General features: G+C 36.4%; 44 protein-coding genes (1 of these 44 running past the window's edge). 29 read left to right on the top strand and 15 right to left on the bottom strand.

The window, feature by feature from the left end:
• The 3 genes from WH267_RS13955 to WH267_RS13945 form a co-directional block, all read left to right on the top strand.
• A protein-coding gene (locus tag WH267_RS13955) for a methylmalonyl-CoA mutase family protein (RefSeq protein ID WP_340009051.1) crosses the window boundary here: on the top strand, positions 1 to 774 show its final stretch. Its footprint begins 2,574 nt before the window's first position; the window shows 774 of its 3,348 coding nt (coding positions 2,575-3,348); the start codon falls outside the window, past its left edge; it ends in the stop codon at positions 772 to 774.
• 182 nt (positions 775 to 956) lie between these two features.
• Positions 957 to 1,820 carry a hypothetical protein gene (locus WH267_RS13950; protein WP_340009049.1) on the top strand — a complete coding sequence of 288 codons (864 nt, stop codon included), beginning with the start codon at positions 957 to 959 and terminating at the stop codon, positions 1,818 to 1,820.
• Between the two features lie 35 nt (positions 1,821 to 1,855).
• Positions 1,856 to 2,887, top strand: coding sequence for a hypothetical protein (locus WH267_RS13945; RefSeq protein WP_340009047.1), 1,032 nt, complete (start codon positions 1,856 to 1,858; stop codon positions 2,885 to 2,887).
• A 130-nt stretch (positions 2,888 to 3,017) separates the two neighbouring features.
• On the opposite strand, the gene WH267_RS13940 is transcribed toward WH267_RS13945, so the two are convergent.
• Positions 3,018 to 5,750, bottom strand: a complete 2,733-nt coding sequence (locus WH267_RS13940) for a M16 family metallopeptidase (RefSeq protein ID WP_340009045.1) — start codon at positions 5,748 to 5,750, stop codon at positions 3,018 to 3,020.
• Positions 5,751 to 5,877: 127 nt separating this feature from the next.
• On the opposite strand from WH267_RS13940, the gene WH267_RS13935 reads away from it, so the two are divergent.
• Positions 5,878 to 6,588, top strand: coding sequence for a diphthine--ammonia ligase (locus WH267_RS13935; RefSeq protein WP_340009043.1), 711 nt, complete (start codon positions 5,878 to 5,880; stop codon positions 6,586 to 6,588).
• 151 nt (positions 6,589 to 6,739) lie between these two features.
• Here the strand turns inward: WH267_RS13935 and WH267_RS13930 are convergent, their stop codons facing one another.
• Positions 6,740 to 8,149, bottom strand: a complete 1,410-nt coding sequence (locus WH267_RS13930) for a pyridoxal phosphate-dependent decarboxylase family protein (protein ID WP_340009041.1) — start codon at positions 8,147 to 8,149, stop codon at positions 6,740 to 6,742.
• 176 nt (positions 8,150 to 8,325) lie between these two features.
• Here WH267_RS13930 and WH267_RS13925 point away from each other — a divergent pair, with 176 nt between their 5' ends.
• From WH267_RS13925 to ruvC, 3 genes are all read left to right on the top strand, one after another.
• Positions 8,326 to 9,432 (top strand): serine hydrolase domain-containing protein, encoded by a 1,107-nt coding sequence (locus WH267_RS13925; RefSeq protein WP_340009040.1) that lies wholly within the window; start codon positions 8,326 to 8,328, stop codon positions 9,430 to 9,432.
• Positions 9,433 to 9,530: 98 nt separating this feature from the next.
• Positions 9,531 to 10,061 carry a 2'-5' RNA ligase family protein gene (locus WH267_RS13920; protein WP_115970551.1) on the top strand — a complete coding sequence of 177 codons (531 nt, stop codon included), beginning with the start codon at positions 9,531 to 9,533 and terminating at the stop codon, positions 10,059 to 10,061.
• A gap of 119 nt (positions 10,062 to 10,180) precedes the next feature.
• Positions 10,181 to 10,735 carry a crossover junction endodeoxyribonuclease RuvC gene (gene ruvC, locus WH267_RS13915; RefSeq protein ID WP_340009038.1) on the top strand — a complete coding sequence of 185 codons (555 nt, stop codon included), beginning with the start codon at positions 10,181 to 10,183 and terminating at the stop codon, positions 10,733 to 10,735.
• Between the two features lie 27 nt (positions 10,736 to 10,762).
• On the opposite strand, the gene WH267_RS13910 is transcribed toward ruvC, so the two are convergent.
• Positions 10,763 to 11,371, bottom strand: coding sequence for a hypothetical protein (locus WH267_RS13910; RefSeq protein WP_340009036.1), 609 nt, complete (start codon positions 11,369 to 11,371; stop codon positions 10,763 to 10,765).
• 165 nt (positions 11,372 to 11,536) lie between these two features.
• On the opposite strand from WH267_RS13910, the gene WH267_RS13905 reads away from it, so the two are divergent.
• The 5 genes from WH267_RS13905 to WH267_RS13885 all read left to right on the top strand — a co-directional run bounded on the left by WH267_RS13905 (position 11,537) and on the right by WH267_RS13885 (position 16,165).
• Positions 11,537 to 12,607: a DUF4407 domain-containing protein gene (locus WH267_RS13905; protein ID WP_115970587.1), complete on the top strand. Its 1,071-nt coding sequence runs from the start codon at positions 11,537 to 11,539 to the stop codon at positions 12,605 to 12,607.
• Positions 12,607 to 14,484 carry an AAA family ATPase gene (locus WH267_RS13900; protein WP_340009034.1) on the top strand — a complete coding sequence of 626 codons (1,878 nt, stop codon included), beginning with the start codon at positions 12,607 to 12,609 and terminating at the stop codon, positions 14,482 to 14,484. Before WH267_RS13905 ends, WH267_RS13900 begins: the two co-directional genes overlap by 1 nt.
• Before the next feature lie 106 nt (positions 14,485 to 14,590).
• The gene (locus WH267_RS13895; RefSeq protein WP_115970555.1) at positions 14,591 to 15,184 is read left to right on the top strand and encodes a phage tail protein; all 594 of its coding nucleotides are present in this window, start codon (positions 14,591 to 14,593) and stop codon (positions 15,182 to 15,184) included.
• 5 nt (positions 15,185 to 15,189) lie between these two features.
• Positions 15,190 to 15,876, top strand: a complete 687-nt coding sequence (locus WH267_RS13890) for a T9SS type A sorting domain-containing protein (protein WP_115970556.1) — start codon at positions 15,190 to 15,192, stop codon at positions 15,874 to 15,876.
• 22 nt (positions 15,877 to 15,898) lie between these two features.
• Positions 15,899 to 16,165, top strand: a complete 267-nt coding sequence (locus tag WH267_RS13885; protein WP_228438605.1) for a KTSC domain-containing protein — start codon at positions 15,899 to 15,901, stop codon at positions 16,163 to 16,165.
• A 51-nt stretch (positions 16,166 to 16,216) separates the two neighbouring features.
• Here the strand turns inward: WH267_RS13885 and guaB are convergent, their stop codons facing one another.
• From guaB to WH267_RS13860, 5 genes are all read right to left on the bottom strand, one after another.
• Positions 16,217 to 17,677: an IMP dehydrogenase gene (gene guaB, locus WH267_RS13880; RefSeq protein ID WP_123320959.1), complete on the bottom strand. Its 1,461-nt coding sequence runs from the start codon at positions 17,675 to 17,677 to the stop codon at positions 16,217 to 16,219.
• Positions 17,678 to 17,895: 218 nt separating this feature from the next.
• Complete coding sequence (locus tag WH267_RS13875; RefSeq protein ID WP_340009030.1) at positions 17,896 to 18,396, bottom strand: DUF4252 domain-containing protein; 501 nt, start codon at positions 18,394 to 18,396, stop codon at positions 17,896 to 17,898.
• 10 nt (positions 18,397 to 18,406) lie between these two features.
• Complete coding sequence (locus WH267_RS13870; protein ID WP_340009028.1) at positions 18,407 to 19,687, bottom strand: DUF4252 domain-containing protein; 1,281 nt, start codon at positions 19,685 to 19,687, stop codon at positions 18,407 to 18,409.
• A gap of 49 nt (positions 19,688 to 19,736) precedes the next feature.
• Positions 19,737 to 20,408 (bottom strand): hypothetical protein, encoded by a 672-nt coding sequence (locus tag WH267_RS13865; RefSeq protein WP_185018909.1) that lies wholly within the window; start codon positions 20,406 to 20,408, stop codon positions 19,737 to 19,739.
• Positions 20,383 to 20,892, bottom strand: a complete 510-nt coding sequence (locus tag WH267_RS13860; RefSeq protein ID WP_115970560.1) for an RNA polymerase sigma factor — start codon at positions 20,890 to 20,892, stop codon at positions 20,383 to 20,385. The genes WH267_RS13865 and WH267_RS13860 overlap by 26 nt, the downstream gene beginning before the upstream one ends.
• A gap of 267 nt (positions 20,893 to 21,159) precedes the next feature.
• Here WH267_RS13860 and WH267_RS13855 point away from each other — a divergent pair, with 267 nt between their 5' ends.
• Positions 21,160 to 21,969: a hypothetical protein gene (locus tag WH267_RS13855; RefSeq protein ID WP_340009026.1), complete on the top strand. Its 810-nt coding sequence runs from the start codon at positions 21,160 to 21,162 to the stop codon at positions 21,967 to 21,969.
• Positions 21,970 to 22,018: 49 nt separating this feature from the next.
• Here WH267_RS13855 and WH267_RS13850 read toward each other — a convergent pair whose 3' ends face one another.
• Both WH267_RS13850 and WH267_RS13845 read right to left on the bottom strand, forming a co-directional pair.
• Positions 22,019 to 23,179 carry a putative sugar nucleotidyl transferase gene (locus WH267_RS13850; protein ID WP_340009024.1) on the bottom strand — a complete coding sequence of 387 codons (1,161 nt, stop codon included), beginning with the start codon at positions 23,177 to 23,179 and terminating at the stop codon, positions 22,019 to 22,021.
• Between the two features lie 261 nt (positions 23,180 to 23,440).
• A complete protein-coding gene (locus WH267_RS13845) occupies positions 23,441 to 23,692 on the bottom strand; it encodes a type B 50S ribosomal protein L31 (RefSeq protein ID WP_027375398.1) in 252 nt (83 codons plus the stop codon).
• Positions 23,693 to 23,875: 183 nt separating this feature from the next.
• On the opposite strand from WH267_RS13845, the gene WH267_RS13840 reads away from it, so the two are divergent.
• The 6 genes from WH267_RS13840 (at position 23,876) to WH267_RS13815 (ending at position 29,406) form a co-directional block, all read left to right on the top strand.
• Positions 23,876 to 25,285, top strand: a complete 1,410-nt coding sequence (locus tag WH267_RS13840; protein WP_340009013.1) for a hypothetical protein — start codon at positions 23,876 to 23,878, stop codon at positions 25,283 to 25,285.
• Complete coding sequence (locus WH267_RS13835; protein WP_065395382.1) at positions 25,285 to 25,611, top strand: nucleotide pyrophosphohydrolase; 327 nt, start codon at positions 25,285 to 25,287, stop codon at positions 25,609 to 25,611. The genes WH267_RS13840 and WH267_RS13835 overlap by 1 nt, the downstream gene beginning before the upstream one ends.
• 73 nt (positions 25,612 to 25,684) lie before the next feature.
• Entirely contained in the window at positions 25,685 to 26,911 is a 1,227-nt protein-coding gene (locus WH267_RS13830) for a 3-phosphoshikimate 1-carboxyvinyltransferase (protein ID WP_340009010.1), read from the top strand.
• 85 nt (positions 26,912 to 26,996) lie between these two features.
• The gene (locus WH267_RS13825) at positions 26,997 to 27,485 is read left to right on the top strand and encodes a hypothetical protein (protein ID WP_340009009.1); all 489 of its coding nucleotides are present in this window, start codon (positions 26,997 to 26,999) and stop codon (positions 27,483 to 27,485) included.
• Between the two features lie 18 nt (positions 27,486 to 27,503).
• Positions 27,504 to 28,169 (top strand): hypothetical protein, encoded by a 666-nt coding sequence (locus tag WH267_RS13820; RefSeq protein ID WP_340009007.1) that lies wholly within the window; start codon positions 27,504 to 27,506, stop codon positions 28,167 to 28,169.
• Positions 28,170 to 28,407: 238 nt separating this feature from the next.
• Positions 28,408 to 29,406, top strand: coding sequence for a phosphatidylinositol-specific phospholipase C (locus WH267_RS13815; protein WP_340009005.1), 999 nt, complete (start codon positions 28,408 to 28,410; stop codon positions 29,404 to 29,406).
• Between the two features lie 196 nt (positions 29,407 to 29,602).
• Here WH267_RS13815 and WH267_RS13810 read toward each other — a convergent pair whose 3' ends face one another.
• The 3 genes from WH267_RS13810 to WH267_RS13800 all read right to left on the bottom strand — a co-directional run bounded on the left by WH267_RS13810 (position 29,603) and on the right by WH267_RS13800 (position 35,995).
• Positions 29,603 to 31,429 carry an alkaline phosphatase gene (locus WH267_RS13810; protein ID WP_340009003.1) on the bottom strand — a complete coding sequence of 609 codons (1,827 nt, stop codon included), beginning with the start codon at positions 31,427 to 31,429 and terminating at the stop codon, positions 29,603 to 29,605.
• Between the two features lie 142 nt (positions 31,430 to 31,571).
• Positions 31,572 to 33,080: a RagB/SusD family nutrient uptake outer membrane protein gene (locus tag WH267_RS13805; RefSeq protein WP_340009001.1), complete on the bottom strand. Its 1,509-nt coding sequence runs from the start codon at positions 33,078 to 33,080 to the stop codon at positions 31,572 to 31,574.
• Between the two features lie 26 nt (positions 33,081 to 33,106).
• Positions 33,107 to 35,995, bottom strand: a complete 2,889-nt coding sequence (locus tag WH267_RS13800) for a SusC/RagA family TonB-linked outer membrane protein (RefSeq protein WP_123320969.1) — start codon at positions 35,993 to 35,995, stop codon at positions 33,107 to 33,109.
• Positions 35,996 to 36,397: 402 nt separating this feature from the next.
• Between WH267_RS13800 and WH267_RS13795 the strand changes: the two genes are divergently transcribed.
• From WH267_RS13795 to WH267_RS13750, 10 genes are all read left to right on the top strand, one after another.
• The gene (locus WH267_RS13795) at positions 36,398 to 37,192 is read left to right on the top strand and encodes an SDR family oxidoreductase (protein ID WP_123320970.1); all 795 of its coding nucleotides are present in this window, start codon (positions 36,398 to 36,400) and stop codon (positions 37,190 to 37,192) included.
• A 132-nt stretch (positions 37,193 to 37,324) separates the two neighbouring features.
• A complete protein-coding gene (locus WH267_RS13790; RefSeq protein ID WP_123321003.1) occupies positions 37,325 to 38,929 on the top strand; it encodes a hypothetical protein in 1,605 nt (534 codons plus the stop codon).
• A 507-nt stretch (positions 38,930 to 39,436) separates the two neighbouring features.
• Entirely contained in the window at positions 39,437 to 42,595 is a 3,159-nt protein-coding gene (locus WH267_RS13785; protein WP_340008996.1) for a SusC/RagA family TonB-linked outer membrane protein, read from the top strand.
• Between the two features lie 19 nt (positions 42,596 to 42,614).
• Positions 42,615 to 44,108 carry a SusD/RagB family nutrient-binding outer membrane lipoprotein gene (locus WH267_RS13780; protein ID WP_340008994.1) on the top strand — a complete coding sequence of 498 codons (1,494 nt, stop codon included), beginning with the start codon at positions 42,615 to 42,617 and terminating at the stop codon, positions 44,106 to 44,108.
• An 83-nt stretch (positions 44,109 to 44,191) separates the two neighbouring features.
• A complete protein-coding gene (locus WH267_RS13775) occupies positions 44,192 to 46,537 on the top strand; it encodes a phosphocholine-specific phospholipase C (protein ID WP_340008992.1) in 2,346 nt (781 codons plus the stop codon).
• Between the two features lie 186 nt (positions 46,538 to 46,723).
• Positions 46,724 to 47,302 (top strand): hypothetical protein, encoded by a 579-nt coding sequence (locus tag WH267_RS13770; RefSeq protein ID WP_123320974.1) that lies wholly within the window; start codon positions 46,724 to 46,726, stop codon positions 47,300 to 47,302.
• Positions 47,303 to 47,405: 103 nt separating this feature from the next.
• Complete coding sequence (locus tag WH267_RS13765; protein WP_340008990.1) at positions 47,406 to 48,206, top strand: WxL protein host-binding domain-containing protein; 801 nt, start codon at positions 47,406 to 47,408, stop codon at positions 48,204 to 48,206.
• Positions 48,199 to 50,949: a COG1470 family protein gene (locus WH267_RS13760; protein WP_340008988.1), complete on the top strand. Its 2,751-nt coding sequence runs from the start codon at positions 48,199 to 48,201 to the stop codon at positions 50,947 to 50,949. The genes WH267_RS13765 and WH267_RS13760 overlap by 8 nt, the downstream gene beginning before the upstream one ends.
• Positions 50,946 to 51,470, top strand: coding sequence for a hypothetical protein (locus WH267_RS13755; RefSeq protein WP_340008986.1), 525 nt, complete (start codon positions 50,946 to 50,948; stop codon positions 51,468 to 51,470). The genes WH267_RS13760 and WH267_RS13755 overlap by 4 nt, the downstream gene beginning before the upstream one ends.
• Before the next feature lie 16 nt (positions 51,471 to 51,486).
• Complete coding sequence (locus WH267_RS13750) at positions 51,487 to 52,059, top strand: hypothetical protein (RefSeq protein WP_340008985.1); 573 nt, start codon at positions 51,487 to 51,489, stop codon at positions 52,057 to 52,059.
• A gap of 102 nt (positions 52,060 to 52,161) precedes the next feature.
• Here WH267_RS13750 and WH267_RS13745 read toward each other — a convergent pair whose 3' ends face one another.
• Both WH267_RS13745 and WH267_RS13740 read right to left on the bottom strand, forming a co-directional pair.
• On the bottom strand, positions 52,162 to 54,057 hold the full coding sequence (locus tag WH267_RS13745) for a SusD/RagB family nutrient-binding outer membrane lipoprotein (RefSeq protein WP_340008984.1): 1,896 nt from the start codon (positions 54,055 to 54,057) through the stop codon (positions 52,162 to 52,164).
• A 16-nt stretch (positions 54,058 to 54,073) separates the two neighbouring features.
• Positions 54,074 to 56,977 (bottom strand): SusC/RagA family TonB-linked outer membrane protein, encoded by a 2,904-nt coding sequence (locus WH267_RS13740; protein WP_340008982.1) that lies wholly within the window; start codon positions 56,975 to 56,977, stop codon positions 54,074 to 54,076.
• Positions 56,978 to 57,671 lie beyond the last annotated feature (694 nt).

Below are 57,671 nucleotides of genomic sequence, written 5' to 3'. Positions count from 1 at the left end.
CGTGTAGCAAGAAGAATCTGGGCAAAAGCCATGAAACTGAAATATGGAGCTGACGAAAGAAGCCAGATGCTGAAATACCATATCCAGACTTCAGGACGTTCGCTTCACGCTCAGGAAATTGATTTCAACGATATCAGAACTACCCTTCAGGCACTTTATGCGATCTACGATAACTGTAACTCACTTCACACAAATGCTTATGATGAAGCGATTACAACTCCTACTGAACAGTCTGTAAGAAGAGCTATGGCCATTCAGCTGATCATTAACAAAGAATTAGGTCTTGCTAAAAATGAGAACCCGCTTCAGGGATCATTTATTATCGAAGAGCTTACCGATCTTGTGGAAGAAGCTGTGTATGCAGAATTCGACAGAATTACTGAAAGAGGTGGTGTACTGGGGGCCATGGAAACGATGTATCAGCGTTCCAAGATCCAGGAAGAATCTATGCATTATGAATGGTTGAAACACACTGGAGAGTATCCTATCATTGGGGTGAATACATTCCTTGGAAAAGACGGTTCACCAACGGTACTTCCGGGAGAGGTTATCCGTTCTACTGAAGAGGAAAAACAAGCACAGATTGAATCTCTTCATAACTTCCAGAAAGCCAATGAAGATAAATCTGAAGAAGCTTTAAGTAAACTTCAGCATGCTGCGATCAACCAGCAAAACTTATTTGAAGTGATGATTGATGCTGTTAAATTCTGTTCTTTAGGGCAGATCACCAATGCTTTATTTGAAGTGGGTGGGAAGTACAGAAGAAATATGTAAGACGATATTCATCTTAATATAATATAACAAAACCTAACAGGATCCTGAATCCTGTTAGGTTTTTTATTTATGAAGCAGGTAGTACAGGAGAAATATAACCGGTTATAAAAAAATAATAAATCAAAATCTTAAGAAATTTTCTTGAGGTTTTTTTGTACTTTTAAGTAAGAAAACTGATGATCATGAAAAAGGAATTTCAAATTAAAGAACCTTGCCCCGTTGCCCGTGAGGACATGCGGAAAGTATCTGGCGGGAGCTTTTGTGACCTTTGCTCAAAGAAAGTATATGACCTTGCAGATAAAACAGATGAGGAAATTAAAACATTATTAAAATCCAATTCCTCTGTTTGTGGAAGAATTCAATCCGATCGCTTATTCATTCCGAAAGAAAAACCGGAAACCCAATACAATTTTTTCCAGTTTCCTTTTAGAAAAATAGCCGGGGGAATTTTTCTGTCAATTTTATTTACCTCAAATCTCAACGCTCAAAAAATGAAAATCGATACTTTAGAGGCCGTTGAAATTCAGGGAATGGTCTGGATCGCTCCCAAATCAGAGGATGACGATTATGATATTCCTCAACCTGTAATTAACAGGACACTGGAAATAAAAATATCCGGAGATCCCGGAAACCTCATCCAATATCAGTCTATTACCCTTCTTACTCCTTTTAAAAGATTCAGCTCCGGAAACTATATCCACGTTCCCGCTGATCTCATCAAAATGAGTAATGTATTCGTTCTTGAAGGAGTAGATCCCAAAAACGGAGAGCTTAATGCTAATAAATATTTTCTTTTTGTAAATAAAAGGCACATTAAGGATAATAACATACTGAATCTGGATCAGGCGAAAAGGGTCCCTTTCAATCCCAAAAATAAAGAGTTCATCTATTTTCTGGATGGTGAAGAAATTACAAAAAGAGAATTTGAACACTATCAGAAAGAAAATAAGATAGAGTCCTATTTTCTGCCGGAAATCTATGCGGAGGAACTTTTTGGAGACGACTATTACCTTGAAAACGGAGCTGTTGTATCTTACAGGAAATAATACTTCCAGCCTACCCTATCACTAAAACAATGCTTATGAAAAGTTATCTTGAGAAATTTTCATCATTACTTATCTTCTGTTTCATAGCAATAATATCGGCACAGAAGCAACCTGATCAATTCAGCATCAGCCTTCCCACGAAAAAATTAGATAAGAGTTATTATAAGACTATTAAACTTATTGACCGTAGGATTGATACAACCTCATTAGGAACGATCCGAAAGGGACTTTTAAATAATCCAGCCAATTTGTTTGCAGCGGCCCCTCTTTCTGACCAATTTCAAAATGTTTTAAACAGCCTCAACGGAGAGCATACAGAAAACGGAACTTTAGTTTTATATCTTAGACAGTTATTTTTTGCTGAAGTGGCAGTTCATGGCTATTGTTATTTCCAGGGCTTTTTATTTTCAAAAAATGAAGACGGCACCTATTCTTTACTGGAGCAGGTAAATCATGTTATTGATCACAAGGCCAAATCGGATGTTACCAAAGAACTTCTTCAGAAAGGAAGTGAATTCCTGGTAGATTTTATCACTGTCAACGTTTCTAAAAAACCGGTATCCGGTCATCATTATACTTATCAGCAAATTAATGATTTTGAGGGAACCGCTAAAAGTTCTATCAGTATTTTCAGTTCCTCTGAATTGAAAGACGGGGTATATAATGATTATCAATCTCTAAAAAATCAGCAGCCCAACAAAGAAATTACCAATGTGAAATTTTATGGTAATGCTCCGAAAATAGTAAGAATCTATGAAACTCTTGATGGCAAAGAAAAAGAGATAAAAAAAGACAATATCTATGCGATAGTATACAAAGGAGAACTTTATCCCTATCTCTCCATAGAAAACCTGTTTACAAAGGCTGAAAAGAGAGAAAATGACTATTATTTCGTTGGGAAAATAAAATCAAATACAAATTCACCCAGTATAACTGTTGCACCTGCATACACCTATGCATCTATTGGGGTTTCTTTCATGAGCAGCCCTGTTCTTCCCTTTGAAATGAAAATTGATTATTTCAATGGAGATTTTATTCCGATCAGAGAAATTGAGAACAAAAGATAAGTTATAGAACAGAAGCTGGAAGTATGAGGATGGAATTTATTTTCGTCATAGAATTACTGATTGTTACATCAATGTTTTAAAAACAAAAACCGCAGAGTTACCTGCGGTTTTATTTGTTATGTATCTTCAATTATTTCTTGTTGAAATCCCCTGCAAAAACAGAAGTCAGTTTATCTTCACTGATATACTTTTTAAGGGCATCATTCACCTGTCCTACTTTTAAGCCAGAAACTTTTGCTTCCAGTGTATCATAATCCTCCAAAGGAATATCATACTGAAGCTGAGAGTTTACAAGCCCCATCAGGGTACTTTCATTTCCTAGGCTTGTTTTTCTTGAGGTCAGCCAGGAAGTTAGATTGGATTTAAATTCTTCCTCGGTAAATCCTTCTTTCACTGCTTTATTCACTTCTTCTTTTAATGCTGAATTCACAGCATCTTTTTTCGTTGGATTAAAGAATGCATACCACCCCCATGAGGCAACGGCATTATCTGCCGGAACATTCATATACGAACCTGCTCCATAGCTGATTCCTTCTTTTTCACGAAGTCTCATAGGAATTCTCGCGGTCATAAAACCTCCGCTTCCCAATATTTCGTTCGCTATAAGAAGTGCCGGATAATCAGAGCTTTTTCTATCCATAGAGAAGCTGATTTTTCCAACTGCAGCACCGTTTTCTTTATCCGGAGTCAAATAGATCTTATCTTCTTTTTTAGTGGCAAAAAGTTCAGGCTTAATCTGTTCGTAATTTGATTTTGAGTTCCATTTCCCAAAGGCACCTTCCATTAATGAAGAGGCTGTCTTGGAATCCAGGTCTCCAATCATGGTTCCTACCCCATTATTACTTCCTATAATTTTACTATAAAAGTCTACAAGCTCCTGTCTCTTAATGGTTTTATTAGCTTCAATCTGCTCTTTGAAAGATGGAGTATAGAAGATGCTTTCTTTAGGATAGTTTTCCGTAATTTTTCCAATCTCAGTAAATGCCAATGCCTGCGGATCATTTAAAGAGCCTTCAAGGGAAGTATTATATTCATTGACTGTTTTTACCAATTCTGCTTCAGGGAAATTAGACTCTGTAAGGATTTCTTTCATCAGATCCATTACTTTTGGCAAATGCTCTTTGTATGTGCTTACATTGGCAGATAATGTTTGTCCTCTGAATGAGAAACTGATGGAAGATTTCCACTGATCCAGCATATCCTGAATCTGTTCTTTTGTATGAGTCTTAGTTCCTGTTTTCATCACCTGAGCCATTAAAGCTCCAATCTGAGCTTTTCCGCTTAAGTCTTTAGCATTACCTACAGGAAAACGGAAGCTTCCCAATACTTTTCCTCCTTTGATTTCTTTTCTGATCACCCCATACTTCATCCCGTTGCTTAGTTTGCCTTCAGACAGATTAGCTTTTAGGTTTTTAATACTTGCTTCAAAAGGAGCCACTTCTTTTTCAAGAGCTTTTCCTTTATAATTATTTGTTAAAGTAGCAATCTGATTGTCAGAATATTCAATATTCTTAACTCTTACCTCATCTTTAGAAGGTACAAATATCCCTACCGTTCTGTTATTCGTTTTAAAATATTTATCGGAAACTCTCTGAACATCAGCCAAGGTCAGTTTTTCGATATTATCACGATATAACATTCCTAATTTATAATTTCCAGCTCCTACAATTTCTGTCAGCTCAATAGCAAAATTAATCGTATTGTTTTTTGTATTCTCAATTTGCTTTAAAATCTTAGCTTTGGCTCTTGCAACATCCTGTTCTGTGTACTTAATGCCTGAAACTTTATCTAGTTCTGTTCTGAATTCACTTTCTACAGCTTTTACATCCTTATCTGCAGGCACTTCCAGACCAAAGTACATAAATGCCGCATCTCTTACTGTTGGCTGGTACGAATAGACGGAAGCTGCTTTATGAGAATCAATCATAGCTTTATATAAATAGCCTGAAGGATCTGCCGTTAAAATTTCTGATAAAGCATCCAAAGCCGCATAGTCTTTATCCGCATAAGGTGCTGTGTGATACAATGCTCCTACAATTTTGCTGTCTCCTGAACGTTTCAGCTCTACAAAGCGTTCTCCGTCCTGCGCAGGTTCAACGGTATAGGTCTGGTCTAAAACTCTTGAAGGTTTGGGAATAACAGAGAAATATTGAGAAATATAGTTTAAAGCCTGTTTTTCATCAAATTTACCTGCTACAACAAGGGTTGCATTATCCGGCTGATAATGTTTCTCATAGAATTTTCTAAGTATTGGAGCTTTTACCCTTTCAATATCTTCTTTACTTCCGATGGTGCTGTTTCCGTAATTATGCCATAAATAGGCTGTGGATACAATACGTTCCATTAAAACGGATCCCGGATTATTTTCACCGATCTCAAACTCGTTTCTCACTACAGAAAACTCTTTATCCAGGTCAGATTGAAGAATCGTAGCATTGATCATCCTGTCGGCTTCCATTTCTAAGGCCCATTTCAGGTTTTCATCACTTGAAGGAAAGATTTCGTAATAATTTGTTCTGTCATACCAGGTTGTTCCATTGGCATCTCCTCCTTTATCTGACAATTGTTTTTTAATATCACCTAATTTTTTAGTGCTTTTAAACAACATATGCTCTAGTAAATGTGCCATTCCTTTTTCTCCATAGCCTTCATGTTTGGATCCTACATTATAAATGATATTCACCACCATATTACTTTGGGAAGGATCCAGAATCAAAAGGACTTTCATCCCGTTATTCAGAGTATATTCTTTTACTCCTTCTGTGTTACTTACAAATTTTGGAGTGTCCGCTTTCTGTGAAAATAAGGGTGTGGCAATTCCCGTAAAAAACAGGACAGCTGTCCCAACCAATAGATTTTTCATGTGTTTTATTTTTAAATCTGTTTAATTTAGAAAGTTTTCAAATGTATTATAATAATTAGACAGTATAAATCACCCAAATGTTACAAATTTTGTCATAAAATTGCAGGATTAATAAACGTGTTCATCCATGAAGCCTAAAGCCTTATTCAACTGGAGCAGCGGAAAAGATTCTGCATTGGCTCTTTATAAAATATTACAGGAAGATCAGTATGAGATTGCAACTCTTTTAACCAGTATCAATAAAGAGTTTCAAAGAATTTCCATGCACGGTGTACATGTTAATCTTTTGGAACAGCAAACTTCTCTTCTTGGTATTCCTCTTATTAAGATGGAACTTCCCAGAGAACCATCCATGGAAGAATATCAGAAGATCATGAATAAAACAATGGCTGAAATACAGGCTCAGGGAATTACTCATTCCATTTTCGGGGATATTTTCCTGGAAGATCTTCGTCAATACAGGGAGAAGCAATTAAACACCATCGGGATGCAGGCGGTATTTCCTCTCTGGAAACAAAATACTTCAGACCTGATTCAGGAGTTTTTAAAATCAGGATTCAAAACGATTGTAACCTGTGTAAACGGAACTTACCTGGATAAAAGTTTTGCAGGAAGAATTATTGACCAGCAGTTTCTTGATGATCTTCCTGAAAATGTAGATCCGTGTGGAGAAAATGGGGAATTTCATACATTTACTTTTGATGGACCCGTTTTTAAAAGTCCTGTTCAGTTTGAAACCGGAGAAACAGTAAAAAAGACTTATCCCAAACCGAAATCTAATCCGGAAGATGAGGATGAAGAATATATTTTCTGGTTCTGTGATCTGATTGCAAAATAAAACAGCAATATTTTTTGCCACGGATACACGGATAAATAGGCTTAGAATATTTTGATTATTATTAATGGAGAATAATAATTAAATTACTCAGAAGGGTGGCTTAGTGATGAAAGCACAATTAAAATATTCGTGTATTCGTGGCATTAAAACTTTACTTTAATTGTGTAATAATGTCATTCATTGTATCAAATATCAGCTGTACGTCTGTTTCTGTAGTTTTCCAATTTACAAAAGCTGCTCTGATTCCTTTTTGCTGATTATAAACAGTAGGAGTCATAAAGACTTTTCCTGTAGCATTAAGCATTTCAAGGAATTTTCCTACTATATCCTGTTTTTCATCATCCCTTAAAGTGAAACAGACTGTATTAAGACGTACTGGCGCCAAGAGTTTAAAATCATCACTGTTTTCAATAAGTTTTCCGAAGTTTCTTGCCAGCGCAACATTATTTTCTACAATATACTGATACCCTTTCTTACCATACGCCATTATAGAAAACCAGGCAGGAAGTGCTTTTAAACGTCTTGAATTCTCAGGAAGAAAATTTAAATAGCCAAAATTTTCCAAAGGATCACCTAAATAAGGAGCATTTGAGTTCTGGAAGGTTTCTACCTGTAAAACTTTGTGTTCTTCTTTTACCAGGAATACAGCACTTTCATACGGTACATTCAACCATTTATGACAGTCTACGGTAATACTGTCTGCATATTCCCAGTCTTTGACAAGATGTTTATAATGATCTGAGCAAGCAGCAAAGCCTCCGAATGCAGCATCAATATGCCACCAGAAATTATATTTTCCCTTCAGTTTTCTGATCTCTGTAAAATCATCAAAGTCAACGGTATTTACTGTTCCACCACTGGAAATCAAGATGAACGGCTCATTATTCAGATGTATAATCTGCTCTTCCAGATCCTTAATGCAGATAGATTCACGATCACTCCCTTCAGTTTTAATCCTGATGATACTATTACTTCCGATTCCCAAAAGAGATAATGACTTAATAGATGATGAATGCGGAGTTGCAGTCAGAATTTTGATGGGTTCAGAAATTCCTTCTTTGGCAATATCTCTGCCTTTTGCTTTTCCCAGCCATTGACGGGCTACTGCAAGACAGGTAAAATTAGACATGGTAGCTCCGGTTACAAAACCACCCAGAAAACTGTCCGGGAGTTCCAGAAGTTCCAGCATAAATCTAATAGTCTCAATTTCTACATTCGCTGAAATATCTCCCTGTCCTTTTGTTGATTGGGGATTCTGGTCATAAATGGTAGAGAGCCAGTCTCCTGCCATAGAAGCTGGAGTAGCACCACCGGTAACAAATCCCAGATACCTTGGACCTGCTGATCCCACCATAATAGGTTCAAATCTTTTATTAAATATCTTTAAGACTTCTTCCGTTCCATAGCCATATTCCGGAAGATCTACCGACTCTGGTATAAGGGCATTATTTATTGATGTAGGTCTGTCTGCAAGGGTATTCAGGTATTCGGTGCCTTGCTTTTTTATAATATCCAATAGATGGCTTATGTTTACTGAATCATTTTTCAAATGTTCTTCCATGATGTTGGGGTTAGAGATATTCTATTCAAATGTATTGAATACCAGACAAAGAATCATTAAATACGCATTAAATCCCTCAAAATTCCCTTCTTAGCACGTATTTTGCATCCTACACTGCTCTTAAAAATTTCAGTATCTTTAAGAATATCAATGTTAATCTAAAAAAATAAACACCCGTGATCAAAAATTTAATGTTCCTTCTTCCTTTCTGTTTTTTATTGTCATGTAAAACCGAAACTCCTATACCACCCGTTGATAAAAAAGCCATTGTTGATTCTACCATCACCGCTTTTCAGAAAACACTTTTGGAACAGCAGATTGATTCTGTATTCAAAAAATATCATTTCAATGGAAGTATTGCAGTTTTCAAGGATTCCCTTCCTCTTTACAGAAAAGAAAACGGATATTCTGATTTTAAAAGAAAAACAAAAATTGACAGTAATACCATCTTTGTCATCGGATCTGTAAGCAAACAGTTCACTGCCGTTATGATTTTACTTCAGATGGAGCAGGGAAAATTAAATGTGACGGATAAAGTTTCTAAATATTTAAAGGAATTCCAAATCAAAGAATATGAAAACATTACGATTCATCAGCTTCTGAACCACACTTCCGGACTGAATATGATGGGAGGAAAACTGATGTTTAAAAGTGGTACTGATTTCTACTATTCCAATGATGGGTTTAATACACTGGGGAAAATTGTAGAAACCGTATCCGGAAAATCATACGATGATAATGCATTGGAACTGTTTAAAAAAGCAGGAATGACTCAAACTTCAACCGGAGATATTTTTAAAGGATCTAATTTCGCATCAGCTTATTTGGGAAACGCTAATAAATTTGAGGAAGTTCCCAATATGCCTAAAAGATTAGGTGGGAAGGAAATAGGAACTCCTGCCGGCGGAATTCTTTCTACCATTCAGGATCTTCATACATGGAACAATGCACTGTATGGCGGAAAAATTCTGAAACCGGAGACCCTCAAGCTCTTTATGGCAAAAAGCGCAGAAAGACGACATGCTATCTTTGGAAAAATGGGCTACGCCTATGGAATCATGCTGAATATCGGCAAGCCCAATTCGTATTTTCACAGTGGATATGTAAAAGGTTCTCCTTCCCTGAACATCTATTATCCTGAAACGAAAACTTCTGTTATTATCCTTTCTAATATTGCAGATGAAGAAAAAGGAAAAGGCTTAGTATTCAAACCGCATATTGAAGTAAAAAAGATTACCGATCATCTTGAAAACACCCTTAATCAGCTTAGATCAGGAAATTAGTCTTTCTATTCCTTTCCGAAGATCAATCGCAAATATAAAGAGTCTGCATTTTGGGCAGGCTTTTTTTATGCATTCAAGTTTATTTATTAATTTGCCTTATGAAAAAAATGTACTTCATTGCCATTTACCCATCAGAAGAAATCATCAAAGAGATAGGAGCTTTTAAAAAAGACCTTGCTGTTTCTTATGGAAACTCTAAAGCATTAAAAAATGAAGCACATATCACTCTTTTTCCACCTTTCTCCAGGGAACTGGAATTGGAAGAAGATATTCACATTGCTTTTCAAAAGATTAATACTACCCTTTCTCCATTTGAAATTGAACTGAACGGTTTCGGAAGTTTTGCCAATCCCAAAAATCCGGTGATCTTTGTACATCCTGAAGACAATGTTCATTTAACAGATCTTCACAACAGAGTAAAACAGCAGTTTAACTTTGCTAAATATTCCTTTACCCCTCATATGACGGTAGGATACAGAGATCTGACCTGGGAAAATTATCTTAAAGCCTGGGAAAAATACGAGCACAAAGAATACAAAACGAAATTCTTAGTTGACAAAATTCTATTGTTGCGTCATGACGGAAAATGGGTTTCTATTGCGGAGAAACTCTTTACAGAAACAATGTAAACCCCACCTGTTTTTTCCTTCGCTTTTATTTTTCTATTATCAATCTATCTATCATCTATTAGCCTCTTATCTTTTCGTCTTATCTCAATATTATTTTATAAAGTCCTATCTTTGACCCAATGATTGCAGAGAAGATAATTTTAGGTATTGATCCCGGAACAGCCGTTATGGGCTTTGGTCTTATTTCCGTTAAAAAAGGTAAAATGGAGATGGTTGCCGTTCATGAACTGATTCTAAAAAAATATCCCAACCATGAGACCAAACTAAAATATATTTTCGAAAAGACATTAGCTTTAATTGACGAATATCATCCGGACGAAGTCGCTCTTGAAGCTCCCTTCTTTGGAAAAAATGTACAAAGTATGCTGAAATTGGGACGTGCACAGGGTGTAGCCATGGCAGCGAGCTTATACAGAAATATTCCCATCACAGAGTATTCTCCTAAAAAGATCAAAATGGCCATCACCGGAAATGGGAATGCCAGCAAAGAACAGGTAGCAGGAATGCTTCAGAACCTTTTTAAGCTAAAGGAATTTCCTACCAAATATTTAGATGCTTCTGATGGCCTTGCTGTGGCAGTGTGTCATCACTTTAACTCTGGAACGATTACGGATACAAAGTCGTATTCTGGGTGGGATAGTTTTTTGAAGCAGAATCCTGATAGGCTGAAGTAGAGATTTTAATAAAGGTTGAGAAAATCCTTAAGAGACAAAACATTTATCGGTTTTGTAATACACTCCTTTTGTCTGAGATTCAAAAGCTCTAGTTTTTCTATTCAGTTTAATAAAAAATGATTCCCTACTAACCGGGCAGTTTTCAAACTTTGCAAGATAAAGATAAAAATAATCTTCGTCCTGCTTGAAAGACCCTCCTACCGGATCTTTCTGATCAAACCAAAAGCCATAGGTCTTTGCGATAAGCAAAGCTTCCTGTATATTATCTACATAACCAATAAAGCTTCTTAATTCTTCTTCACTGTCAATATATCGGAACTTTTTATTATCAAGTATCCTGATATAGGTAAAGCACCAGTCAGGCATGCATTCAACAAAAAATCCTTGATCTGGAGAATGGGTTCTAATATTCTTTTCATCCAGCCAACTTTTATTCTCATACAGTAGCTCTTCACGCAGCGAATCATATTTTCGCATAACTTTCCAATTCTCGTATTTTTTATCCGGAATGATAGATTTATACAAATCATCTTTAAAATGCAATGAATCGGGAATTTTATGATACTCATCAGAAATAACTGCCTGAGAATATATAAATTCTGACGCAAGAAAGAAAAGGAATAGTACTATTTTCATTACAAATCTTAGCAAAGAGAGTTAAAGTTAATTATTTTTATCAATAATGAAAAACATAGTGTTAATAAACTATTTAAAGCTAAAGTTTAAATTACTTGGTAAAACATAATACTATCTTTTACATTGGTATGATTTTTAATACTACCTTTGTATAAATTTTCTATGATGAAAACAAACCAACAAACTATAAATCAAACGAATCATAAAATAAATTGGTTCCAAAAGTTCCTGATGGTATGCTCCGGTGGGAACATCCATATTTTAAGAAAAACTCCAAGTGAATGGAATAAATTTTCCGGAATTGGAGGAATTGTACTTTTTACGGCAGTGTTCGCCACCCTATCTGCAGGTTATGCTATGTATACCGTATTTGACAATATCTGGGCAGCAGTGGGGTTTGGAATTCTATGGGGATTAATGATCTTTAACCTCGATCGCTATATTGTATCTTCCATTAAGAAAACCGGTACATGGTGGAATCAGATCCTGATGTCTATTCCCCGTTTGATTCTTGCCACATTTTTAGGGATTATTATTTCAAAACCTTTAGAACTGAAAATCTTTGAAAAGGAGGTGAATAAACAATTAAATACCATTATTCAAAGGAATAAAAAACAGCTTCAGGGTGAAATGACAGGAAGAATTCTTCAGCAAAGCGGGCCTTTTGAAACGGAAAAGAAACAGATCGCAGAAAAAACAGCCCTCTATCAGCAATCCTATGATTCTGCCTCTGTAGAACTTGAAAAGGAAATTTTGGGAAAAGAATCCGGACTAACCAGTGGAAAAGAAGGATTCGGGTCTAATGCCAAACGTAAACAGCAACTGAAGGAGCAACGCAGGCAGGATCTTGAAAACTATCAGAAACAGGTAGCTCCAAGATTAGAATATCTTGATAAAGAGATTTCAAAAGTATATACGAATCTTGAAACTGAAAGAAAGTCTACCGAAACTTTTGAAGATAAATTCAATGGATTTGCAGCACGACTTCAGGCTTTGGATGAGTTGGGTAAAAATTCTGCCATTATAGGATTGGCTGCTACCTTTATTATGGGATTATTCATCTGTCTTGAAATTTCTCCGGTGCTGGTAAAACTGATCTCTCACGTAGGTCCTTATGACTATCTTTTAGAAAAAACCGAAAACGATTTCAGGCTTTATTCTAAGGAAAAAATTGAAAAAGGAAATGCGCTAACCGATTTCAGAGTTGATGATTTCAAGGATAATCTAAAAAAATAATGTATTTTTCATCCATGATTATTGATAAAGAAGAAATCCGGAAGAAAAAGAAAAAGCTGGACGACTGTAAAGCTTACCTTAAAAAAGAATTCATCGGTATAGATAAGATCATCGATGATATCATGGAATATATCCAGATCTGGTATCTGATGCCTGAGATCCTGACCCGCCCCGTAGTAATTAACCTATGGGGAATGACCGGCGTAGGAAAAACAGATCTGGTGAGAAAAATGGTCCGTTTTCTTGATTTTCAAAACCGTTTTGTAGAAATTGAACTAAGTAATACAGATGAAACATCATGGAGCAAAAGTGTGTCTGATATATTACAAAGTAATGGATTAAGCGATGAAAAACCCAGTATTGCTCTCTTCGATGAAATCCAGCGTTTTAATACGCTTGATCCGGATGGAATGCCGGTTCCACAGACCAAATTCACAGATTTCTGGGAACTTTTAAGTGACGGACGTCTCAGCAAAAGAGAACGGGAAGATCTTGAACATTATTTATTCTCTTATCTATTCCGTAAAAAAGAAAATGACAGAAGAAAACTGAACGGAGAAACGGAACTGGATGAAAACCCTTATCTGAACCTCTGGGATGCCAAAGAATTAAAAAAATACCTCAGCATGGATGATGATGTAATGAGCATTATTGAAATGAAAGAGGAAGATATGATTAAGCTGATCCGCAAGAAGCAGAAAGAAAAGAAAATCTATGAGCCGGTAGATTACAGCAAAATGCTGATCATCATCAGCGGGAACCTGGATGAAGCTTTTCAGATGTCAAAAGAAACCAGTGAAGCAGATGTGGATGCCAATATTTACCACGCGTTTACTAAAAAAATAACTGTAGTTGATATAAAAAATGCATTAGCCAGAAAATTCCGCCCTGAGCAGGTTGCCAGATTCGGAAATATTCATCTGATCTATTTTTCGTTAAAAACCGAAGATTTTCATAAGCTTATCCAACGGGAGATCAATAATCTGAAGCATAAAACAAAAAACAAATTTGGTATTTCTTTAAAAACAAGCAAGGCAATCAATGAGCTGATCTACAGAAACGGTGTATTTCCGGTTCAGGGAGTTCGTCCTGTATTCAGCAGTGTAGTGGATATTTTAGATACTAACCTGAGCAAGTTTCTTTTTGAAGCCATTATTCATGAAGATAACAGCATTGAAATCGATTATCTTCAGGATAAAAAGATCATTATCGGAAAGGTTGGCAGCAGAACTATTGAAATTCCCTATCTGGGAAGAATCGACAGCATACGACAAGCTAACCAACAAGATGCTGTAGCCAACATCAGTGTCCATGAATGCGGACATGCCATTTCTTATATGCTCTATACAGGTTTCGCTCCATTACAGCTTAAAAGCAAGGTGGCAAGCAGCTATGCAGCCGGTTTTACTTTCCCACATCAGATTCATGATACCAAAGGAAGCCTTCTGGACAGGATCAAAATCTATCTGGCAGGTGGTATCGCTGAAGAAATTATTTTTGGTGATCAGCATGCAAGTATCGGAAGAAGTCATGATCGGGAACAGGCTACAGGTTTAGCCATTGATTTCATCAGGAAATACGGTTTTGAAGAAGATTATCAGGCCACTTATAATCTGGAGGACTATGCTCACCGAATGCAGCAGCATATTACAGATGAAAGAGTTGAAAAACTGATGCAGGATCTTGTACAAAAAACACGGGAAGATCTGATCCTTCATCTTGATCTGCTTAAAAATATGAGCAAAATACTTAGCGAGAAAGGAAGCATGTCTCCAAAAGAAATTTATGATATAGCTATTAAACATCAATTAGTAGTAAGCATTAAAGAAGAGGGATATTTGCATATAATAAATTATCATGATTTATTAAATTCCTAGAGAAAATATCTATAGAAATCACCAAAACCATTAATAAAATCAAACCTTTTAGTTGAATCTGAAAGGTTTTTTCTTTTTAACTTTATACTAGTAAAAATCAATTATCATGAAAAATTTACTTTTCGTATGCACACTGCTCATCTGCAGTGCATTTTCCCCTGCATTAAAAGCTCAAGGGTCAGATCCTTTCTTAGGACAAATTGCATTCGTACCCTATAATTTTGCCCCGAATGGCTGGGCCGAATGTAACGGACAAATTTTACCAATTGCTCAAAATCAAGCTCTTTTTTCACTGTTGGGAACAACTTATGGTGGAAATGGGACCACCAATTTCGCATTACCGGATATGAGAGGCCGGGTACTTATTCATAACGGGACAAGCCCTTCAAGTGGAACCACTTACACTTTAGGAGAAGTTGGCGGTGCTGAAGGAGTAACATTAACAGTTACCCAAATGCCAGCCCACAGCCATTCAGTAAGTGCTGTAACAGCAGAAGGAAATCAGAATGTACCCACCGGAAGCCTTCCGGCTAATACAAAAGTTCTGGATAAAGAATATTCAGACGCAGCAGCAGATACTACCATGAAAAGTAGTATGATAGGCAATACCGGAGGAAACCAACCTCACGAAAACAGACAACCATTTATTACATTAAAATGTATTATTGCGCTAAATGGTATTTTCCCTTCCCATAATTAATTGTTATGAAATACCTTTACTTACTATGTCTGGTACTTGCAGGCTCAGCTTCAGCCCAGACGATTACCTTTAATGGATGTCATAACCTGTTTGAAAATCAGAATTTTACTTTTAATAAAACAGGAGTGGATACTTTCAATAAAAACATCTACATGACAACTCCTATTAATGATCAACAACCCTGTGGAGGGTTGGGAAACTGTGAATTTAAAATTCAATGGAACAATGCGCTTACCAGATGGGAATTCCTTGGTGACGAAGGAAACGGCACTTTCACCACTCCTTATTTAATTTATTACAATTCAACAGGAAATAATTCCCTTTCGATACCTCCGGGTAATGCAATAGGAACATGGATTGAAAATACAACTGTAACCAATGGAGACTGTAACGGAAATCTTACAGCTGCCAATTCTACCATGATGGGCGATGTACAGGGCGTGACATTAGGAATACAGGAAATTTCCAAAAGTAAAATTCAGATCTTCCCCAATCCTGTTTCTGATTTCATTCAGGTTTCAGGAATTAATGATGCACAGGTTATGCAGATCTACAATATTGATGGACGACTTATTAAGTCTGAAGTCTTCGATTCAAAGGTTGATGTGTCAAAACTTACTCCGGGAATGTATATCTTAAAAATTATAATGAGGAATCTACAGTCTCATGAATTTAAATTCGTGAAAAAATAAAATAATTTTCTTCATAAAACTAATGAAGGCTTTTGGAGACTCCGAAAGTCTTTGTTTTATTTTAGGGAATATTTTTTGCTGGAAACTGAATATGCCATCCAGTGTTGTCAATAATTTCATTTATTTTCCGGAAACTGAAATATTAAGAATTATATATCAGTCTGGAGCCGTATATGATTATTTTAAAGTCCCGCTTCATATTATTGAGAACTTTGGTAAGGCTTCATCCAGAGGTAAATATTTAAACAAGGTTATCAAACCCAGATTTGCATATAAAAAAGTGAAATAAAAAAAGACTGTCTTTATGATGAGACAGTCTTTTCTATATTATTAAAATTCTTTATAAAGAATAGTTAGGAGCTTCCTGCGTGATGATCACATCATGTGGGTGTGATTCTTTCAATCCACTTCCTGTAATCATTACCAGTTTGGAATCTTTTTGTAAAACTTCAATATCTTTAGCCCCACAATATCCCATACCAGCTCTTAAACCTCCGGTTAACTGGAAGATCACATCTTCTAATTTTCCTTTGTGTGGTACTCTTCCTTCAATTCCTTCCGGAACGAATTTTTTAGCTTCACTCTGGAAATATCTTTCTTTTCCTCCTCTCTTCATGGCAGAAAGGCTTCCCATTCCCTGGTAAGACTTGAATTTTCTTCCCTGGAAGATAATTTCTTCTCCTGGCGCTTCGTCTGTACCTGCTAAAAGAGAACCCAGCATTACTGCTCCTGCTCCACTTGCAATAGCTTTTACAATATCTCCGGAAAGCTTGATCCCACCATCTGCAATTACAGTTACGTTCTGAGATTTAGCATATTCGTATACATTATAGATTGCAGATAGCTGAGGTACCCCAACTCCGGCAACTACTCTTGTTGTACAGATAGAACCTGGTCCAACACCTACTTTAAGGACATTAGCCCCTGCTTTGATAAGATCTGCAGCCGCTTCAGCAGTTACAATATTTCCACCTACGATATCTAAGTTCGGATAAGCTTTTCTGATTTCAGAAATTTTATCTAAAACTCCCTTAGAATGTCCGTGTGCAGAGTCAATAGCAATAATATCCACTCCAGCCTGTACCAAAGCTTCAATTCTGTCTAAAGTATCTTCTCCCACTCCCACTCCGGCTCCTACGATAAGGCGTCCGTTCTGGTCTTTATTGGCATTTGGATATTCTAGTTGATTATCGATATCTTTAATGGTAATTAAACCTACAAGCTTGTTATCCTTATCTACAATAGGTAATTTCTCAACTCTGCTTCTAAGAAGGATTTCTTTTGCTTTTTCAAGATTGGTATCTTTGTCTGAAGTGATCAGGTTTTCTTTTGTCATGATCTCCTCTACTTTCACATCAAGATTTTCCTGATACTTTACATCTCTGTTGGTAATAATTCCGATAAGAACATTATTAGTATCCACTACAGGAAGTCCTGAGATTTTGAACTTAGCCATCATCTCTTTAGCCTGTCCTAAAGTGTAGTCTTTTGATAGGGTAACCGGATCTGAAATCATTCCGTTTTCGGAACGTTTCACACGGTTTACCTGTGCTGCCTGCTCAGCAATCGTCATGTTTTTGTGGATAAAGCCTAAACCTCCAACTCTTGCCAGTGCAATTGCTAAATCACCTTCAGTAACAGTGTCCATTGCAGCGGAAACTATCGGAACATTCAGCGTGATTTTGTCGGTAAGTCTTGATTTTAATGAAACCTGATTAGGTAAAACTTCTGAATAAGAAGGGACTAGAAGAACGTCATCGAAAGTGATGGCTGTCTCTACAATTTTGTTATGAATAGACATCTTTACTTTCTGTGCAAAATTAGGTTATTTTAACGACATATGAAAATCATTTTTAATAGTTTAAATAAAAATTAATAATCAATAACTTAAATCGAAAAACCGCTCTTTTTAAGAACGGTTTTCCTTTACAAAATAAATTGAGTATGTCTGAAACTACTTGCAACAATTAATTTTCTCTCATGATTAATCTGCTGTTTTAAACAAAATTCTTTATAAGATTATTTGTCTGCAACGGCATTGATCATTTTTGAAATATCATCCGGGGTAAAACTTCCTTTTACATCCACAAAAACCAATTCTTTATGTGAATTTACAGTAATAAGCATATTTTTAATGGCCTCTCCTTCCTGTTTCACGCGTAGATTTACATTTTCTCCATTATGTTTTATAGTCGCCCACTCTTCAAAATGATTATTATTTAGGAATTTAGCATAATCGTTCAGCATTTCTTTACTGCCGTTTTCTACTGTAAGAATCTTTATTTTAGAGATCTTTTTGATAAGGCTGATGAGTTCTTCACTTTCCCCATCTTCTCTCAGAGCTTTCTTGATATAGGGTTTGGCCAGCATTAGTGGCACATTAAAACTTGTAAACCTGGCACCTTTAAAATCATATCCGGAATCTGAGAAGAAATCCATCTTTGGTTTACTGGAAACAATACAGGATTGAAGTGTACCTATTACCAAAAGCGAAAATAAAATAGTTTTAAGAGTTTTCATGGTGATGATTTTAGTCTATTGCTTTTAATAATCCTCCTGATGTTTTACTGATGTTGGCATCTATTTCAGGTCTTCCTTTATATCTTACCGATCCTCCTGAAGAGGCCCTTACTTTCAGTTTTCCTGATACATTTACACTAAGGTTACCTCCGGAAGTAGCTTCTGTTTCAAGATAAGTAAATTCCAGATCATCTGCTTTACACAGTGCTCCACTACTGATATCAATAGTTCCGGAGTCTGCTTTTCCGCGCAGGCTGACATTGGAACCGCTTGAAATTTTGACACCGATATTCCCCGATGTAATTCCTGCTCTGATATTTGATCCGGAAGAAGCTGAAATGTTTGTAGTATTTGAAATCTTGAAATCTCCTGTTAGGTTGGAACCGGATGAAGCGTCAATTTTCATATTTTTCTCCTGAATAGACTGTACTACTGTAAAGTTAGATCCTGATGATACATCAATATTTTCCATTCTTGGGGAAGATACATTGATACTCAAATTTTTAAATCTCAGATTTCTCACCCCTTTATTATCGATATAAACTTTCAAAACCCCATTCTCCACTTTTGTAATAATATATTGCAGCTTATCTGCATCTGCAATCACTTTTACACTGGTTTGTTTTTCCTGTTTAAAGATTACGTTTACTCCTGTACTCACCTGGATTCCTGAAAAATCGCCTACATTCCTTGCTTCTCCGTTCAGGTAAGATGAATTATTCTCTGAAGTCAGGCTATTTCTTGTGCTGGTTACCGGATTCTTTTTCGTTTCGCTGGAGTTGATGATCTTGCTTACATCATCCATGGAAAGTTTTCCGTCAAGCATTACAAAAATGTTTTCACCGTTCCCCCCGTCAATACTCAGCAACAGGTCTTCTAAAATACCGTTCTTAGCTTCTGCGGAAAGAAATTTCACTTTAGCCCCTGCGTTATTCACCGACATGATTTCGCTATAGTTCAGATTTTTCAAATAAGATGAAATATCTTTACCCAGCTGAGACATATTAGTCTGAACCTTGCGGCCATCAACAGTATTTCCTTTTTCCTGATTTTCAGTAATAAGAATTTTTAATCCGTTGATTTTTGATAATAACGGTTTAATCTGATCCAGTTGGGAATCATCTATATTGAGACTGCTCAGCATACCAAACATTGGTTTTGCAATCTTAATAGAGGTTACTCCTTCCACTTCCTGATATTTGTCAAAGAGCTGGTCAAATTTATCTTTTTGTCCATATACATTAAAGAAATGGGAAAAAGCGAGAGCGAATATTATGAATAGTTTTTTCATGAGTCAATTTTTATTTTCTTAAGGTTAATGATGGCAATTCTTTTTCCGATTAATAATCATCGTCTACCACCGTAGGCTGTGCCAGTTTTTCACTAACGTTATTTGCAAATATCTGGAATGAATACTTTGTTACATTGATTGCTTCTTCTACATTGTCTATTCTTTTACCATTTACAATGACATAAGAATTTTCATATCCTGTAGAATCTTTAGACTTATTATTTTGTAAAGAGGAGTTGTCTGCATACCTTGGTTTTCTTTCTTTTTTAAGTCTTCCTCTTTTCGGCAATATCTCATCCATTACATCTTTTTCAGCCACATGATTATCCTGAAAGATAGAATCTTTTTTTGTTCCTGAAATAGAATCGGTATGATTTACTGCCACCTGCTCCTGGTGATTATTATTTTCTTCAATGAAGCCGGATTTTTGCCTTAACACTTCATTTTTCACCAGACTTTCCTTATCATGAACTTCTGTTCCGGAATTGTTTTTAAGGAAAAGTCCGACACCAAAGACCAGCATTATACTGGCGGCCATCCAGAACCATTTGGGAAAGGAGGGCTTTCTCTTTTCTTCCAACGGAATAACAGGAGTTGCATTCTCTTCAGGCTTCGTATTTTCTGCCTGTTGAAGAAAATCATCAAAGCTCCATTCCATTTTTTCTTCCTTTATATCCTGGAAGATTTCATCGTATTTATCTTGTAATTGATCTTTTTTCATAGCTCATCAGTTGTGAGATTTGTTCTTTTACTTTTTGTCTTGCCCGCATAAGGTTTACCCTTACTGCATTTTCCTCCATTTCCAGCATTTCGGAAATTTCAGAAACATCGTACTCTTCTACATCTTTCAAGTGGATCACCAGTTTCTGTTTTTCGGGAAGCTGATTGATAAATCCTATAATATATTCTTTAAGATTATCAACTTCCATACTGTAAAGTTCCGACCGGTGAAGCTGCATATCCGCAAAGCCTATCTTCACATCGTGATGCTTCAGACGGTTCAGGCATTCGTTCCGGACAGACTTCAGCGCATAGGATTTTAAATTTCCAAACTGCTCCAGTTCATCCCGTTTCTGCCAGAATTTCATCATAATATCCTGCACTACATCTTCTGCCTCATCACTACTCATGACGAATCGCTTCGCAAAACGATACATCTCGTCTTTGAGAATAAACACCGTATTCTTGAAAGTTTCTTGGGTCATGAGTTTTGTTTCTTATAGGTAAGACAATTGGTCTTTACAATCTATTACATCAAAAATAAAAAAACTTTGAAAAATTTGAACTTTTTATTTTTAACCAAATTGCATTACAGGATAAATTCCCTTTAAATATTGAGCCCAACAATATTTTTATTTTTTATATTCCAGTCAAACTCATTTGTCGGGGAAATAATAAAACCCTTATATTTAATCTATGAAAAATACTATGAGATAAATACCCTGCAGCCAGGCTTATTCTCAATATGAACAATGAAAAACCAAATTAAAATCAGTATCCCCTGTCTTGAAGACTGGGAAAATATGTCAAATTCCACTAAGGGAAAATTTTGCGAGAAGTGTTCTAAATGCATCGTGGATTTCACTGATAAAACAGATGAACAAATCCAGGATATTTTTAAAACAGCCAATGGAAAAGAAATTTGCGGAAGAATTTCAACAAGATCACTCGCTTTAGCAGCTACAGGAATTATCTTAATTACAAACCTCACTTTTGTTCAGGCCCAAACAAAGCCAAGTTTTGTAACGGCTACCGAACAAAAAACAGCTGGCAACACAAAAATATCAGGAAAACTCATTTCTAAAATAACAAAAGAAAATGTCTCTAATGCTGAAGTCTTCTTTATCTCTAAATCAAAATACATTAAAGCAATAACTGATGAAGATGGAACTTTTGCTCTGGAAATACCTAACGAATTGATTGAGAAGAAAAATGTTTTATACTTTGATTTTGATAAAATTAATGCAGCTTCAAGAAATGAAAATATGATCAGTTCAAATGATTTTAAAAATGAAGCTATTATTTTTGAGAAAAACGAAAGATTAGAGAATAAAGAATTCAGCATTGATTCCAGGACATATACTGTAGGCGGAGTTTATATTTCTCAGGAAACCCCTCCGGACTACTATTATTTCAATGGAAAAAGCATTAGTGAAAGAAAATTTGAGAAATTACAAAAAGAAAACCCAGCGTATCAATTCTTTTTTTTCAAAGACAAAGAAGCAGAGATTATTTCCGGAAAAAGTTATTTAGATAGTCTAAGATTATTATATTCAAACTAAAAAACAAACCCTCAGAAATACTGAGGGTTCTCTATTTTATTTTAGTTTTTTAATAGGTATCAAAAACATGCTTCAGAATTGCCTTATCTTCTTCCGTTAAAGCTAATTTTCTTCTCGCCATCGCCCTTTCTGCCACTTCATACACTTTATCCAATCTGAATTTCTCATCATCTTTTAAACCTCCCCATGAGAAATTTTCCACAAGGTTCGGTGGAAAACCCGGTTTGAAAATATTGGACGCCACTCCTACAACGGTTCCTGTATTTAACTGAGTATTGATAGCAGTTTTAGAATGGTCACCCATAATCATCCCGGCAAATTGTAAACCTGTATCTTCAAAAGCTTTGGTTCTGTAACTCCAGAATTTTACATGTCCGTAGTTATTTTTCATATTGGATGAATTGGTATCGGCTCCAAAGTTGCACCATTCGCCAATCACAGAATTTCCGACAAAGCCTTCATGGCCTTTGCTGGAATATCCGAAAATAATAATATTATTGACTTCTCCTCCCACTTTACAGTGTGGCCCTACCGTGGTAGCACCATAGATTTTAGCCCCTAGATTAAATTTAGAATCGTCACAAAGTGCAATAGGTCCGCGAAGATGACACCCTTCCATTACTTCTGTATTTTTCCCGATATAGATTTTTCCTGTTTTCGTATTGATCGTTGAAAATTCAACAGAAGCACCCTCTTCGATGAAAAGGTCTTTTTTGTCACCTAAAAACCCATTGGTAGAAGACAGTTCCTGTGAAGTTCTTCCGTGGGTAAGCAGAGCAAAGTCAAAATCAATCGCATGATGATTGTAAGTAAACAGATCGGCTGGCTTTTTGAAAAAGATCAGTTCTTCCTTAATATCCGTCATTTTTTCGATCTGATGAAGGGAAAACCCTTTCATATTAATCTTCGCTGCTACCAATTCATCTTCATATACCAATGCCTCTCCCTGCTTAAGGTCTTTGATCTGCTGAATAACAGATTCTGTGGGAATAAAGTTCGGAACGATAAAAAGGCTCTCTTTTTCTTCCGGAACTTTAAATTTATCCTGAAGGTACATTTCTGTAAAAAAAGAAACTTCTGTATTCTCCAGAATTCTCTGCCATCTTTCAGAGAAAGTAAGGATTCCGCATCGCATCGCTGCAACCGGTCTTGTAAAGGTAAGCGGAAGAAAATCTTCCCAATATTGTGCGTCTGAAAATACTAATTGCATTTTTTAGAAGTTAAAGGTTACAAGACAGAAGGTAAAGACTAAGGCCGAACTTTTACTGTCTAAAAACAAAAATACAAAAAGATGGGAGAAGTTGGGAGAGAAGACAGAAGATAATAAATGGATAGATAATAGACAAAGAGGTGAAGGATGGATGATACCTTTGGCATATCCTATCTTGTTCATAAGTTCTGTCATTTATTTTTTACAACAAAAAAGCCTTCCAAAAAATTGAAAGGCTTTAATATTTTGAGTATACAAAAATTACTTAGCGAATTTTTTGTATTTGTTCATGAACTTATCAACTCTACCAGCTGTGTCAACTAACTTAACTTTACCTGTGTAGAAAGGGTGAGAAGTTGAAGAGATTTCCATTTTGATTAATGGATACTCTTGTCCTTCGAACTCGATAGTATCTTTTGTTTCTGCAGTAGATTTGCAAAGAAACACCTCGTCGTTACTCATATCTTTGAAAACAACAAGTCTATAATTTTCTGGGTGGATTCCGTTTTTCATAATGCTATTTTTAAAAAATTAAAGTTTGCTTTCGAAATAGTAATGGATATTTCTCTGCTAATTTTAGGTTGCAAAAGTACAACTTTTTTTCTAATTTCCAAATAGTGAATTCAATATTTTTTTATTGATAAGAAATTCAAAGTATTTTCGTTAAATTTGGAACTTACTTAAACTTTAATTTCGATGAAATTCAAATTATTACTGGCTTTTTCTTTCTGGATGCTCCTTGTCGCAGTATCGTGTAATAAGGATGACATTACGTTTGATGCGCCTTCACAACAGTTAAGATTTTCAAGAGATACCGTATTCTGTGATACCGTTTATAATCAGGTACGTTCTGAAACCTATGTAGTAAAAGTATATAATAATGAGGATAAAGATATTCTGATCCCAAGGGTGAATCTTGAGAATGGGGTATCATCATTATACAGAATCAATGTGGATGGAAAACCGGGATATGATTTTAAAGATGTTCCTCTGAGAAAAAAAGACAGCCTATATATATATGTAGAGATTGCTCCACAGGCAACAGGCCCGGAAGCCATTGCTGAAGACAAGGTAATTTTCACAGGACCTGCCGGCCAGCAGCATGTAACCCTGTTCTCTGTAGTTCAGGATGCAGAATTCTTTATTAAGACTCCTACGAATCCTAATATAATTACCAGTTCTACGACCTGGACCAATAATAAGGCGAAGATCATCTATGGAGATCTTACCCTGGATAAGAACGTAACGTTGGATATAGATCCTGGCACTAAGGTATATTTCCGCAAAAACAGCGGAATGAAAGTTTCATCAAATGCTGTTTTAAATATTAATGGTACTTTAGACAAACAGGTTATCCTTCGTGGCGAAAGGAATGATCCTTATTATGATACGATATCCAAAAACTGGAATTCTATTAAAATGGAACCTGCATCTATTCTTAATATGAATCATGCCAGATTATTTGGAGGAACAAAAGGTCTGGAGATGAAACAGACCACTGCCAATATTACCAATTCATTTATACATACTTTCTTTGAATATGGAATTTATGCAGTCGATTCTAAAGTTACAGCAAGCAACTTAGTGATGAATAACTGTGGTTCATCATGTATCGGGATTTTCAAAGGCGGAAGCCATAATTATACTCATGTTACCGTTGCCAACTATTCTAAATCGATGGGAACTTTTAACAGAAATGGGATCTTCGTAACGAATGAATGGAAGAATGAAAAAGGACAGTCAGAACAAGGTGCTTTACAGCAATTTAACCTCAGAAACAGCATCGTTTATTCTGACAGGGATAATGCATTACAGTTTGAAGCAACACCTGGACAACAGTTTGACTACCTGATTCAAAACTGTTTATTGAAATATTCCGGTACTTCAGAAGCTGGGTTTACTTTTGATAATAATGTAAATGTAGTACAGACAATCAAAAATGAGGATCCTCAGTTTATGAATTATTTTGCTGCAAAAATGAATCTAAGAGTAAAAACGACATCTCCGGCAAAAGGAAAAGGAAATGTAACTGTAGCAGGCAACGTACCTTTTGATATTGTAAATGAATCAAGAACCACTAATCCTACACTCGGAGCTTATCAATAATGGAAATTACGCAATTACAACAGCAGGTTGACGAATGGATCAAAACCATCGGTGTAAGATATTTTAATGAACTGACCAATATGGCCATGCTTACTGAAGAAGTAGGTGAAGTAGCCAGAATCATTGCCAGAAGATATGGTGAACAGAGTGAAAAGGAAAGTGATAAAAGCAAAGATCTTGGCGAGGAGCTGGCAGATGTACTGTTTGTAACATTATGTCTGGCTAACCAAACCGGTGTTAATCTGCAGGATGCTTTTGACAGAAAAATGAAAATAAAAACCGATCGTGATAAAGATCGTCATCAGAATAATGAGAAATTAAAATAAGACTCCAGATGCTAGATTTCAAATACAATCACACTTGAAATACGGCATTCGGATTCTGAAATCTGAAGAAATAATGAAGAAGTTAGAAAAATCAACATTAGTAGGAAATAAAACAGTACAGATCAGCGGTTCGAAAAGTATTTCGAATCGTTTATTGATTCTGGAAAGTCTGTTTAGTAATATAAAAATCGGGAATTTATCTAATTCTCAGGATACGCAATTGCTGAAAAAGGCATTGTCTGAAGTTACGGATGTAGTAGATATTCACCATGCAGGAACAGCGATGCGTTTCCTTACATCCTACTACTCTATTCAGGAGGGAAAAACTACAATACTTACCGGCTCCGGAAGAATGAAGGAAAGGCCGATCAAAAATCTGGTAAGTGCCCTGAAAGATCTTGGTGCTGAGATCGAATATATGGAAAACGAAGGGTTTCCCCCTTTAAAAATCACAGGAAAAAAGATTACACAGACTTCTGTAAATGTCCCTGCTAATATTTCCAGCCAGTTTATTACTTCTCTGCTTCTTATTGCAGGAAAACTTGAAAACGGACTGGAAATTCGTCTTGTGGGAGAAGTGACTTCAAGATCTTATATTGAAATGACCCTTGATATTCTGACAAGATTCGGAATTAAAAACAGCTTTGAAGGAAATACCATTAAAGTAGAACCTTTCACTCAAAATAATGACGCTTCCACCAAAAGCTACGAAGTGGAAAGTGACTGGAGCTCTGCATCCTACTTCTACTCGATCTGTGCGTTGGGAAGAGAAACCATTCATCTGAAAAGTTTCTACAAAGAATCTACTCAAGGAGATTCAGCTATTGCAAAAATTTATGAGGATTTTTTTGGAATTACAACAACCTATTCTGAAGCTGAACATCAACTTACGCTGGAACCTCAGCCTGATTTTTCTTTCCCTGAAAAAATTATCCTTGACATGAACAACTGTCCGGATATTGCACAAACACTTTGTGTAACGGCCGCTGCATTGAAGATTCCTTTTGAAATTTCAGGATTGGGAACATTAAGAGTCAAAGAAACAGACAGGCTTCAGGCTTTATATAATGAACTGAAGAAGCTGGGTACAGAAACCGAAATTACAGATTTAACCATTGAATCGGTAAGTTTTGGAGAACCTGAAAAATCTATTTCAATCAAAACATACCAAGATCACAGAATGGCCATGAGCTTTGCCCCTTACTGCCTGATCGGGGAACTTACTATTGAAGATGAAAATGTTGTGGAAAAATCTTACCCGATGTTCTGGGAAGACCTTTCAAGCATTATGTCAAATTAATTTGAAAATCTGAAAATGTGGTAGTTTGAGAATGAATCATTGAGTATTCTCAAATTACTGCATCCATTAAAAACCACACCCAATCATGAAAAAATATCTTATCTTATTTGCCTTGACACTTCCGTTATCAATATGGGCACAGTACCTTCTTCCCAATGAAGAAATCATCTATTCTTTTGAAACAAAAAACGGAAAGAAAATGACATTGGTAAAAGATAAAAAAGATGAATACATTCAATATCGTTTCGGAAATAAAAATAAAGTAGAAATGCAGTTTCCTGTGGCAAGAACTAAAGATAGCTGGAAACAGTTTAGCTACAGATCTTATCACAGAGGCGGAGGGAAGCAAAATGCAGGAATGGATCTGAGTTACTTGTCATTCACTAATAATAACTATCAGTATCAGGTATACAATTCTTATTATGCGGAAGACGCATCCCATTCCACAGGAGTTACTGTAACAGATAACAAAGGGAAAGAAACTGATATTCCGGGGATATACAAATCGATAAAGGGCAATCTAAACAGTTTGGACGAATCCACATTGATTGTAAAAGAGAATACAGGATTATAATTCCTGAATATTTTTCCTATGAAAAAGTTATTTTCTTGTATTGCCATTATACTTGCAACTCTATCTTTTGCTCAAAACCTGAAAAATTTTTCTGTTCCAAAAGGTTATAAAAAAGTGAAGGAGATCAAAGGAGATCTGGATAAGGATGGCAAGAATGAAACTGTTCTTGTATTCGATACTGATAAACCAGCATCTGCCGAAGAAAAAGATTATAAAAGAGTTTTCTATATCCTGAAAAATGATCAGGGAAATCTTAAGATCTGGAAAGAAAATTCTACTCTGCTTTATTCAAGTAGGATGGGCTTTTATCCTGATGGTAATATTCTTGACATTCAGATTAAAAACAACTGCCTGATTGTTGAACAGCATTTCTCCAGCAATTCAAGACATACCCTGACTAATAAACATACTTTCAGATTCCAGAACGGAGATTTTTATCTCATAGGTTCCTATGATAATTTTGCAGATAACTGTGAGTTTGATTTTACCAATGAAATCAATTTTTCTACAGGAAAAGTCATTGTGGACAGAGAGTATTCGTCATGTGATGATGAGACCAAAGTACCGGAAAGCTTCAACAAGGAATTTAATTATAAGCTTAAGACCCTTATTAAAATGGATGATTTCAAAATGGGTGAACACAAGTTCAAAATTCCGGGATTGAAGGAAGATTTTGTATTTTAAGATGGAACCAGCATGCTTGAAGATGGAGGTTATCTATCCTGGAAAAACTATAGCAGACTTTTGATCTGCTATTTCAGTATATAAAAAAGAAAATACCTCATCCTCGACTCAAAGTACTTCCCTCTTCCAGCTCCCAGCTTCCTACCTTCCATACAACAATTTAATCATCTTTTAAAGTTAAATTAACTCCTACCTGCTTGACATATTCTTAATTTTAGCTCCAATTAAAATGTAAACTATGTTCAAGCACCACATGAAATATGTAAAAATTTTTACCTTTAGCATTGCCACTGCAACAGTTTTCTTTTCCTGCTCAGAAGGAGTAGTAGAAAGGGATTCCAATGAAACAGGTCTTAATCCTCTCAACAAATCGAGCTATAAAATGGCTCTTGTTCCTGTAGAAATGAACAGCTGGATGGCTGGATTGCAGGATAATATTTCAATTTCAAAAATTTCCATTCCCGGCACCCATGATTCCGGAGCGCGTATAGATGCCCCTGTAGTAACAGGTACAGCGAAGACACAAAACCTCAGTATTGCTGAACAGCTGAATGCAGGAGTTCGATTCCTGGATATCCGTTGCAGACATATTGATAATTCATTTACGATCCATCATGGTGCTATTTACCAGAATTTAAATTTTGATGATGTTCTTAATGCTTGTTATGCTTTCCTGGCAAGCCATCCATCAGAAACCATTATCATGTCTGTAAAAGAAGAACATGATGCCTCCAATACCACAAGAAGTTTTGAGAGCACTTTTGATTCATACATTCAGAAAAATCCTTCAAAATGGGATCTTGGAACAACTATTCCTACTCTTGGAGAAGTAAGAGGAAAGATTAAATTACTCAGACGGTTTTCATCCGGAGCATCTAAAGGAATTAATGCTACTTCATGGGCAGATAATACCACTTTTGAAATCAATAATCCTGGGGCTCAGCTTAAGATTCAGGATTATTATAAGGTGTCCAATAATGATGATAAATGGAACGGAATTTCCAATCTTTTCAATGAAGCCAAAAGCAGCAGCAGCAGTAACAGACTATTCATCAATTTCACCAGTGGTTATAAGCCCGGAATCTTCGGAATCCCAAGTATTCCTACGGTTTCCAATGCGATTAATCCTAAACTTAAAACATTCTTCCAAAGCAATACAAAAGGTTCTTATGGAATCATGCCTGTTGATTTTGTAAACACTGAACTGGCTGAACTGATTGTAAAAACTAATTTTTAGTGTAATTAAATATAAATTGTAATCGTGAAGCTGCCTCTTATTGGAGGCAGCTTTTTTATACTTGCAGCTTGAGAAGATTACAAGGATTTTTATTTTATGAGTATTCAATGAAGCAACATTTACAACAAATAAAAAATGCAGTCTTTAGCTGCTAAAGACTACATTTCTATTAAAAGTATACATTGAATAAGTTCAGTTATTTTTCAATTCCGTATGCGGCCATGATCCTGTTGAAAATTTCTGTATTTTCAAACAGTCCTGTAAACTCTTTAGAATTCGGACCATAGGCAAAAACACTTGAAGGAATAGAGGTATGGTCGTTGGTACTGAAGTTTCCGAATATCCAACCATCTTTCAGGCTTCCGTCCAGAAGGCTTAGGCCACCGGTTTCATGATCTCCTACCACAATGACCAATGTTTCTTTATTTTCATCTGCAAACTTCATAGCTTTTCCTACCACATGGTCAAAATCCAGCAATTCGGTGACAAGTTGTTCTATATTATTGCTGTGTCCACCGCCATCGGTTTGGGAAGCTTCCACCATCATAAAGAATCCTTTTTTATTATTCTTCAGATCATTTAAGGTAAGATCAAAAGCCTCAGCCAGCCAGTTTGCTCTTCCGTTGGTGATTCTTTGTGAAGCCAGAGGATCAATAACCAGGGTTTTATTATTTATTTTTCCGGCCGATTTAAGGTTATGATACAGGTCTACTTTTGCCTCTTTAAGTTTTTGTTCCGTTTCCTGTGTCAATCCGCTCGTAGGGCCTCCAATCAGAAATTTGGTTTTGGAGGTAGCAAAGTCTTTCAGAATAGGTTCTGAACTGTTTCTGTTGTCAGAATGGGCATAGAAATCTGCTGGAGTTGCATCAGTTACATCCCCTGTAGAGATCAATCCGGATACTAGTCCTTTAGAAGCAATAATATCAGGAATCTGAGCCAGCGCTTTTCCCATAGCATCAACCCCAACAAATGTATTTTTAGTCTTTACACCTGTAGCAAATGCTGTAGATCCCGGTGCAGAATCGGTAACGTAGGCATTGGATGAATTGGTTTTAGACAAACCTGTAGCTTTCATATTAAAAACATTCAGTTTCCCTTTATTGGCAGTAAACGCAGCATAATATTGTGGTAAGGAAGTTCCGTCCGGAATCAAAAGGATTACATTTTTTACCTTTTTACTGATTCCGTCTGTTTTATAAGTGGGTGTATAAGTTACATATTCCTTCGTATTTTTATAATAATTCTTCGGAATGCTGTTCATAAATTTTTTAAGATCCGGAATATGATCGGTATTGATATAATCCACTCCCATATCCATCAGATTCACCCAGGCATTAGGGAAATCCGGAGCGCCATAGAACCGCATCGGCTTTTGCTGGGCATGTGCTTTGTCTACAGCTTTTCTGATCTTTTCCGTTTCTTCATCCCTCGGAATTCCTTTTCCATTCCATTTTACAAGCCCGGGTAGATCTGCACTGAACATGCCGATTCTATTTAATTGGTCTCCAGAATATGTTCTATCCAGATCACCATCAAAATAAAGATAATTTGGATAATTTTTAAAATCTACAGGCTTAGGTCTCCCACCAGTAATCACTATTTTCACCCCTTGATTACTGGTAATTTCCGGATATTTTTTCAATATATTAACCAATGCAGCCAGAGTCGTTTTATAATCCTGTTTAATATCGATCAGCAATTGTAATTTTTTATTCGCATCCGGATAAATGGTCCCTTTATTCAGTTTGATCTGTTTTGAAATATTATCCAGATATAAATTTTCCAGCGTTCTGTCTGCAGAAAGTTCTTTTTCTGTATGGGCCACCCAAAGCTTGCCTTTCACCAGAAAAACATCTGCTTCAATAGAACCGAAGTTGGCATAATATGCCTGCCAAAAAGGAATCTCCTGCATATAATCATTGTGAGAATGGGCATTTCCTACATTATAATTCAAATAATTCTGCGCCTGGTTTTCAGAGAAAACTGCCAGGGCCAGCAAACCCAATATTTTTGATAGTTTCATTCGTAAATTTTTATGGTTTTTGTAGGTTAAAATAGAATATCACTCATATCATTAACATCGTTATTCTATATTTCCTTTTAAAACACGATATCATCACAGAGTTCCTGCAATGATATCGTGACTGATATATAAGATTAAAATTTTACCAACCTTCATTTTGTTTAATAATACCATGGCTGTTGACAATCTCAACCTGTGGTACCGCCCAAACATTATGAACTGCCGGATTAAAGTTTCTGGCTGCCCAAGCTTCTTTTCCATCCATACCATGAAGTGGTTTAGCATAGGTTGCCTGTGCATCTCCCCAACGCACAAGGTCTCTGTGTCTGTCTGCCCATTCACCAGCAAGCTCGCAACGTCTTTCGTGTTTCAGATCAGCCATAGTACAGCCACTTTTTGAGGTAAGACCAGCACGTTTTCTGATCATATTGATTTCCTGATCTGCAGGTTTATTTTGCATCAGTAATGCTTCTGCTTTAATAAGGATTACCTCAGCATAACGCATAATGGGAACAGAAAGATCTGTACAAGGATAATCTCCGTTGGCATTTACGTGCCCATCTTTAAATGGATATTTGAAAGCATCCATATATTTATTGAACTGGCATTTTGTAAGGGAGTTTGAGCTGGCATATGTTCTTACTGCCCCATCAAAAGTAAACTGATCTCCTTCTTTAAGGATGGTTACACTTCTTCTAAGATCCCCTGTTTCATATTCATCATACAGTTCTTTTGTGGGCTGGAAGTATCCCCAGCCGTTATATTTTCCCCAACCTTTGTTTTCTAACATTACTCCCGGAAGGATACTTCCTACTCCATTAAATTTAGTAGTACTTGGTACTGACCAGATATATTCTGAACTGTAATTATTTTCAGCTTTAAAAACATCTCCAAAATTATTCAGTAAATTTCTGTTTCCTTTGGTCATTACTTCATTTGCCCAATATTCTGCATTCTTCCAATCTTTCATAAACAGATATACTTTAGCCAACAATGCCCAAGCTGCTGCTTTATGGGGTCTTCCATAATCTTTAGCTGGAAGTTCTTCCTGGCTAGGCAATATTTCTGCTGCTTTTTTCAGGTCATTTACAATGTAATTGTAGTTTTCCATTACATTGGCAGTTCTTGGAATTGGATTAGTATCCGGCTCTTTTGTACGGTCTATGATAGGAATACCTGCTTTTTCATTTCCATAACTGTAGGCAAGTTCAAAATACATTCTGCTGCTCATAAACAATGCTTCTCCCAAATATTTGTTTTTCACGGCCTGTGAAGCCTGAATATTATTCACATTACGGATCACACGGTTAGCAACCCCTATCACTGTATATCTTTTATTCCATTGAGTCTCCAGATCTCCTGCTGCGATATAGTTGCTGCTAAAATTCTTCACATTATCTGCCTCACTCTTCGACCTTCCTGTTACCATATCGTCACTGGCATTGATAAACCAGAAAAAACCTCTTCCATAGAATTCACTGTCAGAAAGTGGTTTATACATGGCATTGGCTCCTGTAATAAGGTCATTTTCACTTTTCCAGAAGTTAGCTTCTGTTGGAGTACCTTCCGGCTCTATGTTCAGTTCATTGGTACATGACAATACTGATGCTGACAGCCCTGTTATTAAAATGATTGTATTGAAAATCTTCATTTTTTTACTTTTAAATTTGTTTTAGATTAAAACCCGACTTCCAGTCCGAAAATAAATGAACGGGCCTGAGGATATCTCCCGGTATCTACACCATACGTTTCCATTCCCACTTCAGGGTCAAAACCTGTATATTTGGTAATGGTAAACAGGTTATTGCTGGTAACATACACTCTGATTTTATTCACATCAAGTTTTTTGTAAAGTTCACGTGGTAATGAATATCCAACTGTAAGGTTTTTAAGCCTCAAATAAGAACCGTCTTCTACATAGAAATCTGATACTTTGGAGTAATTACCGCTTGGGTCACCCTGCACCACTCTTGGAATATTGGTATTGGTATTCTGAGGCGTCCATGCATTCAGGATATCTCTGTCCATATTATAATTCTGCCCTGTTCCTCCTGGGTTTAATGAAATAAATTTCAATCCGTTGAAGATTTTGTTTCCATAAACACCCTGAAAGAATAAGTTAAGGTCAAAGTTTTTCCAGGTCATGTTATAAGAGAATCCGTAAGAGAATTTTGGATATGGATTTCCAAGGTTTACAAAATCATTATTATTCAATGCTCCTGTATTGCCTTCTTTTTTCAGGAATTTAATATCTCCGGGTTTCGCATTAGGCTGAATAAGATTACCGTTAGCATCTTTATAATTGTTAATTTCTGCCTGGCTCTGGAAAATCCCATCGGTCTTATAACCATAATAAGAATAAAGAGATTCGCCCACTTTTATACGGGTAGGCTTCAGAACTCCACGTACGTTATTACTGTTGACAAAAATCTCATCCACATCGGCCAACTGCTTCACCGTATTTTTTAGTTGACTAAGAGTTGCTCCGATTGAATAGGTAAAATCTCCGGTATTTTTACCATTAAAATTAATTCCTATTTCATATCCTTTATCCTGAAACAACCCTGCATTTACATACTGATCTACATAGGTTGCTGTACTCGGAAGGTTCACATTGAAGATTTGATCAGTTGAATTCTTCACGAAGTAATCAAATTGCATAGAAAGCCTGTTACGGAAGAAGGAAGCATCTACCCCAAAGTTGGTTTGTTCTGATTTTCCCCATTTTAAATCCGGATTAGGCCTTGTCTTCGCGTAGTAAGCAATATTCTGTGTTGGATCCTGTCCGAAAATAATGTTATTATCACGAATCATCTGCGGATTTACTGCCTGGTAAGAAACCCCGCCAAGGTTTCCTAAAATACCATGACTTCCTCTTAATTTCAGGTTGGAGAGCCATACAATATCTTTCATGAAATTTTCTTTGGATACCATCCATGCTCCTGAAATGGAATAATAGTCTGCAAAATGTTTTTCTTTAGAGACTAAAGATGTTCCATCTCTCCTTCCCAGTAAACTGATCATATATTTTCCGGCATAGTCATAGTTTACCCTTGCCAGATAAGAAGTTAAAGCACTTCTGTATTTATAACTTTCTGCTTCTCTATAAGTATCCGCAGCATTCTGAAGATATCGGAAGGCTTCCGCTTCACTTCTGAAATCAAAAGTTTTTGCCCGGAACCCATCCTCTGTTGTTTTCTGGAACGTTAAACCTGCAAGAAAGTCAAAACTATGTTTACCCGTTGTGAATTTATAAGTAAGGAGCTGCTCAGCAAGAGAGGTAGATACATTGTTGTTCTGATATTCCAAACTGTTGGTATCGAAGATCTTCCCTACCTCCAACACTCTGGAAGTAAATTCTTTCACATTTCCTATTTTAAATGTTTGAGCAAAGTTGGATCGGAATTTCAAATCTTTAGCTAACGCAACTTCGATATAAGGATTAATCAATATCTCATGGGTAGGATTCTGAATGCTGATTCTTTTAAGATAAGCAACCGGGTTAATCATATCTCCATATCCTCCTGCCACATCAATGGGTAATCCTGAAAAGGCTCCTGATGGTGTATATATCGGAACGTTAGGTGGGTAATACATAGCAGCAACCAAAGCTCCTGTATATCCATTCTTTGTGTTGGCTGTATTTCCGTCAGAGTAATTATAATACATATTCTCTCCAATCGTCAGCCAGTCTTTTACTTTGTGTTCAGAGTTTACCCTGAAGTTATATCGTTTTGCCTGAGTGTTCAATAAAATTCCTTCAAGACTTCTATGGTTCATTCCTACGAAGAATTTGGATTTATCACTTCCTCCGCTAAGATTTACATTGTATTCCTGGATGGTTCCTGTACGGAAGATATCTTTCATCCAGTTGGTTCTAGTAATACCTCCATCAGCATATTTCTCAGCATTGAAGGCCAGTGGAAGACTGCTCAGTTTTCCTGCATTCTCATATGCCTGACGCATTACATCCTGGAACTCTGCAGCATTTAAGGATTCTCTTAATTTCCATGCCTGATTAATTCCATATTTAACATCAAAATCCACAGTCAGTATTCCTTTTTTTCCTCTTTTTGTGGTAATCAGGATCACCCCTCCGGAAGACCTCGCTCCGTAAATAGCAGCAGAAGCATCCTTAAGCACAGAAATATCCTGAATATCGTTAGGATTAATAGCAGGAGTTCCGTTAAAAACAACTCCATCCACAACATAAAGAGGGGTTTCACCATTCACCCCACCCAGACCACGGATATTTACTTTAGGGGAGCCATTAGGATCACCACCTTCGTTCACTACAGTTACTCCGGGAGCTTTTCCCTGAAGAACTTCACCTACTCCAGACAGAGATCTGGAAGTAAGCTTATCCAATGAAGCCTCCGAAACAGCACCGGAAACCTTACTTTTTTTCTGTGTTCCGTACCCAACAACGACAATCTCGTCGATGGATTTTTCTTTTAAACTGTCTTTTTTTTGAGAGAGGAACATCGGTGAAGCTGAAATTGCACCAATAAGTAATACCCTACCCGTTAAATATGTTACTGAGACAGGGATTTTAAATACATTCATGACATCCTTTTTAATTAGATGCAAAATTAGAACAGCCCTACCTCCCGTTAGATTAATATTTCCTTATGTTTTTATTAAGAAATTTTAGTTTCTCATGAATATTGGATTTTATAGCAAAAAATTAACTTGTTTATTTCCAACACGATAAACTATTAAAGTAATTATTCTATTGATATTCTATACATAGCTAAGATTAACTTTACCTTAAGTTTAGAACCCATCAGACCCAGACGAAAGAACAGGTTTTCCTCTTTCCTACAGAAGTATTCGGGATTAATAAATTACAGACTTCCCTTTTCTTTTTTTACATTTGCTGAAAATAGATTTTCGTACTCACAGACAATCGAAAAACAGTGATTGATGGGTAAGAAAAATGAAACAATAAAAAATCATACGAATTAAATGACCATTATCATCACAGGAACCTCTTCAGGAATTGGATTTGCTTTGGCCGAATACTTTGGTAAAAAAGGGCACAACGTATATGGTTTGAGCCGAAAATATACAGAAAGCCAATACTTCAAATCTATCCCTACGGACGTTACTGATAATTCCGCTGTACAGAATGCCATGGCAGAAGTTTTGAAAACAGAAACCAGAATAGACGTTCTCATCAACAATGCAGGAATGGGCATGGTAGGGGCTGTAGAAGACTCTACCAAAGAAGATATTCTAAAGCTTTTCAGCTTAAATCTTGCCGGCCCTGTTCAGATGATGAGTGCCGTTCTTCCGAAGATGCGTGAACACCAATTCGGAAAAATTATTAATGTATCCAGCATCGGAAGTGAAATGGGACTGCCGTTCCGTGGATTTTACTCCGCTTCAAAATCAGCTTTGGATAAAGTAACCGAAGCCATGAGATACGAAGTTTACCCTTGGAATATTGAGGTATGTTCTCTGCATTTGGGTGATATTAAAACGAATATTGCAGAAAACAGAGTGATTGCTCAGGTTTCTCAGCCATATAAAAATGTTTTTGATAAAGTCTATGCTCTGATGAACTCCCATGTGGATGAAGGAACTGAACCATTGGAAGTAGCAGAATATATTGAGAAACTTTTAGGAAAGAATAAATGGAAAGCTCATTATTATTTTGGTAAATTCGGGCAGAAAATCGGAGTTCCGCTAAAATGGATTCTTCCGCAGGGTGTTTATGAGAATTTAATGAAGAAATATAATAAACTGGATAAAAATTAGTTGATTGATAGAACGCATTGTCATTCTCAACGGAATGAAATGCTGTGAAGAATCTTTTTGTATTTTTATGCGGTTCTTCATTCGCTTTTGAACGATGTTCACAAGCCTTCAATTTATATTCAGAATGGCAATTTGAAGTTACTTTTAAAAATATTTTTTGTTCTGTTCTGCGTTTTTATACAAGCGCAGAAAAAACAGTATTGGCTGATCGATACGGAAACCAAGGTCAGAAAAAAAGTAAAGGATTCCACGTCTGCAGTAAAATTTCTGGACTCTCTGGCTCAAAACAATTACTTTTTCACCCAGCTGAAGGAGGTAAAAATAAAAGGCGACAGTACAGAAATTTTCTTTGACAAAGGAAAAAACTTTAATCAAAGCTATGTAAATCTTTCCGACTCTATTGTTCAGAAACTTAAAATTCAGAAAGATTTTTTTACTAAAAATTTAGATTCCACCAAGAAGAGCATCAATAAAAATTATATTGATGAGGGATATTCTTTCAGCAGGATCAAATCAAAATACAAAGGACAGAAAAATGGATATCCGGTTGTAGAACTTGATATCAATAAAAATGATAAAAGAACGATCAACGGGTTTGTTGTAAAAGGGTATGATAAGGTTCCACAAAGGTTCATTAAAAATCTTGAAAAGGAATTCAAAGGCAAAAACTATGATGACAAAAACCTCTTAGCTATCAACAAAAGCTTTCAGAGTCATCCTTTTGTTATGCTTGACCGGCAGCCTCAGACCTTATTTACCAAAGATTCTACCAATATATATCTGTTTTTGCAGAAGAAAAAGACCAATACCTTTGATGGGGTGATCGGTTTTGGAAATGATAAGTCTGAAAAATTCACTTTAAACGGGACGATGAATGTGAATTTCAGAAATATGTTCAATGGATTTGAGGCGATCAATCTGTATTGGCAGAGAAACCCTGATAAAGGGCAGACTTTTGATCTTCAGGTAGACATTCCTTATCTTTTTAAATCTAATATCGGAATGAATACAAAGGTGAATATCTACAGACAGGATTCTACCTTTGCCAACGTAAAATTCCTTCCTGCTTTTTACTACCACATCAATAACCGTAATAAACTTGGTCTTCGTGCAACATTGGAAACTTCTACCGTTATAGATTCTTTGTACGCCATAGGGAAAGACTACAACAAAAAAGGGATCGGGATCTGGTTTGAAATGACTGAACCTACCGATATTGATCTTTTTCTTCACAAAACAAAGATCACTGCCGGATATGATTATCTGACAACGACCTATACCAAAGGAAATATAAAGGCTGCCCAAAATCAGTTCTATTTCTCCGGTGAGCATAATTACCATATTTCAGGAAACCACTTCCTCAATATCAAAGGGGAAGGTGCCATGATGGATTCTAAGATAGAGTTTTCTGCCAATGAACTTTACCGCTTCGGAGGATGGAATTCTATGCGGGGGTTTAATGAAAATTCCCTCGCCGCAGATTTTTATTATTACGGAAGTTTAGAATACCGGTATCTCATAGGCAATCAGGCTTTCTTTGACCTCTTTGGACAGTATGGCCAGCTCAATAATAAATCTTTGAATGTAAAGCCTAAGCTTTATAGTGTCGGACTTGGTTTTAATTTCTTCATCCCAATCGGGCTGATGAGCTTTCAGCTGTCGAATGGTAATGAGTTTGGAAATCCTTTCAAATTCAATGATATAAAAATCCACTGGGGAATTCTGAGTAGATTTTAACAGAGAATGGAAGCGGGATCCGGGAAGCTTGAAGTGACTGTAAGGTTACTATTTTGAGTAGCAGCCTTGTGATAAAAAGCTAATGGAATATGTTCCAATTATTTTCTGAGCTCAAAAAAGCCACACCCTCTTACTTCCAGCTTCCGGCAGTATAATTTAAAAATTTCTCCATTACCAGAAGCTAATAGAAAGTGTTTCAGTTATTTTGAAAACATGAATAACCCCCAGCCTCTGACTCCCAGCTTCCAACACTATAATTTAAAAATTCCTCCATTACCAGAAGCTAATAGAAAGTGTTTCAGTTATTTTGAAAACATGAATAACCCCCAGCCTCTGACTCCCAGCTTCCAGCCCCAATAATAAAGCAAAAACAGCTATACGACAGACTCTTCTTATTTTACCATTTTATTAATTATTTCTGTTTAAACATATATAAATCGTATTTTTATTTTAATATGGCCGTAAAATTCAGGTAATAGTGCACTGCTAAATTTGCTTTCAAAAAAAATGAAGAAAACTCTAGCTACGTTTGCTGTTTTTTTACTTCCCTTATATATTACAGCTCAGGAAATTAGCATCTCCGGAAATGTAAAATCTGAAAATGGCAGCAGTGTTTCAGGGGTAAATATTACCGATAAAAACACAGGAAAAACCGCTACAACAGATGAAAATGGGAATTTTACCATTTCTGCTAATCCTAAAGATATTCTTGAATTCTTTTCACCCGATTTTCCGGTTTATACTATGGAAGTTTCCTCAAAAAAACAATATTCTGTTGTTTTAAGGAAAACCAATGAAAAACAGATTGAAGGGGTAGTTATTACTGCTCTGGGAATCGCTAAGAAAAAAGAAAAGATCGGATATTCTACACAGGAGGTAGGAACTAAACAGTTTGAAACAATTACCACTCCAAGCATTGGAAATTTATTTTCAGGACAGGTAGCTGGTCTGAATGTTTCCAACCCTACGGGAATGCAGCAGGCACCTCAGTTTACATTGAGAGGGAATTCCAATCTGGTATTTGTAATTGATGGAGTAATTGTAGAAAAGGAAGTTTTTCAGAATTTAGATCCTAATAATATTGAAAATATCAATGTACTGAAAGGAGCAACAGCATCTGCTCTGTATGGTTCAAGAGGAAGATACGGCGCCATTTTGATTACTACAAAAAATGCAAAGAAGAAAGGTTTCTCAGTAGAATTTTCTCAAAATACAATGATTACCGGAGGCTTTACCAATCTTCCAAAAACTCAGACCGAATATGGAAACGGTTCTCATGGAAAATATGAATTCTGGGATGGTGCTGACGGTGGCGTTAATGACGGAGATATGATCTGGGGACCAAAATTCGTTCCCGGCCTGCAGATTGCTCAATGGAACAGCCCTATCAGAGATAAAACAACCGGCCAGATTATCCCCTGGTATGGTGCAGTAACCGACACTCAGTATAATGATAAAGCAAGATACGAAAGAGTCCCAATTGACTGGAAATTCCATGATAACCTGGATACTTTTTTAAAGCCATCTATTATCAATAACAATAATTTTGCAATCAGTTATAGAAATAATAAAGATGTATATAGGTTTTCGGGGAACTTCATGAATTATGATGACAGAGTCCCTAATTCTTATCTGCAGAAATATGGAATCAATTTCTCATCTGAAAATCACCTGGGAGATAAACTCATCTTTGATACAAAATTCAACTACAATCAGGCTTTCACTCCTAACGTTCCCAATTACGAATATAACCCAAGCGGACACATGTATACCATCCTGATCTGGATGGGAGGTGACGTAGACGGCAGAGCTTTAAAGAATCACATGTGGGTTCCGGGAAAAGAAGGTGTAGCACAGGCTAACTGGAATTATGCATGGTACAACAATCCGTGGTTCGGAGCTGAATATTATAAAAATCAAAACAGAACCAGCATCATTAATGCCCAAACAGGATTAGAATATAAGGCAACAAAGGATTTCTCTGTAAAAGGTAGAATTTCCCTGGTTGAAAATCATAGCAAAACCGAAATATTCAGCCCCTATTCTTATTTCAATTACAGCGCCCCAAGAAGTGGCGGATATATTGTAAAAGATCTGAAAACATGGAATCTGAACTATGATGTATTGGCAACTTACAAGAAAAAAATATCTGAGAATTTTGACTTTACAGTCAATGCCGGAGGTTCAACATTTTACTATAAAAACAATAACAATGAAACGTCTACTGATGGCTTAAAAGTTCCTGAACTCTACAACTTTGAAAACTCCATCGGAGCAATTAAAAAATACACTTACCTGAAGGAAAAGCTGATCTACAGTGTTTATTCTACGATTGACATTGGATTATACAATGCTTTCTTCATCAACTTTTCCGGACGTAATGACTGGTCTTCTACTCTACCTAAGGCTAACAGATCTTACTTCTATCCTTCTGCATCCATCAGTGCAGTAATCTCGAATCTTGTTAAAATGCCGGAAGCAGTCAATATGCTGAAACTTTCCGCTTCATGGGCAAAAGTAGCCTATGATTTCCAGCCTTACTCGATCAAAAATTACTATGCGAATAATAAAGGGATCAGTTTTAACGGTAACCCAACCTATCTTTATCCTACCATCCTGAATATTGAAAACAGTTTAAAACCTGAACAGACAAAGTCTTACGAATTGGGATTAAGTGCCGGTTTATTCAAAAACAGGATTACTTTAGATGCTACTTACTTCAGAACTCTGGATTACAATAATATTCTCGAGTTCCCAAGTGCTGAATCATCAGGTTTCAGTTCTCAGTATGTGAATGGTAACGAATACACAACAAAAGGATTCGAAATTTCCCTGGGAATGGTTCCTATAAAGACTTCGGATTTCATGTGGAAGACGTTAATCAACTGGAGTACTTATGAGCAAAAGCTGACTTCTATTTATGATAACATGCCTAACTATAACAATATCAAGTTAGGAGAAAGAATGGATAGCTACTATGATTATACATGGCAGAAATCTCCGGATGGAAAAGTAATTCTTGATGCTAAATCAGGAATGCCAACCAGAGCTAATGCTCCAAGTAACCTGGGCCACTTCAATCCTGACTGGACTTTTGGTTTCAACAACACCTTCAAGTATAAAAAATTATCCTTGAACATCGGAATTGATGGAAGTATTGGTGGTATTATGAGATCTCAGGTGGTCGAAAAAATGTGGTGGGGAGGAAAACATCCGAATTCTGTAGCCTACAGAGATCTTGAATATGCTAAGCCGGGAACTTATTATTTTGTACCGGACGGGGTAAACTATAATCCGGAAACAGGTCTTTATACTTCACATACCAAACCTATCAGTTTCCAGGACTGGGCACAGAACTATCCCTACCAGGCAAGGGTTACGCAGGATGAAAGTAAAGAGTTTGCAAATGTTTTCGACAGAACTTTTATCAAGCTGAGATCAGTAGTTCTGGAATATGATTTCTCTTCTTTACTTAATCCAAAAGGAATGATCAAAGGATTTACCGCCAATATTTCTGCTTATAATCTTGCAATGTGGAAAAAATCCAAAAATCTTTATTCTGATCCTGATTTCCAAATCAAAACAGGCAGAAAAGATGACATTACGAATGACATTCAGGATCCTTCCAGCAGATGGTTCGGAATCGGATTTAATCTTAAGTTTTAATTAAAAGTACGTCAATACAATGAAAAATAATATAAAGGTCAGAAGACTGATACAATCTGTATTCGCCGCAGGTCTCCTGACATTAGCTTCATGTGAATCTAATCTTGATAAGATCAATGACAACCCGAATGACCAGGCCAGCGTTGATCCAAAATATCTTTTAACCTATGCTGCCAAAGCTACCTTCCAGGTGGATGGTGACAATATGTATGCTTCCAGAATGATGATCGGTACAGACGGGGAAAATAAATACCAGTACATGAAATGGAACGAAACCTCTTTCGAAGTGTACTCTAAAGCGCTTTTGAACACTGTAAAAATGATGCAGGAAGCGGAGAAAATCAAGAATAAAAACTATGTGGCTATCGGTAAATTCTTAAGGTCCTATCATTTCTTTAATACAAGCTTAAAAGTGGGAAGTATTCCTTATTCTGAAGCTGTAAAAGGAGAATCAGGAATTACACAGCCAAAGTATGACAGCCAGGATGTTGTAATGTCCGGAATTTTATCAGAATTAAAAGAAGCTAATGATCTGATCAATATCAATGATAAGATTGAAGGTGATATTGTCTTCAATGGTGATGCTTCAAAATGGAAAAAACTGATCAATTCATTCCGTCTGAAAATCCTGATCACATTATCTAAAAAAACAACAGTTGGAAGTTATAATATTGCTACAGAATTTGCATCTATTGCAGGAAACCAGCCTTTAATGACTTCTATCTCAGACAATGGTGAACTTAAATTTGCAGATGCTGCAGACAGCCGCTATACAATGTTCAACAACAGTGGATATGGATCCAGCTTATATATGGCAGATTACTTCATTAATTTGTTTAAAGACAGACAGGATCCTCGTTTGTTTACTTTTGCAGCCCAAACTACCGGTGCCAAAGAAGCAGGAAAAGCAATTACAGATTTTACCGGATACAATGGAGGAGATCCTGTTTCTCCTTATTCTGATAATGCAAAATTGATCACGGCAAAAAATATCTCCAAAGTAAATGACCGTTTCTATAAAGATCCTACTAACGAACCATCTTCAATTTTGAGCTATTCTGAGCTGGAGTTTATCCTGGCAGAAGCAACCGCCAGAGGATGGATCTCGGGATCTGCAAAAAATCATTATGATAATGCCATCAAGGGAAGTTTCAGTTTCTATCAGACGTATGTGAAAAATCCGGGACAATATTTCACAGGTTTTAATGTGAACCAGTATCTGGCCACTCCTCTGGTCGTATACAATGATTCTGCACCATTACAGGAACAGGTAGAAAAAATCATCACTCAGAAATACATGACCATGTTCCATCAGTCACAATGGACATCTTATTATGATTATTTGAGAACAGGATATCCCAATTACCCTTTAAAACCTGGTGTTCCTGCGCCTTTCAGATTCAGGTATCCTCAGTCTGAATACAGCTATAACAGCACAAATTTAAAGGCTGCCCTTACAGCTCAGTATGGAGGAAATGATAATATCGGCTCCAAACCCTGGTGGCTACAATAGAAATCTTATTTATTTTTATATCCAACAAAGAAATCGCAGGAAAATCCTATTAACTTGCGGTTTCTTTCTTATTACGATTGATCATGGACAGAAGAGAATTTTTAGAAAAATCAAGTATTTTATTAGCAGGATTAGGAACCTCCGGTATCTTACACCCTGCTATCATAAAGGCTTTAGCAATAGAACCGGCTGCACAGTCTACCTTTTATGACGCAGAACATGTTGTTATTCTGATGCAGGAGAACCGTTCGTTTGATCATGCCTTTGGAACTCTTAAAGGGGTTCGGGGATTTCTGGATAAAAGAACTTTCATCAAACAGGATCGGCACTCTGCTTTTTTCCAAAAGGAAAATACCGGAAAATATGCCGCTCCAGCCCGTCTGGATCTGAGAAATACCAAATCAACCTGGATGAGTTCACTGCCCCATTCATGGGAAAATCAGCAACTGGCATTCAATAAAGGGAAGTATGACCAATGGCTTCAGTCTAAAGCTTCAGGTAATGAAAATTATAAAAATATTCCTCTTACCCTGGGATACTACAATCGCGAAGACCTTCCGTTTTACTACCAGCTTGCAGATGCTTTTACCATATTTGACCAATATTTCTGCTCTTCAATGACAGGAACTACGCCTAACAGGCTTTTCCATTGGTCAGGAACTCTTAGAGAACAGCAAAACGGTAAATCTAAAGCAAATGTTGTAAATGATGATATTGATTATGATAAAGCCAGACAGGCAAAATGGAAAAGCTTCCCTGAAATTTTAGAGGAACAAAATGTATCGTGGCGTATTTATCAGAATGAAATAAGTCTTCCCAAAGGTTTATCCGGTGAGCAGGAAGCATGGCTGAGTAACTTTACAGATAATCCGATTGAATGGTTTTCAAAATATAATGTCAAATTTTCAAAAGGATATTATCAGCATATTCCTGACATGATTGCTTCCCTGAAACAGGAAATTCTGAAAAAGCCTGCTCAGAAAGAAAGGCTGGAAGAAATCATTGCAGAGCTTCAGGAAGATCAGGTAAAATATCATCCGGATAATTATTCAAAGCTTTCTCCAATGGAGAAAAACCTTCATGAAAAGGCTTTTACCACCAATTCAAATGATCCGGATTATCATAATCTGGAAATCGGAAAGGACGAAAACGGAGAAAGACTGGTTGTTCCCAAAGGGGATGTTCTGTTTCAGTTCCGTAAAGATGTGGAGGAGAAAAAGCTTCCGTTGGTTTCCTGGCTGATAGCCCCTGAACACTTCTCAGATCATCCCGGTTCACCATGGTATGGAGCGTGGTATATTTCTGAAGTTCTGAATATTCTGACCAAAGACCCGGAAATGTGGAAAAAAACGATCTTCATTATCAATTATGATGAAAATGACGGTTATTTCGACCACGTTATTCCTTTTGCTCCTCCGCTGAATCCAAGCCAACCGGTTGATATCAACGGAAAAAATGGTGTGGAATATGTGGATAAAGCCCAGGAATATATGTCTGATCCTACCTTAAAGGATTATGAAAAAGCAGAAGGAACAGTAGGGCTTGGCTACAGGGTTCCTATGATTATTGCTTCTCCGTGGACGAAAGGTGGTTTTGTAAATTCTGAAGTCTCAGACCATACTTCTGTTCTACAGTTTCTCGAAAAATTCGTCATGAAGAAGTTCAGTAAAAATGTTCATGTAGACAATATCAGCGAATGGAGAAGAGCCGTTTGTGGTGATCTTATTTCCGCCTTTAATTCTCCTGATATCAAGGCTGCCCCGCAAATAGATTATCTGGATCAGAAAGATTATGCTAAAACCATTAATGCAGCCAAAAATAAGCCTGTTCCCCAACTAAAATGGTATTCTGAGAATGAACTGAAGAATGAATTACTGGAAATCCAGGAAAAAGGGTTGAAACCTTCTAACCCACTTCCTTATAACTTCCACGTAAATCTTGAAGATGGCAAGATTACAATGGCTAACTTAAAGGAAAATGGTGTTCCTCTTCATCTTTATGACAGAACCCAATTCAATAGCAGTCATTACTATTTTTCTTATGCATTATATTCCGGACAGGAATTATCTCACTCTACTGTACAATCAGGAGGTTATGATTATGAAGTTTTCGGTCCAAACGGTTTCTTCCGGAAATTTAAAGGGAATGGAGTTTCGGAATCAGAGGTTATTTTAATTAATAATCCTTCAAAGGGTCAGATTGAACTGATTATCAAAAACGGTAATAAAAGAAATATTATCCTGGAAAATCTATATGAAAAAAATAAAAAAACAGTGTCTATTCGTAAACAGGAGGAGAAAATAGTCATTGATCTTAATCGATTTAAAGGCTGGTATGATCTAAAAGTGACCCTAAACGAACATATCTGGCATTTTGCAGGAAGACTAGAAACAGGAAGGGTCTCTGTTTCAGATCCACACTGGGCATAAATTATTTTTCCTATAAAGCATTATAAATCCTGTACGTTTGTACAGGATTTTTTACAGATGAAAAGTGAAATATTTTTCAAATATATTGCATTACGAAAGAAAAATAATCAACAATATAAAAATTATTATATATTTATTTCATAATTTGTTGATTTTTATTATTTTCACTTAACTAATATTAAGATCATGACTAAATTAAAATTAACTATTGCAATGTCTTTTATTGCAGCTGCTATATCCGGCAACTTAAGTGCTCAGGACACAAATACGGATGGCCATACAATTACTATTTCTATCCCTGAAGTTGCCCTGGTAGACATTGAGCCTGCTGCTACGAAAAATATAACATTAGGATTCGCAGCCCCTACAGAAGCAGGAAACCCTGTTGTAGCAAGTGCCGCCAATAACACTTTATGGCTTAACTATTCTTCTATAAAATCTGTTGCAGATCCTACCCGTAACGTAAGTGTAAAGGTTAATGCTATCATTCCTGGAGTAGATATTCACGTAACTGCTGCTGCAGCTACTGGCTCAGGAGGTGGTACTTTGGGAACATCTGCAGGCCTTTTAACATTAAGCGCTGCCGATCAGACTATTATTTCCGGTATCGGAAGTGCCTATACAGGAAATGGGGCAAATAACGGTCATAACCTGACTTATGCTCTTGCTGCAGGAAGTGGACCTGGCGGTGTTGCCGCTTATGCTGATCTTCAGGCAACAGCAACTACTGTAGCTACTGTTACCTATACAATATCAGATAACTAGTATTTAAATAAAATTCAATTCTATATTTCAAAGACAAGAAGAAATTGGATCTCAGTTTCTTCCTGTTTTTGTATGATTAATTATAAAACTCCCCACCTACATAATGATAAAGCGTATTCTTTTTTTAATCACTATGATTTTGCAGTTCAGCATTTTACATGCCGGCATTGTGGTTCTTAACGGGCTTACGCATTCCTATAAAGTAGAAAACGGGCAAGTTTACAAAGGAAAAATAGCCATTGAAAATACAGGAGCCAATCCTCAGAGTGTAAAATTATTTTTACAGGATTTTACTTATCACGCTGACGGAACGATTAATTACACGGCACTTCATACTCAAAAAAGAACCAATGGCGACTGGATAAAACTCAATACAAATTTAGTAACACTGAAAGGTAAAGAAAAAACAGAAGTTTTTTATGAAATTACCATTCCCGATCAGGTAATAGATCCAGGCAGCTACTGGAGTGTGATCATTGTAGAACCTGTAGATGATATAAAACCCAGTGATAAACAGCCTGGAGTAAGCATTACCTCTGTTATACGGTATGCTATTCAGGTGATTACAGATTATGACACAGAAAAGGCCAAACCGGACCTTATATTCGAAAATATCAAAGTAGAAAAAGAAGAAGGAAAGCAAACTGTAAAAATTGCAATAGCCAATCATGGAAATCTTTATTGTAAGCCCACAGCATCTATTGAAATTTATAATCGTAAATCAGGAGAAAAGATAGGAACTTTTTCAAGTTTAACGATGGGATTGCTGCCTTCTACTTCCAAAACATTTTACATTGATATCAGTAAAGTACCCTCTGCTCAGTACAAGGCTACTGTAATAGCAACGGATGAAGATGAGAACGCATTTGCGCTCAATGTGGAATTAGAAGTAAAAAATGATTAAAACCTGGACACAATTTACTATTATATTATTCCCGCTATTTGCTTTTTCTCAACAGCAATCTCACCGATTGGTCAGTAAAAAAGATAGCTTAATGCCGGGGATGTCTACTTCTATTCCCTTTAGTCTTCAAAATAATTCATCTGAAAATAAAGTATATGATATTTCAGTTACCACTTCAAGTCCGCTTATCTCTCCCATCCTGGTAAAAGGAGAATCTCAGATCCCGCCCCATGAAGCTTCTGTATATCTTGTTCCTTTGCGTATTTCAGCAGAAGCTACGCAAGGTAACTATTCTGTCATTTTAAATATGACTGACCGTTCCAATGGAATATCTCTTACAAAGGTTTCACAAATTACAGTTTCTGCAAATAGAAATCTTTCCCTTACTGTACTGGATTCACCTGAGTTTACAAGGTCAGGAGAAACCATTCATGCTTCTTTTCTTGTAAAAAATAATGGAAATGTAACGGAAAATCTTATTCTGGAAAGTAAAAATGCAACCATTGATCATGCCTCCTCCATCACTCTGGGACCTAATGAATCCAAAGTGATTTCCATCTATAAAAAAACCAGTCCGGAACTGGGTCAAAATGAATTTCAAAATCTAAATCTTTCGGTATATTCTAAAGAAAACCCTAAAGAAAACCAGACTGCCTATATCAGTACTCAGGTTATATCTGTGAAGCCTGCCAATATGGATATATACCACAGGCTTCCTATTGCTGCTTCCCTATCCTTTATCGGGATGAAGAATATGGGGATCTATCATGATGGCTTTCAGGGTGAGATATATGGTAAAGGAAGTTTGGATAAGGAAAATAAAAATCAGATTGAATTTCATGCTGTCACACATAATCCAATAGAGCTAAATACTTTTACTCAGTATGAGGAGTATTTTGTGAATTATAAAAGAGATAATTTATTCATTCATTTGGGTGATAAAACATATTCTTCCTCGTACTTAACTGAATTTGCAAGATATGGCCGTGGCGCAGAAATCCGGTATGATTTTAATAAGGTAAGTCTGGGTGGTTTTTATAATCATCCCCGATTTTTCAGAGATATTAAAGATGAATTTAATATTTACTCAGCATTTAAAATCCGCAAGGAGTCTGAAATTTCAGTCGGATATCTTTACAAAACTCCTATAACGGAAAACGTTGATTTTGGAAGCACAAGATTAGACACTGAAGCTCACCTACCTTATACTAAAGGAAAATTTAAAATTTCGAAGAATATCAACCTTTCCGGGGAATTTGCTTACAGTACAACCAAGAAAAATGAGGGAACAGCTTATATGGCACAGGCTGAAATCAATTTTACAAAGTTCAACGGGAATTTGATGTATATGAAAGCAAGCCCTGAATTTGCCGGTTACTTTACCAATACCAACACCTTCAGCGGAAGTATCCAGTACAAGCTATCGAAGAAGATCAATGTTTTTGCCAACTATATGCAGGATGCCAAAAATTTTCAGAGAGATACCTTATTTCTGGCCGCTCCCTACAGAAAATATTTCCAATATGGAATACAGTATAAATATCTGTCCAACGGTTTTATAATATTTAATAATGGATACCAAAAATATCAGGATCGTTTAGAACCTAAACAGTTTGATTATTATGAACGCTTTTTCAGAGTTTCTGTAGATCAGCGGATCGGGATATTTCAGATTAACGTTGAAGGACAATTCGGAAAAACGGATAATTATCTGACAGATTTCAGTGGGAATTCAAGTTTATACTCAGCCAATTTATCATTTGAAAAATTCAAAACCTCTTTCAGCCTTTTTGGGAGCTATGCCATCACATCCAGATATCAATTACTAAATCAAAAACAATTCTATTACGGTGCAAGGGTTTTCAGTAAATTCTCTGATAAAACCAGTTTAAGTATATTTTATCAAAACAATTATATCCCCGAAGAATACTTTAAGGACCGGAATTTATTTGAGCTCCTGTTTCACCAGCAGCTATTTCCGGGAAATGAGCTTGATCTTTCGGGAAGATATACATTACAAAGAGGGCAAATAGGAGACAAGGATTTCATATTCTCAATTCGGTATACATGGAGACCTAATATCCCCGTACAAAGAACAGCCGAGTATGTCTCGTTATCCGGAAATGTAAGTAATCTTGGTATCAAAAAAACGGAAGGGATAAGATTAATGATGGGCAGTTATTTATCTGTTACGGACAAAGAAGGAAATTATATTTTTAAAAACGTTATTCCTGGTAATTATTTCCTCGAAATAGACCGTTCTACCACAGAGATCAATGACATTCCGACGGTTATTCTTCCTGCAACACTGCCTCTCAATAACAAAGAAAACATCTTTAACTTTGGGTTAACTACAGCAGCGAGTATACAGGGGTCTATTCAACTTTCTGAAACAGAAGAAAAAAATCAAACGGATATTGAAACATTCCAAGCTAAGAAAGGCAGAAACAAAAGAGAAAGCATCATTGTAGAAGCAATCAGCAATGAGCAGACCTATCGTAAAATTTGTTTTATAGGAGAAGATTTTGATTTCACTTATCTGCGACCGGGAGAGTGGATTATCAAACTGTACAGAAATGGTCTTGACAAACGTTATAAAATTTCAAATGATAAATTTCAATTTACTTTAAACCCTTCAGAAACAAAAAAACTCAGCATCCAGATTGTTAAACAACAGATAGAAATTAAGTATCAGCAGGAATCCTTAAAAGTAGGATATAATCAAATAAAAAATAAGAAATGATTTTGAAACGCTCCTTATTATTAACTTCTTTTATTCTTTCTGGTTTATTGTATTCTCAGGCGAATGTGACTTTAACTTTGCCTGTTGTGACCTTAATGGATGTAGAGCCAACAGGAAATATTACATTAAACTTTACAGCACCTACTGAAGCCGGAAATCCTATTGGTAATCCAACGCCAAATACCTCAAAATGGATTAACTATACTTCTGCTATTACTTCGGGAGGACTTACCAGGAGAATTACAGCAGCAATTAGTGGCACCCTCATTCAGGGAGTCAATATCAGACTGCAGGCAGCGGCAGCATCCGGAGCTGGTGGTGGCACCTTAGGAACTCCTTCTGCTCAGGTTACTCTTACCAATACACCTGTTACCATCATTAGTGGTATTGGAGGGGCTTATACTGGTAACGGAGCCAATAACGGGCATAGGCTTACTATTTCCCTAGTTCCCAGTACCTATACAGATTTATCTGCACGACCCAGTACAGCGCTTACCATTGTCTATACCATCACAGAGTAAAACCTGAACCATGAACATGAATAATCACTCTCTTAAAGAAATTATCTTAAAAAGATATTTATATATTTCTCTTTTAATAATCAGTTGCTATGTAAAGGGACAGGTAGTAAATGTCACCGGAAACTGGACTGCCAGTATACCTGCTATTACTGAAGCGGGTAATAACTATTCAGGAACTTATGATAATAGTGCCAATACTGCACCGAATCAAATAGTATTATCCGGTTCAATACCTGACTCCGTTATTAAATTACTTTCAAGTTCAGGAGCAAAAATCACTATGCGCTATGTTTCCAATCCCTGGCACAGTTCCCTGGGGCTTTCTGCCAAAAGAGTTGGTGGAACTGCCAGTATATCTGGTCTTTGTCTTGGTTGTACGGTTAGTATTAACGGAGGTACTACCTATATACCCATATCATCGGCAACAGATGTCACCTTATCAACAATAACTTTCAGCGGGCTTTTAGGTATTGGTAATCACATCACATATTCAGGAATTGTAGTAAATACCCAGATATCCGGTGTTTCTGTTACAATTCCCGCCAGCACCTATAGTGCACGAGTAGTTTTCACGATAGTTGCCAACTGATGCAACAGATCATTGAGGATAATAACCTTAGGATTTCTCATTATATTAAAAAAATAACCCTTTCCAATATTCAGAAAGGGTTATTTTTTTAATATAGTCAAATTAGTGCTTCGCCCACCAAAGAGGCGTAAGTACAGCATCTTGTCCACCCAATAGCTGTACTGCTTTCGTATACCCGTCCTGATCGGTATTTCGGAAGGTACTTGGATATCTTAACCGTTGCGGAAAATTCTGAATAGAGTTTGTCATATAATTTCCTGAATTCAAGTTAGGTAAATTAACCAACGGCGTTTCTACCGCAGGATTTTCAAAGAAAGGTAATCCCAGTCTTCTTTGATCACTCCAGGATTCCAATGGAAGCCATGGCATATTGGCAATATACTTTTGGGTAATGATTTTCGTAAGCTTATCATTTTTCACCGACCCGTTTTTGTAAATAGTATTTACCGGATATTTAATATCAACAGAAACCATATTTCCTGTGGAAGGATCTTTATAATTCATGGTATGGAAGGTTCCCGGTTCTGTAATGTGAGTATAAGCAACAGAAGTTCCATCACGATTATAATCCGTTGAGGTAATATACTGAGTATAAAATTGGGATACTCCATTATAGGCAAAGCTATCCTGGATTCCTTTATTATAGGCCGCATCATCACTCATTGGAACTGCCCATCCTTTCAGTGCCGCTTCAGCCATCAGGAAATAAGTTTCCCAGCTTGCAAAGAAAATTCTAAAGTTTTTACCTTCTCTATATTGCTTTCCTAAAGCCGGCATGCATCCAATAACTCCTCTTAGCCCATTTCTCTGGCCTTTTACTCCCCAGCTCCCTATTGTCGTCGTATTCCAAGTATTTACCGTATTGATTGTTAGTTTAGAACCGTTGGCAAATGTAAGATCTCCACTATTAGTAGAAGCTTGATTGGTATACGTGGGATAAAGGGAATAAATTGGGTTGTTGAAATCACCTGGAATATAGAATGTTTTATAAGCTCTCGGATCTATTTTGTTTGGAAGCCCATCCAGCCAATATCCAGCACTTGGATCATTGGTCATTGTGGAGAATTGTTCATCATATCTTATACCAATATAATCAGCATTTTTCACAGCTGTATGCTGTGCAGCCGGTAATTGATCTGTAGAGTTAATTCCCCCTAAACCAATATACATATTATTAAGAGTAGCTGATAAAATCTGTGAATTCCATTCCCTGGACATTACCCCTGATAAAGGATTCCATCCGGTATCTTCTTTAACTTTAAAATTATCATCACTGGTACTGATGAACATATTAGAATTAGCTGCCGCCTCAAACTCTGTTTTTGCTTTTGCCGGATCTACTTCTGAAATTCTCATGGCAACTCTCATTCTCATGGAATTGGCATACTTTACCCATTGCCCCCATTTAAATCCATATACCATATCATAAGCATTTGGATTGGAAGGAACAGGTTGGTTTACATCCAGTTTAGCTACCGCATCTTTTAATTCATCTAATATAAAATAGTAAACCTCTTTTTCAGAATTAAACCCAGGATTTACTCCTTTAAATGCCTGAATAGGCTGTGGTCCAAAATTATCAGAAAACTCACTCATTAAATAAGCTCTCCAAATTCTGGCCACCTGAATAAGATTATCATAGTGAGCTTTGCCCTGGCCTATTGCTTTCTTTTCATTGGCAATTTCAATAGTTGCATTGGCATTATTTAACCATTCTGAAATTCCCTTCCAGTATTCTACAGTCCAGGAATCATCATATGATCCACCTGCTATTCCTGTTGTCAGATGTTGTCTTGCTGCAGTTTTCCAATAAAGGACAAAAGTACGTTCTGCAATATTGGGATCCTGTTGAGCTCCTAAAATAGAATTGTTTAAAAAATACTCTGGTTCTGCCTTATTAATATCTACGGAAAACGGATCATTATTGATGTCTTCAAAATCATTACATGATGTACAGATTACAGCTAATGCAATGAGGGATAAAATATATTTTTTCATAATGTTATTATTGATGTTAAAAGCCTAATGTAATCGAAAATAAGTAAGATCTTGTAGTAGGGAATGCCAGATTTTCAAATCCTACAGCATTAGAATTGATCGCAAATACAGATTCAGGATCTATTCCTTTCGCCTTACTGTAGATCATCCATACATTATTTGCTGTAAAGGAAACTTTGGCACTTTGCAATGCAAGCTTTTGAAAAATGCTTTTAGGGAAATTATAAGAAACCTGAATATTTCTTAACCTGATATTGGTGGCATCGTAAATATTCTGTTCTGTAATTCCTAAGTTTCCAATCGTCACGGCTGTCCAGTAATCCTGCTGTGTAATTTCTTTTGTATTACCTGTATACACTCCGTTTTCCTGTACTACTGCGTCAAGAACAAAATTATCCCTTCTTCCTCCAGGAGCCGTGTCAGAAGCAAGCCCAACTTTCTGTAATGCCGATTGGGTAGACGAATAGAATTTTCCTCCGATTCTTCCGTCAATAAGGAACGAAACTCCGAAATTCTTATATACAAAACTATTGGTAATTCCAAACAAAGCTCTCGGTGTCTGATCACCTAAATAATATTGTTCAGCAGTAGCCCTGGGTAAACCATTTAGATCTACAATAAGTTTTCCATAGTGAGGGCTATTGGGATCTTCTACTCTTAAAAACTTTGTTCCATAAATAGACCCATAAGGTTGACCTACTTCTGCAAAAAAACCAACATTATCAAAACCTCCCAAAGGATATTTTACAACTTCTCCGTCAATCCGGTCAATCACACTCTTTAATTTAGAAAAGTTTGCATTTACATTCCATGTAAAATTCTCCTTTTTAAAAATATCTGTATTGACAACGATTTCAATTCCGCTATTACTAAGCCCACCCGAACTTATTTTCTTGTACTCATATCCGGAAAGTGGATTCATAGGTAAATCTATTAATTGATCCGTGGCAGTATTTCTGAAATAACTTACGTCTAACGAAACTCTGTTGAAGAATTTAAGATCTGCACCCACTTCAAACGTTTTAAGCTTTTCAGCATGTAGATTAGGATCATAAAGAATTTTCTTACGGCCTAGAATAGCATGACCACTTGGATCTGCCCCAAGCTTATAGGTATTATACAACTCGTAAGGATTCAGAGAATTTCCAGTTACCGCATAAGCTGCACGAAGCTTCGCAAAAGTTAATACTTTAGAAGTAGTTACATTCAACTTATTCAACATTTCAGTTAAGACCAAAGAGGTACTGATAGAAGGATAAAAATAAGATCTGTTTTCAAGAATAAGTGTAGAAGACCAATCATTCCTTGCTGTTGCATTGATAAACCAATACCCATCATAATTAATTTCTGCAGAGGCAAATACAGAGTTGATCTTCTTCCAGAAATCGATCTCGTTATTAGCAATACCCGCAATATCACTTGTATTATTTACACTAAATACATTGGGTACAATTAGATTTTGGGTACTGAAATACATGGCTTTTGTTCTGCTTTCCATCATTTGTCCATAGACTGAAAGTGATCCTCCCCATTTCCCAAATAAATTATCTTTTTTGGCTGTAAGACTTGCTATATAATTATTCTCATAAAACTTTTCTTCACTGGTTGCATAAGAATTTCTTCTTGAAGATCCAGTCCAGACTCTTGCATCTGCATTTAAAGCATAGAAATCTGTACCTACTCTTACATCTCCACTTAGCCAATCATTAAATTGATACTTGAGATATCCATTCAAAAGGAAACGATCCTTCTTATCTGCATTAAGGCTGTTATAGGCAGACCAATAAGGATTGATTCCATTAGGAGTAATCCAGCGCGACTTTATATCATTTTGAGTTTGCCCTTCCCGATAATCCCTTATATCAATATTTTGGGGCATGAGAAGAATATTAGGATAATAATTACCTTCTCCTTTACCTCCTGAAGGTCTGTTATTGGCTTTTGTGCTTATGTATTGAACCTTTACTTCAGAAGTCCATCTTTTATTCACTCCAAAATTTGAGTTCATTTTAGCCATAAAATTGAATCTCTCAAATGTAGAGTTAGGAACCTGGCTGTTATCATTTAAATAATTAGCTGAAGTATATAAGCTGGTACCTTCTCCCAAATTTTCATGAAAACTTAACGTGTGTTGTGAGCTTATTCCTGTCTTAAAGAAATTTTTCAGATTATCATAACTTTTCATATTGGCTCCTTCCAAAGCAGGCCCCCAAGAACTGGAATTATCACTAGTTGCAGTATTTACTACCCCATTCAGCCCTAAACCAAAACTATGCTGCATATCAGGCTTCATAAAAAGAGTTTCAAAGCCTAAACTTGTAGAGTAAGTAATCCCTAGTCCTCCTTTTCTCTTCCCGGTTTTGGTAGTGATCAGGATAACCCCGTTCCCCCCTCTGGATCCATACAATGCAGAAGCTGCACCTCCTTTAAGAACAGAGATACTCTCTATATCATCCGCATTAATATCAGCTAATCCATTTCCCATATCTAAATCCGGATTCCAGAAATCATTATTATAGTAACCATCATTCTGCTTGGCTTTTGAACCCGCACTATTACTCAATGGTACACCGTCAACAACAATAAGAGGCTGATTATCTCCTTTAAGCGAATTAAACCCTCTAAGATTTATCTTTGATGAAGAAGCAGGTCCAAAACCTCCTTTTACAACTTGAAGCCCCGCGACTTTACCAGCTAAAGCATTGGTCACATTAGTTTCTTTGGCATCAACCAGTGTTTGACCTTTAACATCCTGGAAAGAATATCCCAAGCTCTTTTTTTCCTTTTTAACTCCGTAGGCTGTTACAACAACTTCATCAATTTTCCCAACTTTAGTGGAGTCTGTATTTTGTGCAGACAATTCAGTAAAGCAGAAGAATAAAGCTGAAAGAAGCCCCACCTTAATTATTGTTTTATTCATAATTATATTTAATATTTTGCAATCAAATATAATATTTTAGCAGTATTTAACAACACACTAATAAAAAACAAGCGTAAAATTCAAAAATATCATTGAAACAATGAAAGTTATGATATTATAAATTAAAAAAGAATTACAATTTTAATAGAAATACAAAATTTTTGAATGAAAAAATGCTTACCAACAATGTGGCAAAGAAATAAATAAAAGAATTTGATGAGTATTTTAAAAAATTGGGGATTTCTGTACAATCATCAATGAAGAATAGATGTAGAGACTTTAGTTCACAAGTAATCCTTAGGCATCCTGTAGAGATCAAAGACGTTGAAGATCTGCTACATTGTAACTTTCTTGCAACTCATTAAAATGAATATTATTTACAGGGTATAATCCTTACAGGATGACAAAAACGAGTCCAATGATACCAGAAATATAACTTGATAAAATAAAGGATGGAGGGATAAAAGTAAAGACACGGTAAACAGAAAATAAGCAGCAGGGATTCTACAGGCTCAGCATTCAATAGAAACGGGCTTTAGCCAAAACATAGATAATACTCAATACTTATTGCTTATCACCCATTGTATTGGAGTATTGGGATCTCTGAGTATTTTGATTCTTGAGTATAGAGCAAAAAAAAATCCTTTATCTTTCGATAAAGGATTTTTAAAAATAAAATAAAAACTGGCGGCGG

Source organism: Chryseobacterium sp. MYb328 (assembly GCF_037572595.1).
GTDB classification, from domain to species: domain Bacteria; phylum Bacteroidota; class Bacteroidia; order Flavobacteriales; family Weeksellaceae; genus Chryseobacterium; species Chryseobacterium pennae.
Note: the sequence above shows the minus strand (reverse complement) of the source record. Positions and strands in the feature narration are given on the sequence as shown.

Excerpts from the sequence above, each read along its gene's own strand:
- WH267_RS13950 (WP_340009049.1), top strand. The coding sequence starts at position 957 with ATGAAAAAGGAATTTCAAATTAAAGAACCTTGCCCCGTTGCCCGTGAG.
- WH267_RS13945 (WP_340009047.1), top strand. The coding sequence starts at position 1,856 with ATGAAAAGTTATCTTGAGAAATTTTCATCATTACTTATCTTCTGTTTC.
- WH267_RS13940 (WP_340009045.1), bottom strand. The coding sequence starts at position 5,750 with ATGAAAAATCTATTGGTTGGGACAGCTGTCCTGTTTTTTACGGGAATT.
- WH267_RS13935 (WP_340009043.1), top strand. The coding sequence starts at position 5,878 with ATGAAGCCTAAAGCCTTATTCAACTGGAGCAGCGGAAAAGATTCTGCA.
- WH267_RS13930 (WP_340009041.1), bottom strand. The coding sequence starts at position 8,149 with ATGGAAGAACATTTGAAAAATGATTCAGTAAACATAAGCCATCTATTG.
- WH267_RS13920 (WP_115970551.1), top strand. The coding sequence starts at position 9,531 with ATGAAAAAAATGTACTTCATTGCCATTTACCCATCAGAAGAAATCATC.
- ruvC (WP_340009038.1), top strand. The coding sequence starts at position 10,181 with ATGATTGCAGAGAAGATAATTTTAGGTATTGATCCCGGAACAGCCGTT.
- WH267_RS13910 (WP_340009036.1), bottom strand. The coding sequence starts at position 11,371 with ATGAAAATAGTACTATTCCTTTTCTTTCTTGCGTCAGAATTTATATAT.
- WH267_RS13905 (WP_115970587.1), top strand. The coding sequence starts at position 11,537 with ATGAAAACAAACCAACAAACTATAAATCAAACGAATCATAAAATAAAT.
- WH267_RS13900 (WP_340009034.1), top strand. The coding sequence starts at position 12,607 with ATGTATTTTTCATCCATGATTATTGATAAAGAAGAAATCCGGAAGAAA.
- WH267_RS13895 (WP_115970555.1), top strand. The coding sequence starts at position 14,591 with ATGAAAAATTTACTTTTCGTATGCACACTGCTCATCTGCAGTGCATTT.
- WH267_RS13890 (WP_115970556.1), top strand. The coding sequence starts at position 15,190 with ATGAAATACCTTTACTTACTATGTCTGGTACTTGCAGGCTCAGCTTCA.
- WH267_RS13885 (WP_228438605.1), top strand. The coding sequence starts at position 15,899 with ATGAAGGCTTTTGGAGACTCCGAAAGTCTTTGTTTTATTTTAGGGAAT.
- guaB (WP_123320959.1), bottom strand. The coding sequence starts at position 17,677 with ATGTCTATTCATAACAAAATTGTAGAGACAGCCATCACTTTCGATGAC.
- WH267_RS13875 (WP_340009030.1), bottom strand. The coding sequence starts at position 18,396 with ATGAAAACTCTTAAAACTATTTTATTTTCGCTTTTGGTAATAGGTACA.
- WH267_RS13870 (WP_340009028.1), bottom strand. The coding sequence starts at position 19,687 with ATGAAAAAACTATTCATAATATTCGCTCTCGCTTTTTCCCATTTCTTT.
- WH267_RS13865 (WP_185018909.1), bottom strand. The coding sequence starts at position 20,408 with ATGAAAAAAGATCAATTACAAGATAAATACGATGAAATCTTCCAGGAT.
- WH267_RS13860 (WP_115970560.1), bottom strand. The coding sequence starts at position 20,892 with ATGACCCAAGAAACTTTCAAGAATACGGTGTTTATTCTCAAAGACGAG.
- WH267_RS13855 (WP_340009026.1), top strand. The coding sequence starts at position 21,160 with ATGAAAAACCAAATTAAAATCAGTATCCCCTGTCTTGAAGACTGGGAA.
- WH267_RS13850 (WP_340009024.1), bottom strand. The coding sequence starts at position 23,179 with ATGCAATTAGTATTTTCAGACGCACAATATTGGGAAGATTTTCTTCCG.
- WH267_RS13845 (WP_027375398.1), bottom strand. The coding sequence starts at position 23,692 with ATGAAAAACGGAATCCACCCAGAAAATTATAGACTTGTTGTTTTCAAA.
- WH267_RS13840 (WP_340009013.1), top strand. The coding sequence starts at position 23,876 with ATGAAATTCAAATTATTACTGGCTTTTTCTTTCTGGATGCTCCTTGTC.
- WH267_RS13835 (WP_065395382.1), top strand. The coding sequence starts at position 25,285 with ATGGAAATTACGCAATTACAACAGCAGGTTGACGAATGGATCAAAACC.
- WH267_RS13830 (WP_340009010.1), top strand. The coding sequence starts at position 25,685 with ATGAAGAAGTTAGAAAAATCAACATTAGTAGGAAATAAAACAGTACAG.
- WH267_RS13825 (WP_340009009.1), top strand. The coding sequence starts at position 26,997 with ATGAAAAAATATCTTATCTTATTTGCCTTGACACTTCCGTTATCAATA.
- WH267_RS13820 (WP_340009007.1), top strand. The coding sequence starts at position 27,504 with ATGAAAAAGTTATTTTCTTGTATTGCCATTATACTTGCAACTCTATCT.
- WH267_RS13815 (WP_340009005.1), top strand. The coding sequence starts at position 28,408 with ATGTTCAAGCACCACATGAAATATGTAAAAATTTTTACCTTTAGCATT.
- WH267_RS13810 (WP_340009003.1), bottom strand. The coding sequence starts at position 31,429 with ATGAAACTATCAAAAATATTGGGTTTGCTGGCCCTGGCAGTTTTCTCT.
- WH267_RS13805 (WP_340009001.1), bottom strand. The coding sequence starts at position 33,080 with ATGAAGATTTTCAATACAATCATTTTAATAACAGGGCTGTCAGCATCA.
- WH267_RS13800 (WP_123320969.1), bottom strand. The coding sequence starts at position 35,995 with ATGAATGTATTTAAAATCCCTGTCTCAGTAACATATTTAACGGGTAGG.
- WH267_RS13795 (WP_123320970.1), top strand. The coding sequence starts at position 36,398 with ATGACCATTATCATCACAGGAACCTCTTCAGGAATTGGATTTGCTTTG.
- WH267_RS13785 (WP_340008996.1), top strand. The coding sequence starts at position 39,437 with ATGAAGAAAACTCTAGCTACGTTTGCTGTTTTTTTACTTCCCTTATAT.
- WH267_RS13780 (WP_340008994.1), top strand. The coding sequence starts at position 42,615 with ATGAAAAATAATATAAAGGTCAGAAGACTGATACAATCTGTATTCGCC.
- WH267_RS13775 (WP_340008992.1), top strand. The coding sequence starts at position 44,192 with ATGGACAGAAGAGAATTTTTAGAAAAATCAAGTATTTTATTAGCAGGA.
- WH267_RS13770 (WP_123320974.1), top strand. The coding sequence starts at position 46,724 with ATGACTAAATTAAAATTAACTATTGCAATGTCTTTTATTGCAGCTGCT.
- WH267_RS13765 (WP_340008990.1), top strand. The coding sequence starts at position 47,406 with ATGATAAAGCGTATTCTTTTTTTAATCACTATGATTTTGCAGTTCAGC.
- WH267_RS13760 (WP_340008988.1), top strand. The coding sequence starts at position 48,199 with ATGATTAAAACCTGGACACAATTTACTATTATATTATTCCCGCTATTT.
- WH267_RS13755 (WP_340008986.1), top strand. The coding sequence starts at position 50,946 with ATGATTTTGAAACGCTCCTTATTATTAACTTCTTTTATTCTTTCTGGT.
- WH267_RS13750 (WP_340008985.1), top strand. The coding sequence starts at position 51,487 with ATGAATAATCACTCTCTTAAAGAAATTATCTTAAAAAGATATTTATAT.
- WH267_RS13745 (WP_340008984.1), bottom strand. The coding sequence starts at position 54,057 with ATGAAAAAATATATTTTATCCCTCATTGCATTAGCTGTAATCTGTACA.
- WH267_RS13740 (WP_340008982.1), bottom strand. The coding sequence starts at position 56,977 with ATGAATAAAACAATAATTAAGGTGGGGCTTCTTTCAGCTTTATTCTTC.